This is a genomic window from Chryseobacterium arachidis (assembly GCF_900129245.1).
GTDB classification, from domain to species: Bacteria; Bacteroidota; Bacteroidia; order Flavobacteriales; family Weeksellaceae; genus Chryseobacterium; species Chryseobacterium arachidis.
In genome coordinates this window covers 1-57,107 of sequence record NZ_FQUT01000003.1, presented here as the reverse complement: position 1 = coordinate 57,107, position 57,107 = coordinate 1, and the positions used below count along the sequence as shown (strand labels likewise).

Annotated in this window: 61 protein-coding genes and 1 other RNA gene (1 of these 62 running past the window's edge); 34 read left to right on the top strand and 28 right to left on the bottom strand. The window is 35.2% G+C overall.

The genetic code is table 11. The features are described from left to right. On the top strand, positions 1-644 hold the 3' portion of the coding sequence (locus BUA89_RS06570; protein ID WP_072954517.1) for an aminotransferase class IV. The gene continues 166 nt to the left of window position 1, outside the view; only the last 644 of its 810 coding nucleotides appear in the window; the start codon falls outside the window, past its left edge; its stop codon occupies positions 642-644. 81 nt (positions 645-725) lie between these two features. Here the strand turns inward: BUA89_RS06570 and BUA89_RS06565 are convergent, their stop codons facing one another. Together BUA89_RS06565 and BUA89_RS06560 are read right to left on the bottom strand one after the other, a co-directional pair. After that, the gene (locus tag BUA89_RS06565; protein WP_072954512.1) at positions 726-1,307 is read right to left on the bottom strand and encodes an N-acetylmuramoyl-L-alanine amidase family protein; all 582 of its coding nucleotides are present in this window, start codon (positions 1,305-1,307) and stop codon (positions 726-728) included. A 107-nt stretch (positions 1,308-1,414) separates the two neighbouring features. Further along, complete coding sequence (locus BUA89_RS06560; protein WP_072954508.1) at positions 1,415-1,963, bottom strand: YqgE/AlgH family protein; 549 nt, start codon at positions 1,961-1,963, stop codon at positions 1,415-1,417. Positions 1,964-1,987: 24 nt separating this feature from the next. On the opposite strand from BUA89_RS06560, the gene pdxH reads away from it, so the two are divergent. Then, positions 1,988-2,632, top strand: coding sequence for a pyridoxamine 5'-phosphate oxidase (gene pdxH, locus BUA89_RS06555; protein WP_072954505.1), 645 nt, complete (start codon positions 1,988-1,990; stop codon positions 2,630-2,632). A 68-nt stretch (positions 2,633-2,700) separates the two neighbouring features. Here the strand turns inward: pdxH and BUA89_RS06550 are convergent, their stop codons facing one another. Beyond that, on the bottom strand, positions 2,701-3,012 hold the full coding sequence (locus BUA89_RS06550; protein ID WP_072954501.1) for an HU family DNA-binding protein: 312 nt from the start codon (positions 3,010-3,012) through the stop codon (positions 2,701-2,703). Positions 3,013-3,411: 399 nt separating this feature from the next. Here BUA89_RS06550 and panD point away from each other — a divergent pair, with 399 nt between their 5' ends. The 10 genes from panD to BUA89_RS06500 all read left to right on the top strand — a co-directional run bounded on the left by panD (position 3,412) and on the right by BUA89_RS06500 (position 13,023). Further along, positions 3,412-3,762 carry an aspartate 1-decarboxylase gene (gene panD / locus BUA89_RS06545; protein ID WP_072954497.1) on the top strand — a complete coding sequence of 117 codons (351 nt, stop codon included), beginning with the start codon at positions 3,412-3,414 and terminating at the stop codon, positions 3,760-3,762. 4 nt (positions 3,763-3,766) lie between these two features. After that, positions 3,767-4,843 (top strand): lysylphosphatidylglycerol synthase transmembrane domain-containing protein, encoded by a 1,077-nt coding sequence (locus tag BUA89_RS06540; protein ID WP_072954493.1) that lies wholly within the window; start codon positions 3,767-3,769, stop codon positions 4,841-4,843. Between the two features lie 164 nt (positions 4,844-5,007). Further along, positions 5,008-5,583 carry a TerD family protein gene (locus tag BUA89_RS06535; protein ID WP_072954489.1) on the top strand — a complete coding sequence of 192 codons (576 nt, stop codon included), beginning with the start codon at positions 5,008-5,010 and terminating at the stop codon, positions 5,581-5,583. A gap of 194 nt (positions 5,584-5,777) precedes the next feature. Beyond that, positions 5,778-6,443, top strand: a complete 666-nt coding sequence (locus BUA89_RS06530) for a TerD family protein (protein WP_072954486.1) — start codon at positions 5,778-5,780, stop codon at positions 6,441-6,443. A 91-nt stretch (positions 6,444-6,534) separates the two neighbouring features. Next, entirely contained in the window at positions 6,535-7,740 is a 1,206-nt protein-coding gene (locus BUA89_RS06525) for an ankyrin repeat domain-containing protein (RefSeq protein WP_072954483.1), read from the top strand. Positions 7,741-7,845: 105 nt separating this feature from the next. Beyond that, on the top strand, positions 7,846-8,484 hold the full coding sequence (locus tag BUA89_RS06520) for a vWA domain-containing protein (protein WP_072954480.1): 639 nt from the start codon (positions 7,846-7,848) through the stop codon (positions 8,482-8,484). A gap of 150 nt (positions 8,485-8,634) precedes the next feature. Further along, positions 8,635-9,678 (top strand): TerY-C metal binding domain-containing protein, encoded by a 1,044-nt coding sequence (locus BUA89_RS06515; RefSeq protein ID WP_072954477.1) that lies wholly within the window; start codon positions 8,635-8,637, stop codon positions 9,676-9,678. Next, the gene (locus BUA89_RS06510; RefSeq protein ID WP_072954474.1) at positions 9,679-11,037 is read left to right on the top strand and encodes a PP2C family serine/threonine-protein phosphatase; all 1,359 of its coding nucleotides are present in this window, start codon (positions 9,679-9,681) and stop codon (positions 11,035-11,037) included. Between the two features lie 9 nt (positions 11,038-11,046). Beyond that, positions 11,047-11,508, top strand: a complete 462-nt coding sequence (locus BUA89_RS06505) for a hypothetical protein (RefSeq protein ID WP_072954471.1) — start codon at positions 11,047-11,049, stop codon at positions 11,506-11,508. A 3-nt stretch (positions 11,509-11,511) separates the two neighbouring features. Continuing rightward, positions 11,512-13,023: a helix-hairpin-helix domain-containing protein gene (locus BUA89_RS06500; RefSeq protein WP_072954468.1), complete on the top strand. Its 1,512-nt coding sequence runs from the start codon at positions 11,512-11,514 to the stop codon at positions 13,021-13,023. A gap of 19 nt (positions 13,024-13,042) precedes the next feature. Here the strand turns inward: BUA89_RS06500 and BUA89_RS06495 are convergent, their stop codons facing one another. The 9 genes from BUA89_RS06495 to BUA89_RS06455 all read right to left on the bottom strand — a co-directional run bounded on the left by BUA89_RS06495 (position 13,043) and on the right by BUA89_RS06455 (position 20,586). After that, entirely contained in the window at positions 13,043-13,477 is a 435-nt protein-coding gene (locus BUA89_RS06495) for a GNAT family N-acetyltransferase (protein WP_072954465.1), read from the bottom strand. 52 nt (positions 13,478-13,529) lie between these two features. Next, entirely contained in the window at positions 13,530-14,729 is a 1,200-nt protein-coding gene (gene tyrS / locus BUA89_RS06490) for a tyrosine--tRNA ligase (protein WP_072954461.1), read from the bottom strand. Positions 14,730-14,932: 203 nt separating this feature from the next. After that, positions 14,933-15,577, bottom strand: a complete 645-nt coding sequence (locus BUA89_RS06485) for a hypothetical protein (protein ID WP_143152277.1) — start codon at positions 15,575-15,577, stop codon at positions 14,933-14,935. 40 nt (positions 15,578-15,617) lie between these two features. Next, positions 15,618-16,235 (bottom strand): hypothetical protein, encoded by a 618-nt coding sequence (locus BUA89_RS06480; protein WP_072954452.1) that lies wholly within the window; start codon positions 16,233-16,235, stop codon positions 15,618-15,620. A 486-nt stretch (positions 16,236-16,721) separates the two neighbouring features. Beyond that, positions 16,722-16,922: a YqaE/Pmp3 family membrane protein gene (locus BUA89_RS06475; protein ID WP_072954449.1), complete on the bottom strand. Its 201-nt coding sequence runs from the start codon at positions 16,920-16,922 to the stop codon at positions 16,722-16,724. Between the two features lie 10 nt (positions 16,923-16,932). Beyond that, positions 16,933-17,316 carry a hypothetical protein gene (locus BUA89_RS06470; protein ID WP_072954445.1) on the bottom strand — a complete coding sequence of 128 codons (384 nt, stop codon included), beginning with the start codon at positions 17,314-17,316 and terminating at the stop codon, positions 16,933-16,935. Positions 17,317-17,376: 60 nt separating this feature from the next. Then, complete coding sequence (locus BUA89_RS06465; RefSeq protein WP_143152276.1) at positions 17,377-17,835, bottom strand: hypothetical protein; 459 nt, start codon at positions 17,833-17,835, stop codon at positions 17,377-17,379. 204 nt (positions 17,836-18,039) lie between these two features. Beyond that, positions 18,040-18,471 (bottom strand): hypothetical protein, encoded by a 432-nt coding sequence (locus BUA89_RS06460; protein WP_072954438.1) that lies wholly within the window; start codon positions 18,469-18,471, stop codon positions 18,040-18,042. A 66-nt stretch (positions 18,472-18,537) separates the two neighbouring features. Then, on the bottom strand, positions 18,538-20,586 hold the full coding sequence (locus tag BUA89_RS06455; RefSeq protein WP_072954435.1) for a M3 family metallopeptidase: 2,049 nt from the start codon (positions 20,584-20,586) through the stop codon (positions 18,538-18,540). A 215-nt stretch (positions 20,587-20,801) separates the two neighbouring features. Between BUA89_RS06455 and BUA89_RS06450 the strand changes: the two genes are divergently transcribed. From BUA89_RS06450 to rimM, 6 genes are all read left to right on the top strand, one after another. Then, on the top strand, positions 20,802-21,332 hold the full coding sequence (locus tag BUA89_RS06450; protein ID WP_072954431.1) for an SRPBCC family protein: 531 nt from the start codon (positions 20,802-20,804) through the stop codon (positions 21,330-21,332). Between the two features lie 78 nt (positions 21,333-21,410). Then, entirely contained in the window at positions 21,411-21,860 is a 450-nt protein-coding gene (locus tag BUA89_RS06445; protein WP_072954428.1) for a hypothetical protein, read from the top strand. A gap of 239 nt (positions 21,861-22,099) precedes the next feature. Beyond that, a complete protein-coding gene (locus BUA89_RS06440) occupies positions 22,100-22,609 on the top strand; it encodes a nitroreductase family protein (protein WP_072954425.1) in 510 nt (169 codons plus the stop codon). 58 nt (positions 22,610-22,667) lie between these two features. Continuing rightward, complete coding sequence (locus BUA89_RS06435; RefSeq protein WP_072954422.1) at positions 22,668-23,156, top strand: hypothetical protein; 489 nt, start codon at positions 22,668-22,670, stop codon at positions 23,154-23,156. Positions 23,157-23,300: 144 nt separating this feature from the next. Continuing rightward, positions 23,301-23,864 carry a 30S ribosomal protein S16 gene (locus tag BUA89_RS06430; protein ID WP_072954418.1) on the top strand — a complete coding sequence of 188 codons (564 nt, stop codon included), beginning with the start codon at positions 23,301-23,303 and terminating at the stop codon, positions 23,862-23,864. Between the two features lie 11 nt (positions 23,865-23,875). Continuing rightward, on the top strand, positions 23,876-24,418 hold the full coding sequence (rimM, locus tag BUA89_RS06425) for a ribosome maturation factor RimM (RefSeq protein WP_072954413.1): 543 nt from the start codon (positions 23,876-23,878) through the stop codon (positions 24,416-24,418). Positions 24,419-24,496: 78 nt separating this feature from the next. Here the strand turns inward: rimM and BUA89_RS06420 are convergent, their stop codons facing one another. The 3 genes from BUA89_RS06420 to BUA89_RS06410 all read right to left on the bottom strand — a co-directional run bounded on the left by BUA89_RS06420 (position 24,497) and on the right by BUA89_RS06410 (position 28,045). Further along, positions 24,497-26,143: a serine hydrolase domain-containing protein gene (locus tag BUA89_RS06420; protein ID WP_228420533.1), complete on the bottom strand. Its 1,647-nt coding sequence runs from the start codon at positions 26,141-26,143 to the stop codon at positions 24,497-24,499. Between the two features lie 173 nt (positions 26,144-26,316). Continuing rightward, positions 26,317-27,117 carry a helix-turn-helix domain-containing protein gene (locus BUA89_RS06415; protein WP_072954410.1) on the bottom strand — a complete coding sequence of 267 codons (801 nt, stop codon included), beginning with the start codon at positions 27,115-27,117 and terminating at the stop codon, positions 26,317-26,319. 1 nt (position 27,118) lies between these two features. Beyond that, positions 27,119-28,045, bottom strand: coding sequence for a helix-turn-helix domain-containing protein (locus BUA89_RS06410; protein ID WP_072954407.1), 927 nt, complete (start codon positions 28,043-28,045; stop codon positions 27,119-27,121). A 105-nt stretch (positions 28,046-28,150) separates the two neighbouring features. Here BUA89_RS06410 and BUA89_RS06405 point away from each other — a divergent pair, with 105 nt between their 5' ends. From BUA89_RS06405 to rpoN, 4 genes are all read left to right on the top strand, one after another. Next, the gene (locus tag BUA89_RS06405) at positions 28,151-28,717 is read left to right on the top strand and encodes a hypothetical protein (protein WP_228420532.1); all 567 of its coding nucleotides are present in this window, start codon (positions 28,151-28,153) and stop codon (positions 28,715-28,717) included. Between the two features lie 7 nt (positions 28,718-28,724). Next, positions 28,725-29,324, top strand: a complete 600-nt coding sequence (locus BUA89_RS06400; RefSeq protein WP_083531624.1) for a CDP-alcohol phosphatidyltransferase family protein — start codon at positions 28,725-28,727, stop codon at positions 29,322-29,324. Between the two features lie 136 nt (positions 29,325-29,460). Beyond that, positions 29,461-30,909 (top strand): asparagine--tRNA ligase, encoded by a 1,449-nt coding sequence (gene asnS, locus BUA89_RS06395; protein ID WP_072954400.1) that lies wholly within the window; start codon positions 29,461-29,463, stop codon positions 30,907-30,909. Positions 30,910-31,151: 242 nt separating this feature from the next. Next, entirely contained in the window at positions 31,152-32,615 is a 1,464-nt protein-coding gene (rpoN, locus tag BUA89_RS06390) for an RNA polymerase factor sigma-54 (RefSeq protein WP_072954396.1), read from the top strand. Between the two features lie 137 nt (positions 32,616-32,752). Here rpoN and BUA89_RS06385 read toward each other — a convergent pair whose 3' ends face one another. From BUA89_RS06385 to BUA89_RS06375, 3 genes are read right to left on the bottom strand one after another with little or no spacing between them, the layout of a single operon-like run. Continuing rightward, a complete protein-coding gene (locus tag BUA89_RS06385) occupies positions 32,753-34,375 on the bottom strand; it encodes an AMP-binding protein (RefSeq protein ID WP_072954393.1) in 1,623 nt (540 codons plus the stop codon). A 59-nt stretch (positions 34,376-34,434) separates the two neighbouring features. Continuing rightward, complete coding sequence (locus tag BUA89_RS06380) at positions 34,435-35,109, bottom strand: beta-carotene 15,15'-monooxygenase (protein WP_072954389.1); 675 nt, start codon at positions 35,107-35,109, stop codon at positions 34,435-34,437. Next, entirely contained in the window at positions 35,102-35,593 is a 492-nt protein-coding gene (locus tag BUA89_RS06375) for an RNA polymerase sigma factor (protein ID WP_072954385.1), read from the bottom strand. Before BUA89_RS06375 ends, BUA89_RS06380 begins: the two co-directional genes overlap by 8 nt. Before the next feature lie 172 nt (positions 35,594-35,765). On the opposite strand from BUA89_RS06375, the gene rnpB reads away from it, so the two are divergent. Beyond that, positions 35,766-36,089, top strand: an RNA gene (rnpB, locus tag BUA89_RS06370) — RNase P RNA component class A. An 81-nt stretch (positions 36,090-36,170) separates the two neighbouring features. Here rnpB and BUA89_RS06365 read toward each other — a convergent pair. Next, positions 36,171-37,040, bottom strand: a complete 870-nt coding sequence (locus BUA89_RS06365) for a polyphosphate kinase 2 family protein (protein WP_072954381.1) — start codon at positions 37,038-37,040, stop codon at positions 36,171-36,173. Positions 37,041-37,199: 159 nt separating this feature from the next. Continuing rightward, positions 37,200-37,685 carry a DUF1573 domain-containing protein gene (locus BUA89_RS06360; RefSeq protein WP_072954378.1) on the bottom strand — a complete coding sequence of 162 codons (486 nt, stop codon included), beginning with the start codon at positions 37,683-37,685 and terminating at the stop codon, positions 37,200-37,202. A gap of 128 nt (positions 37,686-37,813) precedes the next feature. Between BUA89_RS06360 and BUA89_RS06355 the strand changes: the two genes are divergently transcribed. The 7 genes from BUA89_RS06355 (at position 37,814) to BUA89_RS06325 (ending at position 44,965) form a co-directional block, all read left to right on the top strand. Next, positions 37,814-40,429 carry a valine--tRNA ligase gene (locus tag BUA89_RS06355; RefSeq protein WP_072954374.1) on the top strand — a complete coding sequence of 872 codons (2,616 nt, stop codon included), beginning with the start codon at positions 37,814-37,816 and terminating at the stop codon, positions 40,427-40,429. Between the two features lie 21 nt (positions 40,430-40,450). After that, complete coding sequence (locus BUA89_RS06350; protein WP_072954371.1) at positions 40,451-41,065, top strand: DUF3239 domain-containing protein; 615 nt, start codon at positions 40,451-40,453, stop codon at positions 41,063-41,065. 84 nt (positions 41,066-41,149) lie between these two features. Then, a complete protein-coding gene (locus tag BUA89_RS06345; RefSeq protein ID WP_072954368.1) occupies positions 41,150-41,785 on the top strand; it encodes a DUF4241 domain-containing protein in 636 nt (211 codons plus the stop codon). Positions 41,786-41,867: 82 nt separating this feature from the next. After that, positions 41,868-42,758 carry a ribokinase gene (locus tag BUA89_RS06340; RefSeq protein ID WP_072954365.1) on the top strand — a complete coding sequence of 297 codons (891 nt, stop codon included), beginning with the start codon at positions 41,868-41,870 and terminating at the stop codon, positions 42,756-42,758. A gap of 88 nt (positions 42,759-42,846) precedes the next feature. Further along, positions 42,847-43,686: an alpha/beta hydrolase family protein gene (locus BUA89_RS06335; protein WP_072954362.1), complete on the top strand. Its 840-nt coding sequence runs from the start codon at positions 42,847-42,849 to the stop codon at positions 43,684-43,686. Next, complete coding sequence (locus tag BUA89_RS06330; protein WP_072954358.1) at positions 43,687-44,331, top strand: HD domain-containing protein; 645 nt, start codon at positions 43,687-43,689, stop codon at positions 44,329-44,331. Positions 44,332-44,371: 40 nt separating this feature from the next. Beyond that, positions 44,372-44,965: a hypothetical protein gene (locus tag BUA89_RS06325; protein ID WP_083531623.1), complete on the top strand. Its 594-nt coding sequence runs from the start codon at positions 44,372-44,374 to the stop codon at positions 44,963-44,965. Positions 44,966-45,007: 42 nt separating this feature from the next. Here the strand turns inward: BUA89_RS06325 and BUA89_RS06320 are convergent, their stop codons facing one another. The 8 genes from BUA89_RS06320 to BUA89_RS06285 form a co-directional block, all read right to left on the bottom strand. Next, positions 45,008-45,235: a hypothetical protein gene (locus BUA89_RS06320; protein WP_072954355.1), complete on the bottom strand. Its 228-nt coding sequence runs from the start codon at positions 45,233-45,235 to the stop codon at positions 45,008-45,010. 191 nt (positions 45,236-45,426) lie between these two features. Next, on the bottom strand, positions 45,427-46,317 hold the full coding sequence (locus BUA89_RS06315) for a DUF72 domain-containing protein (protein ID WP_072954352.1): 891 nt from the start codon (positions 46,315-46,317) through the stop codon (positions 45,427-45,429). Between the two features lie 57 nt (positions 46,318-46,374). Further along, positions 46,375-46,779: an endonuclease domain-containing protein gene (locus tag BUA89_RS06310; RefSeq protein WP_072954348.1), complete on the bottom strand. Its 405-nt coding sequence runs from the start codon at positions 46,777-46,779 to the stop codon at positions 46,375-46,377. A 145-nt stretch (positions 46,780-46,924) separates the two neighbouring features. Next, entirely contained in the window at positions 46,925-47,125 is a 201-nt protein-coding gene (locus tag BUA89_RS06305; RefSeq protein WP_072954345.1) for a helix-turn-helix transcriptional regulator, read from the bottom strand. Further along, the gene (locus BUA89_RS06300) at positions 47,122-47,580 is read right to left on the bottom strand and encodes a hypothetical protein (RefSeq protein WP_072954342.1); all 459 of its coding nucleotides are present in this window, start codon (positions 47,578-47,580) and stop codon (positions 47,122-47,124) included. The genes BUA89_RS06305 and BUA89_RS06300 overlap by 4 nt, the downstream gene beginning before the upstream one ends. Before the next feature lie 154 nt (positions 47,581-47,734). After that, positions 47,735-49,393, bottom strand: a complete 1,659-nt coding sequence (locus BUA89_RS06295; protein WP_072954338.1) for a ribonucleoside-diphosphate reductase subunit alpha — start codon at positions 49,391-49,393, stop codon at positions 47,735-47,737. A 171-nt stretch (positions 49,394-49,564) separates the two neighbouring features. Beyond that, a complete protein-coding gene (locus tag BUA89_RS06290) occupies positions 49,565-49,831 on the bottom strand; it encodes a hypothetical protein (protein ID WP_072954334.1) in 267 nt (88 codons plus the stop codon). Positions 49,832-49,858: 27 nt separating this feature from the next. After that, entirely contained in the window at positions 49,859-50,833 is a 975-nt protein-coding gene (locus tag BUA89_RS06285; protein ID WP_072954331.1) for a ribonucleotide-diphosphate reductase subunit beta, read from the bottom strand. Positions 50,834-51,258: 425 nt separating this feature from the next. Between BUA89_RS06285 and BUA89_RS06280 the strand changes: the two genes are divergently transcribed. The 4 genes from BUA89_RS06280 (at position 51,259) to BUA89_RS06265 (ending at position 56,188) form a co-directional block, all read left to right on the top strand. Next, positions 51,259-51,948 carry an ABC transporter ATP-binding protein gene (locus BUA89_RS06280; RefSeq protein WP_072954328.1) on the top strand — a complete coding sequence of 230 codons (690 nt, stop codon included), beginning with the start codon at positions 51,259-51,261 and terminating at the stop codon, positions 51,946-51,948. A gap of 296 nt (positions 51,949-52,244) precedes the next feature. Continuing rightward, positions 52,245-53,474 carry an ABC transporter permease gene (locus tag BUA89_RS06275; RefSeq protein ID WP_072954325.1) on the top strand — a complete coding sequence of 410 codons (1,230 nt, stop codon included), beginning with the start codon at positions 52,245-52,247 and terminating at the stop codon, positions 53,472-53,474. A gap of 124 nt (positions 53,475-53,598) precedes the next feature. Further along, positions 53,599-54,870, top strand: coding sequence for an ABC transporter permease (locus BUA89_RS06270; protein WP_072954323.1), 1,272 nt, complete (start codon positions 53,599-53,601; stop codon positions 54,868-54,870). A gap of 121 nt (positions 54,871-54,991) precedes the next feature. After that, a complete protein-coding gene (locus BUA89_RS06265) occupies positions 54,992-56,188 on the top strand; it encodes an efflux RND transporter periplasmic adaptor subunit (protein ID WP_072954320.1) in 1,197 nt (398 codons plus the stop codon). Positions 56,189-57,107 lie beyond the last annotated feature (919 nt).

Here is a 57,107-nt window from a genome sequence, read left to right as displayed (position 1 = left end):
TTCCTCTTACTTATACACTCGAGTTTTTCCAGTCGCTTTTCCAGCGGGAAATTATTGATGGAGAAGGAATACTGAACGGAATTATCAATTTCCAGGTTTTTAGAAATGAAGATGGAGCTACCTTGTCAAAATCCTCAGTTTCTTACTTTTACGAAGTCGTGGGAATGGATGATGTTTTGTCGGTACACAAAAGATCTTTGGAATTGGATTTAATTAAGGAAATTAACGTGAATAATAACCTTTTAAGCAATATCAGAGTTCATAGTCCGGAAAATATTTATGGAGGAATTTATGCGCAGGAAAACGACCTTGATGACGTTATTCTGCTGAACCCTAATAAGCGGATTGCCCGTACAACCTTTGGTAATCTTTTGTTTTTAGATGGTGACGTTATTAAAATCCCGAAACAGACGGAGGGCGCTTACATTTCCCCTTTAATGGAAAATTTCGTCACTTTTTTACATAAAAATAACCTGGCCGATATACAGGAACATGAGATTATCGCCTTTGAATCTCAAAAAGCAGAAGAAATTTTATTGATTTCTGATGAAAAAGGCATATTTTCTGTAGGTAAAATAAGAAATAAGACTTTCGGAAATGCCCGCTTTTTAGAATTGATAGAAAGTTGGAAAGGAAGTTTCTAAATTGACAAACCCGGTAAACAACAAAGTTCCAAAAGTCCTTTACCGGGTTTTATTCTGAATAAATCAGAAATTGTATTTTATTTAATATTCGTTAAAAACTTCCACGAATTTTTGTGCGATTTCTTTCTGACCTTTTTCGCTGGTCATATATTCCCGGTCTTTTGTACTATTCATATAACCCAATTCCACAAGAACTGTCGGAGACTGAGATTCTCTCAGAATATGAAGGTTTTTCTCTTCTATCTTCAGAACATTGAATTTTTTAGAGATCTTTTCAGCAAGTTTTTTTGAACCTTCTGTGTTTTGGGTGAAAATTTCTGCTCCTTCTTCTTTGGATTCAGCATGTGGACTGCTGTTGACGTGAAGGGAAATAACGATTTCAGGTTTCAGTTTGTTTATAAGAGTCGTTCTGTCGCTTAACTGACTGTAGGTATCATTATCTCGTGTTAAAATGATTTCGTACTTGTCCTGAGTAGTATTGAATTTTTGGATCTCTTTTCCCACTGTCAGAACAATATCTTTTTCGTACACCCCATTTCTGTTGGCACCCATGTCATTTCCGCCATGACCGGCATCAATGATAATTAATTTTTTATTGATAGGAGTAAAAGACAAAAATGCTGTAGAAAAAATGCATAAAGCAAGTAGTTTTGTTCCCTTCATATCAGTGGTTTTTGGTTTAACAAATAACGTGAATTCTTTACTTAAAATTGGTTAAGGGATTCTTAAAATTTGTTAAATTTTTATTCACTTTTTAATGAATAAGGTTTTTAGTTTAAAGATATATCTTCCGGAGAATTGGCCCACAACAGATACTCTCCACCAAGATTCTGCATGATGGATTTCCATAAAGTTTGATCGTTGGGCAAAGTATAATCAAGATTGTAAACATCCACTACGGTCCATAGTTTGCGCTGGATTTCACCGTCCAGTTGCATGGCTCCCCATCCGGAATATCCTGAGAAAATTTTAACGTCATTAATGTCCAGATCTCCGCTTAATACGGCACTGATAATATTTTCGATATCTTCCGTTAAATAAAATTCTGGAGAAATTTCCGTGTAAACTTCTGTTACTTTTTTCCCTTTTATGATGAAGAAAACTTTGTCGTTTTCTACCGGGCCGCCGTCATAAACCTCAATCTTAAAATCAAAGAAATTTTTGAATTTACTGCTCATCTGGCTGTTCTTTTTGTTTAATATTAATCCAAATGCACCATTTTCGTTATGTTCAATAACCAAGACGACAGATCTGGAAAAAATATCGCCGGAAATGTCTGGTGTGGAAATTAATATTTTACCTTTGTAAGAGTAATTCATACTCAAATTTAATAAAAAATATTTATGGAAAACCTGCACGACAAAAGAAAAGTGTATGAGAAATCCCAACTTATTGAAAGTGAGATAAAACAAAATCCTATGGAGCAGTTCCGTGACTGGTTTCTGGAAGCCAGTGAAAATCCGAACATCTCTGAAGCCAATGCCATGGCGGTTTCTACGGTGGAAGAAGATGGCTGCCCGCGCACAAGAATGGTTTTACTTAAAGAATATACTTACGAAGGATTTATCTTCTATACGAATTACGAAAGTAAAAAAGGAAGATCCATTGAAAAAACGCATCAGGCATGCCTTCATTTTTTCTGGCCCAACTTAGAGCGGCAGATTATTATTAAAGCTAATCTCGAACGTATTGCGGAGAACCTGAGCGACGGCTATTTTCACTCAAGACCAAAGGGAAGTCAGCTTGGAGCAGCCGTTTCACCTCAAAGTCAGAAAATCCCTAACCGTGAATTTTTGGAGGAAAAACTAAAAAATTTAGAAAAAGAATACGAAAACAGCGAAATCCCACGGCCTGAAAACTGGGGAGGCTATATGGCTAAACCTTATGAAATAGAATTTTGGCAAGGCAGACCGAATCGTCTTCACGACAGAATTGTATATGAACTGATTGATGATCTGGACTGGAAAATTTCAAGACTGGCACCGTAAACGATAGTAAACTGCATAAAAAAACCTCATCAATCGATGAGGTTTAATTTTTTTCGTAATCTGAATGATTATTTTTTCTTTTTACCCGCAGCAGGAGCATTTGCACTTGCAACAGCAGTAGATAGATCTGCACCAGCCTTAAACTTAGCAACAGTTTTAGCTTCAATGTTGATAGGCTTCTTCGTTGCAGGGTTGATTCCTTGTCTTGCAGCTCTTTCAGCTACAGAGAAAGTTCCGAATCCTACTAAAGACACTTTTCCGTCTTTTTTCTTCAAAGTAGAAGTTACGTTAGAAATGAATGATTCTAAAGCAGCTTTAGCTGCAACTTTAGTGATTCCTGCATCTTTTGCGATTGCGTCGATTAATTCAGACTTGTTCATAATTTTTAATATTAAAGTTAGTTCGTTGTTATAGCAAATATAAAACTATTTTCTAAATGTGCAATTTTTTTGCTAAAAAATAAATAATTTTTTTGATTTTGCTTGAAAATGGTTAAAATATGATAATTCCACTTTTTACGAAAAATCTACGTTACACGTTACTAAAATCGTGCCAAATGCTTATGTGTATTGACTTTAAAGAAATTGTAATATTATTTTTTACATTTATTAAATCCTGAATTTCATATCAACTCTTAATGGTTTTTGGGATATGTTTGTAAATTTGGTAAGTAAAATCTATAAAAATTATGTTTAAGGAAATTAAAGCACTGTGTATCTGTTAGTTTTAAATTCATTTTAAAAGGTGGTTTTATAAATTATTATTAATAAATTTGCACCATGTTAATAGAAGTTTTTAAGTCTAAAATTCACAGGGTGAGAGTTACGGCTTCTGACCTTAATTATATTGGGAGTATTACGATAGATGAAGACCTTATTGAAGCTGCGGGTTTAGTAGTGGGAGAAAGAGTTTATATCGTAAATGTGAATAACGGTGAGCGTTTTGATACGTATGTCATCAAAGGAAAAAGGAAATCTGGGGAGGTTTGTTTAAACGGTCCGGCAGCGAGAAAAGTACAGAAAGATGATATTATTATTATCATTGCTTATGCACAGATGACTCCTGAAGAAGCACAGGATTTTCAGCCAAAAATTGTTTTCCCGGACGAAAAAACAAATCTTTTGACATAATCTGATGGAGAAAAAATCAAAAAATCCTTTAAAATCTATACTAACAATAGTAATATCGCTTGCTTTTGCAGGCTTTTTTTTATGGTTTGCTTTAAAAGGTTTAGATTTTAAGGTCATTCAGAAGTCTTTGTCGAAGGCCAACTACTGGTGGGTTTTATTTGCGGCATGTTTTGGGATTTCTGCCTATTGGTTCAGGGCGATCCGCTGGAATCTGATGCTGGAGCCGATGGGACATAATATTTCAAGTTCAAATTCATTGTGGTCTATTTCATTTGGATATCTGATGAACCTTACGATCCCGAGAAGTGGCGAAGTAGCGAGAGCAACCGCTTTGTACGGCGTGGAGAAAGTTCCCGTGGAAAAATCTATAGGAACGATTATTTTAGAAAGAGTCGTAGATTTGGTCTGTATGCTTGCTTTTTTGGGATTAACGGCTATATTTAAGTTTAATACTATTTTATCATTCTATCATTTTGTTGTTGAAAAGAAAGAGGAAAAGCAGGAATTTATCCCCAACTTTTTCGAAAGACAAATGATGAAAATAGGAGTAAGTGATTTTGAATCGTTTTACTTTTATTTAAAAATGATAATCGGAGTTTTGATTTTGATAGGCTTAATTCTTTTCTATAAGTTTAAAAAAGAGAAATTAATCAATTTTGGAAAAGGAATACTTCAGGGATTAACTTCCGTATTCAAATTAAAACAAAAAGGGAAATTCATTCTTTATACAATAGGTATCTGGGTTTCATATTATTTTGCAGCATATCTGGTATGTTTTGCATTGCCTGAAACTTCAGATTTTACTTTTGATGATGGTTTTTTAATTCTTGTGGTAGGAACTCTTGGGATGATTATTCCTGCAAGTGGAGGGATCGGAGCTTTTAACCTTGCAATGAAATATGGTTTTATGGCCTTATTTATCTCAATGGGAAAAAATGGTGAATTGGGAGGTGAAATAGGACTGACGTACTCTTTTATTTCTTTACCATTACAAATCGTTATCATGCTGGTGATGGGTTTAATTTCAATTCCGATGTTGGCAAAGGCCCGAAACAATATTGTAGAAAAAGAAATTCAGTAAGAGAGAACCTATATAATATATAAGATCCGGTGTTTACATCGGATCTTTTTTGTTGCCTGAAAGTTAAATTTTATGAGAAATCGTAATTTAACAAATATTATCACAGGGAGATTTGGTCAATTCACAAATGAAATCTATCTTAATGCTCCAAAATAATTTTAACCATGGCAATTAATTTACAGAAAGGGCAGAAAATCGAGTTAGGACTTACAAAAATGACTATAGGATTGGGCTGGGATCCGAATGAGGGGACAGGCTATGCTTTCGATTTGGATGCTTCAGCAATTATGATTGATTCAGACAGGAAGCTTGTCGGTGATGAGTATTTTGTTTTTTATAATAACCTCAATTCTCCGGATGGCGCATTACAGCATACGGGAGATGATCCGGATGGGAAAAGCAGTGATGGAGACGATGACGAAGCAATCATTATCGATCTTGAAAAAGTAGATTCCAGAGTGGAAGAAATTCTGTTTGTGGTAACCATCGAAGATTTCGAAAGAAGAAAACAAAATTTCGGGATGGTAAGAAACTCTTATATCAGAGTAGTGGATAATAACAGTCATCAGGAAATTGCAAAATACGAGCTTGATGAAGATTTTTCTATCGAAACAGGTGTCGAATTCGGACGTCTTTATAAAAGAAACGGAAGCTGGAAATTTGAAGCTTCAGGAATCGGTTACAGAGCAGACCTTGCTTTCTTTTTAGAGAAATACTACAAAGGTCAAATCATCAAATAACAAGAATAATCGTTTGCAAACTTGGCTGAGTAGAACGCCTTTGCCTCAAATATTATATGTTTAATTTTATTTGAATCGGTGAAACTTCGTTTTGCGGACGAAAATATTCTCAATGAGATTTAAAAAATATTTGTGCTCTTTGCATTTTAAAAACAATTAAAACAAAACTTAATAACACAAAAACGATATTAAAAATGGCAATCAATTTACAGAAAGGTCAAACGATAGATTTAAGAAAAAACGACCGTGGAGAAAGTGTCTACGATTTATCTCAGGTAACAATAGGCTTAGGTTGGGATGTCCGTAAGCAAGGAGGTTTTTTCGGGAAACTTTTCAATAAAGAAGCAGAATACGATCTGGATGCTATTGCATTTCTTTTAGACGGAAACGGAAAAGTTGCCAACTTGGGAAGAACCGTTCAGACGAATGACGGGAGACAAATGGGGCTTTATCAGGGAGATGTGATCTATTTTAATTCGATGCAGCATCCAAGCGGCCATATCTGGTTGACCGGCGACAACAGAACCGGAGCAGGAGATGGCGACGATGAGCAGATTATTGTTAAATTAGATCAGCTTGACGAGCGTTATCAGAAAATTGTCTTTTTGGTAACCATCTACATGGGAAGAAAAAACAACCAGCATTTCGGGATGATCGATAATGCCTTTATCCGTGCGGTTGATGCAAGAGGAAAAGAAATCACAAAATACAGCCTTTCCGGAGATGCAAGCATGAACGGAATGTGCTCCATGGTTTTTGCAGAAGCATACCGACACAATGGAGACTGGAAATTCCGTGCTTTGGGAGAGCCCAATCATACAGATAGTTTTGTGGATATTCTTCAGAAATATTCTTATTAAACCGATCTTATTCAAATTAATAAAAAGCAACAAAACAGTTAAAGTTGAAAAAACTGATGTTGCGACTCAAAACAATAACCTAAAAAATTAAATGGACTTAATCAAAGAATTGGTACTTGCTTCTGAAGCAGGAAATGAAACAGCAGTAGCTGAATTATTAAACAACGGCGCAGATCCGAATGCGATGGGGCCAAACTCGGGTGCTTTGCATTGTGCGGCATTCAATGGACATATCAATGTTGTAAAAGCGTTGCTCGAAAAAGGTGCAAATCCAAACGTTGCCGACCATCAGTCATTTTACCCTTTGCATTTAGCCACTTCTAAAAAACATCTCGACATAGTAAAAGAATTGATCGCACACGGAGCCGATCTAAATGTGGTTACCAGCAGTCTGGGTACGGTTTTGCATATTGCTGCAGCCATTGATTTTTACGAGATTCTGAATATAAGTGAAATTAAAAAAATGCCGCTCGAGGCACGCGATCATGAAGGAAAAACAGCCTTGAATGTCGCTGCATCTTTCGGAAGTTATTCCTTCGGTCGTATAGTCGACTTGGGTGCTGATATTAATACCATTGATGAATCAGGAAATAATCCGCTTCTTAATGTACTGTTTCAGCTCGAAAGAACGAAAATTGCATCTTGGAGTTCAGTCGGTACCAATTCCGGTGTTGATGTTAAATACCAGATTATCAACGGCTGTTTTAGATATATTAAACCCTATAAAGGTGGTGCTAATGAATTAGGCAGAGTGTTATCGCTGACGGATCAGTATGATATTGCGGGGTATTCTTGGGGACCGGACGGACTTATGGATTATGTGAAATGTATTTATCTTGCTAAATACTTAATCGAAAAAGGTACAGATGTCAATATCCAAAATCAAAACGAGACTACACCGATGAGTATGGCGTGCTCTATCGGTGAGGCCGAAGTCATTGCTGCATTAGCTAAAAAAGGAGCTTCATTTGATGTTAAAAATGCCGAAGGAGTTACGCCTTTACATTATCTTGCACGCAGTAAACGTCTTGATGGGTTAAAAGCTTTTTACAAATACAACGAGAATGCACAAACGGATATCGCGGACGAAAAAGGATGGACGCCTGCACACTTTTTGGCAGATTTAGGAGGACATCCGGAAATGGCAAAATTACTGATTAAAAATGGAGCCGATCTTACTAAGGGGAGTACCAAAGAATTTTGTGGACTCAAAAAAGGGATTACAGCCCGTGAAGTAGCCGAACATTGGAATGATGACGAAATGGCTAAGCTTTTGACCCCAAAGAAGAAGAAATAAACTCAGTATTTGAAGAACGAGTCTACATTAAAATCATAAAATAAATTTCATCAGGATTAATTTGTACTGAAGTTACTTTTGATGAAATTTTTAAAGTTTCGCATAATGAACAGAAGATTATTAGCCTACTTTTTATTGGATACTTCCGGCTCAATGAACGGAGAACCCATTCAGGCGCTGAATAATGGTTTCAACGGACTGATTTCTATGCTCCGCTCGGATCCGCAAGCGATGGATACACTGCATTTAAGCGTCACGACTTTCGATCGTGAAGTAAAAAATATTATCCCGATGGTTGATCTGGCGAGTTTTCATCCGATGGAAATTACCTGTCCTGATAGCGGCCCGACTCATACTGGAGCGGCTCTCGAATTGGTTTCAGCGTTGGTTCAGGTTGATTTAATAAAAGGTTCTTCGGAAGTAAAAGGCGATTGGAAACCTCTTCTTTTTATTTTTACCGACGGAAAACCATCGGATATACAAAAATACCGACAGATGATTCCTGTGATAAAAAATATGGACTTCGGAGCGATTGTAGGTTGCGCTGCAGGACCAAAAGCAGATGAAAGTTTCCTGAAAGAATTAACTGATAATGTGGTGAAACTTGATACAACCGATGCGGCAACGCTCTCTTCATTTTTCAAATGGGTAAGTTCATCCATAACCATGGGCGGAAAATCTCAAGGGACAGGCGAAAGCATCAGTCTTCCGCCTCCACCTTCAGAACTGAATATTATTATTTAAGTAAAAAAATAAATCTTTGTGTTTTTAGCTGAGTGAAATCGAAGATTCGACGAAGTCAAACGCCTTTGCGAACTTAAAAGCACAAAGCTGATAAAAAACTTTGCGCACTTTGCGTTAAAAATTTAAACGAATAATTTAAGTCTAAATTCCATGAGAAGACTTCCCATTTATTTTCTGGTAGATATTTCCGAATCGATGATCGGTGAGCCGATTGACCAGGTTCAGGAAGGTATTTCCACAATTGTCCGTGAACTGAAAAAAGATCCCTATTCCTTAGAAACCGTCTGGATTTCCGTGATTGGTTTTGCGGGAGAAGCCGAAGTGATTACGCCATTGCAGGATATTATTTCGTTTTATCCTCCAAAAATTCCTGTCGGAAGCGGGACTTCTTTGGCAAAAGGCCTTTTCAAAGTGATGGAATGCATCGATAAAGACATTGTAAAAACAACTTATGATAGAAAAGGTGACTGGAAACCTCTTGTTTTCCTTTTTACAGACGGTGTTCCGACGGATGATGCCCAGAAAGCAATTGAAAGATGGACTTCACAATATCACGGAAAATCGAATACAATTGCCATATCTATTGGTGATAACACCAATCATAAGCTGTTAGGTTCGCTTTCTGACAACGTTTTGCTGTTTAATAATCATTCTGAAAACTCTTACAAAGAGTTTTTCAAATGGGTGACAGATTCCATTAAAACGACGAGTCAAAGTGTGACGGAGGCGAATAAAGACGGAATTAATTTATCTAAAATTGATCACAGTATTTTAGAAAAAGTAGATCCCGAAGCGCAACAAATGTTTCCGGATAACAATTTTGTGGTGTTGAACGGAAAATGTTCAGAATCGAAAAAGTCATATTTAATTAAATATAAAAAAGCATTTGCCGATTCCGGAATTGCAGGAATGCAGACCCGATATTATCGTTTGGAAGGAACTTACAGAATTGACGATTCTTCCTATTACAGACTTTCATCGGCTCAGAAAAGTTTTCAGAAAATTTCGGTGGAAGAGTTGCACGGAAATCCGTCTTGTCCGCATTGTGCGAATCCGATTGCGTTGGCGACGTGTTCTTGTGGAGGAATTCACTGTCTGAAAGGTGAGGGCTACAATGAATGTCCTTGGTGCGGAACTTCCGATTATTATGGATTCAGCAATGAAGGTTTTGACATCAACAGAACTTTAGGCTAAATGGAAAACACAATCAGGCAGATTTTGAAAAATCACAACATCAATGATAGTAAAGTGATTGATAAAATGGTTTCAAAACTGTTGACTCAGAAAGAAATTCAGGACAATTTAAAGCTGATTATAGACGCCCAGAAAAAAATTATGCACGAAGCGATGATTTACAAAGAAAGAGAAGAATTTGCCGATGCATTTTTCCCGATCACCAATGCAAATTCCGGGAAGAAATATGAATTTATTCTTCCGATGGAACAGTTTCCGAATATCAGAATTAAAGATGTTTCAGGATTAGATTTGGCAGGTTTAAGTTTTGAAGAAAATAAAATTAAGGGAATTCCTTCTGAAAGCGATACCTACGATTTGAAAATTGAGTTTTTCCATATTCTGGATGAAGAAAATATTGAATTTAAAAAGGCTCAGCTTTTCGTTAATGCCGATCCAAAAGATTTATGGAAGAATATTCCGTCTGATACAGAAGCGCCTTTTCATAAATCAGATGAAATGAAATTCAAAGGAAATTTTTCAGATAAAAAGATTGTGGTGGCTTCAAAACGAGGCCGTTCTCATGCGCATGAAGGAAAATTCAGAGATGATGATTTTGCGGTAAATGAATTGCCAAATTCATGGAATATCATTTCGGTTTCTGATGGAGCAGGTTCTGCACAATTGGCAAGATACGGTTCTGAACTGGCAACACAATCGATCAATGATTATTTTAAAAATAAAGAAGTTTTAGCTGAGTTAGATTTTCATGTAGAGAAAATTTTTAATAATGAAAAAAATGATTCAGAAGCAAAACAGGAAGTTATAAGAATTCTTTATCAGGGAGTTTCAAATACTTTTAAAATGCTTTCTGAAAAGGCAGAAGAACATTTTGTAAGCTTAAAAGATCTACATTCCACTTTAATTTTTGCTTTGCTTAAAAAGCTTGATTCCGGATATGTCATTTTAAGTTTTGGTGTTGGTGACTGCCCAATTAATCTCATTAATGAAGATTTTTCTAAAGTACAATTGCTCAACACAATGGACGTCGGAGAATTTGGTGGCGGAACCCGATTTATCACGATGAATGAAATTTTTGATGACTCGATTTCTTCACGTTTCAAAATTACTTTGGCAAAAGATTTTTCTAAATTAGTTTTAATGACCGACGGAATTTACGATCCAAAATTTATCACCGAAAACAAACTGGAAGATCTCGAAAGCTGGAAAACTTTTTTTGAAGATTTAAACGGCAACAATGAAGATGAAGCAAAAGTCGATTTTCAAAATGATGAACAAGTCGATGAACAGCTGCTTTCCTGGATGGATTTCTGGAGCAAAGGAAATCATGATGACAGAACTTTGGCTATTATTTATTAGTTCTAAGAAGTGAACAAAAATTTAAAAATATTCGATGAAATTGAACGGTTACTAAAGATTAAGCTTGGTAATAAAGTTGAAGTTGTTGAAGAAAATGACTCCAAATATTTACAAATTGAAGGTTCGGAGTTCTGGATGTCAAATGATTTTAATGAATTGGTAGTTGGATTTGGTATAAATCACACCCATTTTAGTGAAGATTATGATAATTTGAATTTAGGCATTATTCGTACGTTTGATCTGTTAACAAATGAAATAATAATTACTGAATATAAAAAAGGAGAAACAATTTTTAAAGTTACTACTGAAATAAAATTTCCCAGTGCGAAAACTGAAAATATAGGTACAGTAAGTTTTTTGGTTTTCCCTTTTTGGAAAAAAACTAAAAGAATAACTTCACACTATCAAAAGTTGATAGAGAAGTCCGATATAGAAACTGAAGTTATTATTCTTTTAAATTCTGATTTATAATTTATGAAAAAAACAACCACCGTTTCCTCAATTTTAGACCCTTCCAAATCGTATGAATATGTAGATGAAAGCCCTGTAAAAGGCGGGGTGAAAGATGTTTATTTTTCGCCGGACAGAAAATATGTGGTGGCTTTTTACCGAGCTCCTTTGGAAAATGAACAAAAAGAGAGAATCAAAAGAATTGTTTCTACGTATCTACCCAATATTCAGAACGGAAATGCTTCAGAGTATTACCTGGATGAGGTTTTCAGGTGGCCTTATGACATTGTTCAGAAAAATAATTTAACGGGAATTGTAGTTCCTGTTTACAACCAGAAATTCTTTTTTGCCAAAGGTTATTTTGGTTCGGATAATATTGCGGGTGGAGATAAAGTGGGGAAGTGGTTTACGGCGCCGATGTTCAGAAATCAGCATTATCCGCTTCGTTTAGATAAATCGGAATTGGGTGATTGGCTGAGTTATTTTCAGATTGCCATTAACATTACGCGAGGAATCAAGAAACTGCATCAGATGGGTTTGGCGCATTCAGATCTTTCTTATAATAATATTTTGGTAGATCCGGTGACAAAATCAGCCTGTATTATTGATATTGACGGATTGGTGGTTCCGAAATTGTTTCCTCCCGAAGTGATTGGAACAGCAGATTTTATCGCTCCCGAAGTTTTAAAAACAAAACATTTGCATCTGCATGATCCGGGAAGACAGCTTCCGAATCAGAAGACCGACCTTCACGCTTTGGCCGTGCTTATTTATATGTATCTTCTTCGTCGCCATCCTTTGAGAGGCGGGAAAATCTGGGATCTGGATTCTGAAAAAGACGAAATCATTTCAATGGGGGAAAAAGCCCTGTTTGTAGAACATCCGACAGATTCAAGCAATAAAGTCAAAACTGAATATCTGAAAAAATGGGATTCCTTTTGGGGCGATCCAAACAAAATTCCATACACCGTTACGGGTCCGTATTTGTCTGAATTGTTTAAAAAAGCTTTTGTCGACGGACTTCATGATCCGATCAGAAGACCTTTGGCGACTGAATGGGAAACTGCTTTGCTGAAAACAGTCGATTTAATTCAGCCTTGCCATAATCCTGAATGTAACGAAAAATGGTATGTTTTCGATAATACCCAAACTCCGAGATGTCCGTTCTGTGGAACTTCTCATAAAGGAACTTTACCCGTTCTTGATTTATATTTTAAATATGATGATGAGGTCTGGAAACCTGAAAACCACCGACTGATGGTTTATCACAATCAGTATTTGTTTAAATGGCATGTTTCGAGAAAGGTGATTCGTAATGAAGGTTTAACTGCAGAATACAAAAAACCGGTAGGATATTTTACTTTTTATCAGGATAAATGGGTCTTGGTCAACCAGACTTTGACGGGAATGAAGGATTTAACTGAACAAAAAGAAATTCAACCCAATTCGATGATCGAACTGACGGATGGTAAAAAAATACTGCTTTCCAATGAAGAAGGTGGAAGAATTATTTATGTGACGATGGCGAATCAGTGATATTGTACAAAAATCAATATCAAAACTTCATAATAAACGAATGTTCGTTTTCTTCAACTATTTTAAATCCTGTACGAACATAAAGTTTAAGCGCAGGATTTATTTTTAGAACACTTAGAGTAATCGGAGTTTTAGTGAGAGAAGCTTCTTCAATAATCATATTTAAAATATACTTTCCAAGACCATTGCCCTGGAAAGCGGGAAGAATCTGAAGCTGGATAATTTCAATCTCGGTTTTTCTGTGTTGTATTTTTAATAATCCAATTGTTGTTTCTTTATAAATAAGAATATGAGCGTCTTCAAACTTATAAAGAATCCTTTGTAGATGAGCATCTTTATCGATTAAAAGACCGGAATTTATAAGATGTTCGTTCATTGTTTTCACTCTCAAATCAAGAAGAAAATCGAGGTCATTTTCGGTTGCTTTTCTTATGTGAAGGAGTGAAAAATCCATTATTCTAAATTTTTAAATTACTGTAAACGAATATATGGATTTATCTTACCATCTAAACCAATTCAAAAAAATCTCTTTTTCCAATTTTAATTTTCGTTTGTTTTAATAAGTCAATCTCTTCATTCGGGTCGGTCATTTTTACATTGTTAATTTGAATTCCACCGTTTTCAATTAATCTTCTGATAAAAGATTTACTTTCATTATTTTTTAATTGATGACAAAGCTCAATCAGGCTGATTTTTGATTGATTTGAAAATGAAGATTTGATATTGATAGGTTTAAATACTTTCTCTTCAAAATTTTTATTTTGAAACTGATTGATGAAAAACTGTTCGGCAAGTTTAGCAGATTCTTTATGATGGTATTGAGAAATAATATTCTTCGCAATAACTTTTTTGATGTTCATTGGATTTTCTCCATCCGAAATTCTTGATTTTAAATTATTCTTTTCATCATCTGAAAAATCTGTGGTCAAGTCAATAAATTCATCAATCAAAGAATCTGGGATTGACATGGTTTTTCCAAACATTTCATTGGGTTCGTCCGTTAATCCGATGGTGTTGTTTAAAGATTTACTCATCTTTTCTTTTCCATCGAGTCCTTTTAGTAAAGGCATACACATGATGATTTGTGGAGATTTTCCATGGCTTTCCTGTAATTGTCTTCCCATGGTGCAGTTGAAAAGCTGGTCGGTGCCGCCCATTTCAATATCTGTTTCTATTTTTACAGAATCAAATCCCTGTAAAATTGGGTAAACCAATTCATGCATTGCAATAGGAGAGTTTTCGGTAAATCTTTTATTGAAATCATTTCTGTGCATCAGTTGAGCGACCGTCACTTTCGACATCAGCTGAATAATTTCGGAAAAGTTTAGAAAATCCAGCCAATCCGAGTTAAAAACAATTTTCGTCCTTTCCACATCAATTACTTTTGAAAGCTGATTAATATAAGTTTCCGCATTGTGCTGAACTTCTTCTGCGCTTAAAGGTTTTCTGGCTTTATTTTTTCCGGTAGGATCACCGATTCTTGCCGTAAAGCTTCCGACAATAATAATGATCTGATGCCTCAAATCCTGAAACTGTTTCAGTTTTTTCAAAACAACGGCGTGTCCCAGATGCAAATCCGGAGCCGTGGGATCAAAACCGAGTTTGATAATGAGCTTTCTGTTTTCTTCTTCGGCTTGTTTTAATTTCTGTTCCAAACCGTTTTCCGGTAGAATAATTTCTACATTTTCTTTTAGTGTCTGTATCATTTCGTTGAATTTTAAGTATAAAAAAGCCCGAACAAATCTGTTCGGGCTCCTCAATATTTTAGTTTAAATTTTATTGAATTTTAGGTATAGAAATACTTCCCGAACGATAGAACGGGGAATAATAGTTGCTGAAAAAAGGCAAACGTAATATGCTGTTTAAATGCTTCATTGTTGCAAATATAGAAGTTTTTATTGAAAACGGATTACCAAATTATCTCAAAATCTTTTTCTGAAGCATGATCTGTATAAGATGCGAATTTTTTATTTTCTTTTTGGGAAATACTGAAGTTACAACAATAAGACTCTGTTAATTTTATAAGAAGATCCGAGTATAAGCCGTAAAATGTATTAAAACTTGCCGGAAGTTCTTTAAATCTTCTAATCAGGTCATTTTTGGTATATACTTTTCCTACACGATGAATCGAATTACCAATAATTTCAGGAATAATGTACGTAGCACGATGATCTTTCAGAATAGAAATCAATGTCTCTTCATTGAAAATTTTATTGATCGTAAGAACGTAATTGTCTTGCCAATAATTGTAATTGGGGCAAATTTCTCTGATTGTTTTTTCGATAAGAATCTTTTTTCTCGTCTCTCTTATGGCTGCATCAAAAGTATAGGCGCTTCCAAAAGGAATAATTCTGCCATCCGCTTTGATGATCAGTTGAGGTCCTTGCCCTACAGACATTTCTCTGAAGTCCGATGTTTCCAGATATTTTTTTGACTGATAGCTGAAACAGAAAATATCTTCATACTCATAAATACTGTCTTCAGGAATATAAAACTTTTCACCTATCGTATCATAAACATATTTTCGGGCAACTTCCAGATAGTTATTTTCCATGATTTGAATTACGATGTGAATCTTTGACGAGTATTTTTTATTAAAGCTTAATAATGGAGCCTTTATAAAACTTAGTGGAATCATACAATAGTTCAAAATCCGGATATATATTTTCATCTGAAATAAGATCCTGCTTTTTTAGGCTGAATTCGTTTTCGGCAAAGGAAAATAAATCTTTATGATCTAACTTTAAATAATCCAACAAATAATTTGCCTCACCTTTTTCTTTATTAATTAGTCCGGTAAAAAATATTCCGTAGATCAAAAAATGAAAAAACTGTTCTGCATTGGTTTTAAAGCTCAGTTTGTGCTGCGTGTATTTTTCGTAATCCGAAAGTATTTGCTGGAAAACCCCGATATGAGACGAAGAAAGTTGATGAAAAACATCAATGCCATGCACAAAAAGCTGTGTTTTTACTTCTTCAGGATTAGTAGAATTATATTTTTCTCTAAACCAGTTGAAAATACCTGAAAGCTCTTCTTTAGAAAGATTATCAACGTTTTCTTCCTGCAGTTTTTTTTTAATCAGCTCTAAGCTTGTTTTTTTATCATCTTCCAGAAACTCCAGAACATTATTTTCCTCACGGCAAAGTTTATTGTACAAATTGATTTTTGCAACAACAGGATTGGTTTTTATAAAATAAAGTTCTTTCGCCATAATCTTATGCAATGCCTTGTTTTTCGGTATTTCTTTAACTAAGGTAGCGAAAAATTTTACATGAAGGAATGGTATGGTATTATTTCTCTTAAGCTTAATTATAATTCATTTATCTTAATCATAATTTTTGTTCTGCTGCTTTCAGTATTTTAATCAACTGATGAAGCTCCTCGGGAGAAAAAGTCATCGGATTTTGTCCGTAAAGTTGTGATGGCAGCTTCAGATAGTTTTCCCAGGTTTTTGAAGTCTGGTTGTAAATGCTTCCGAATTCAAAATTGTTTTGGGTTAGGTATTTATATTTTGTTTCGTTTTCCGGATTTTTGGAAGTGTTTTGCTGTATTTTTTGGAGTGCTTCAATCAGTTTTTTTAGTTCGGCTTTCTCGAAAGTAAAGGTTCTCTTGGAAATATTATAAGCCTGTCGGTTTCCTGGGCGGTTAGAAGATATTTCATTGCTGTTGAAATGTATTTTATAATTAGGAAATTTGGCTATTTTCGGTTTTCCCGCATGGCTCGAATTAACTTCTCATTTCTTTTTTCAGCTCTTTCGTTGTTTAAAGATAAAGCCGCCCAAATTGCTGCAGGAATCCAACCGATTAAAGTAATCTGTAAGATCAGACAAAGAATCCCGGTGAGAATTTTTCCACGGACGATGAATGATAAGAATGGTAATATAATAGCTAATAACATAGTTGTAAGTTTAATGAGACTGAGGATCAAAATAGGCTTTAAAAGTAAGCGGATTTTCACTGAAATTTTCAGAGATTTCCAGATATTCATGATATTCTTCCGCATGCATTCCCAAATCAATCATTACAATAGCAAGGTTGATGTAAAGATTTTTATCCTCAGAGCCTAAATCTAATGCGATTTTTAAAACGGCTAAGGCATTTTCATTCTCACCCGAGTCAGACAAAACAGCACCCAGATTGATTAAAGCTGAAGTGTTTTGAGGTTCAATATCCAGAATATCTTTTAGTTCTTTTAGCAGAAGTTCGTTGATTTCATCCCAATAATCTTCGTTTTCCAATCTTTTGGCTTGGAGTTTTTTTACGTTTTGGAGGCGTTGAGTTACGGTTTTCATTTTTTAAAATTACAAAAGCTATTTTACTTTCCTCAAAGATTTTAATTAAATATTTTTTTGCTAAAAATTATAAACAAAAGATAAGCGGAAAGGAATATTCTGGACATCATCGGCATGATTATCCTTGAGAACAGGAGTAAAAGAACCTTTTATCCAAATTGTAGTTTCATTGTCGTCGCTCCAACTGAGGATATGGCTGTAACTTATTTCTCCCAATATCCTGTCATAATTGGATTTTTCACGATTGCCATATTCTCTTGTTCCCACGAAAATCTTCGAATAACTTGCTCCGATTCCCAAGTTGTTTGATCTGTGGAATTTCCATAACAATTCTGCAGGGAAGTTTAGGTGAATAAAGTTTGGAACTGCATTTTGAGGATCTGTCGTGTATTCGTCGGCGGAATTTGGAACATATCCGACTTTCACTCCCGTATTCAATGAAAACTCAGAGAAATTTACCATCGATCTTGTATAGCCTACGTGTAAAAATCCCAGATTTCCTAAGATCCCAAATTCCAAATTATTTTTTAATTCTTGTGAATGATAAGTACTAAAACTTAAGAGAAAAATAAAAAAAGTAAAGATGATTTTCTTCAAAGTACAGGTTATTAAAGTTTTAATTGAGGAAAGATAGGAAATAGTTTATTCACTTTCAAAGAGCTAACAATGTTATGAGAATAAATATTGTTTTTAATATCATGGTTAAAAGGACTTTTACGTGAATCATTGATATTTCGTTTTAAAATCCAACCCATTTTCATATTCCGCAGGATTCACAAAAGTAATCACTCCAATATCAGAATTTAATCTTTGTTTTAAATCCTTTAAATAAATTTCTGCCAGTGAAATTGTTCCGTCAATAGTTAAACTAAAAACAGTTTTGCCATCATCCGTAATATTTACACCAAACATAATCTTATTAGGATTATCAGTAGATTGATTCCAATAAAATGTTGAACGAACATTATCAGTATTCACAAAATAATCAATCATTTCCTGATTGCTGCTAAATTCTTCATCACTACCAACTCTGGATGTATAATCCAAATTCAGCGGTTCATATTTTGGCAAATAAAGCTTCAAAAGCTCAAAGATTTTTTCAGATGATTTCTCATCATAATAAACTTGGCAGACAATATCTCTGATTATTTCCATTGATTCTGTATTAAATTAAAAACCATTAAGTATACTCAAACTTAATGGTTTTTAATATTTTATTTGTTATCCAAACGCCCTCTTCAATAAACTCTCCACTTTTGGCTCACTTCCTCTGAAACTTTTATACAATTCCATCGGATCTTTTGTACCGCCGGAAGAAAGTAGAACTTTATATTTTGCAGCAATTTCAGGATTGAAAATTCCGTTCTCTTTGAAATATTGGAAAGCGTCGGCATCCAGAACTTCCGCCCATTTGTAAGAATAATATCCCGCAGAATATCCACCTTGGAAAATATGAGAAAAACTCGGACTCATCGCCGTTTCAGGATTTGCCGGATATAATTGTGTCGCCTGAGTATAATTATCCTCAAACTCTTTCACACTTTTACTCTCCAACTCTGCAACTTTAGTATGATAATTCATATCCAACAATCCGAAGCCAAGCTGTCTCAACGTCTGATACCCTTCCATAAAGTTTTTCGACTGTGCAATTTTCTCGATTTTTTCGTCCGGTAAAACTTCACCTGTTTTGTAATGTTTGGCGAAAGTTTTTAAAAATTCCGGTTCGTAGCAGAAATTTTCCAGAAATTGAGAAGGCAATTCCACAAAATCCCATTTTACAGAAGTTCCAGAAAGCGTTGGATATTGAGTGTTTGCCAGCATTCCGTGAAGGGCGTGACCAAATTCATGGAACAAAGTCGTCACTTCCTGGAATGTCAATAAACTCGGTGTATCTTTTGTCGGTTTGCTGAAATTACAAACAATCGAAATATGCGGACGAGAATTTTCGCCACCCTTTTGATACTGATTTTTATAGCTCGTCATCCAGGCTCCGGCTCTTTTGCCTTTTCTCGGGAAATAATCGACATATAATAACGCCTTATAATCTGTTTCAATCATTCCTGAACTAGAAACTGCAATTATTTCTTTTACTTCGTAAACCTTTACATCTTCATGGTATTTTGGAATGTCATGTCTTTCTTTGAAAGTAAGGTGGAAAAGCTTTTCAGCTAATCCGAAAACAGCTTCCTGAACTTGCTCTAACGGGAAATAAGGTTTCAATTCCTCGTCATTAAGATCATATTTAGCTTTACGAAGTTTTTCGGCATAAAAAGCGTGGTCGTAAGCTTGCATTTCATCGATTCCGTCGGCTTTTGCCAAAGATTTTAATTCTTCAATTTCTTTGTCTGCATAAGGTTTTGCTTTCACCAAAAGTTCATTTAAAAAATCTAAAACTTTTGTCGGAGATTTTGCCATTCTTTCTTCCAGAACATAGTCTGCGTAATTGGTGTAGCCTAATAATTCCGCTTTTTGTTGTTTTAAATTTAAGAGCTCTTTAATTAAATTCTGATTGTCAAATTCTCCGCCGTCGAAAGATTTTTTACCGTTTGCCAGTGCAATTTCTTTTCTTAATTCACGGTTTTCAGCATAAGTCATGAACGGAATATAGCTTGGATACTGTAGAGTCACGACCCAACCTTCCAAATTTCTTTCTTTTGCTTCTTCGGCATATTGTTCCAAAATGGCTTCCGGAATTCCTGCCAAATCTTCTTTATTGGTGATGTGTTTGAAATAATTATTCGTTGAAGCCAACACATTTTGCCCGAACTGAAGTGATTTCAAAGATAAATCCATGTTGATTTTCTTTAATTTTTCTTTGTCTACTTCATTTAATAAGGCACCACTTCTCACAAAACCTTTATAAGTTTCATTCAAAAGCATTTGCTGTTCTTCATTCAGATTATATTTCTCTTTTTCGTCAAACACTTTTTTGATCTTATTGAAAAGCGCTTCGTTTTGAGAAATTTTTGAAGAATATTCTGTTAAAATCGGTGAAACTTCCTGAGCAATTTGCTGTAATTCATCACTCGTTTCGGCGGAATTTAAATTGAAAAATATATTGGAAACCTTATCAAGCTGTTCCCCGGAATAAGCCAACGCTTCGATTACATTTTCAAAAGTCGGTTCTTCGGGATTGTTGACAATTGCGTCGATTTCTTCTTCAGATTTTTTAATTAATTCCTGAAAAGCCGGAAGATAATCTTCATTTTTAATAGAAGTGAATGGCGCAGAATGATATGGTGTATTAAAATTTTCTGTTAAAATATTCATTTTTCGATTTTTAATTATTGTAAATGTAAGCAATCGTAGTGATTCGTGGACTGATGGCGCAAAAATAATGCCCTACTGAAAAGATGTGACAAAATTGTTTATCTTTAATTAATCTTGTCATAGGCGAAGTTGAAAGATTTAGGGAATGGCTAATTTTGACAACAAGTTTTTAAACTTAATGATGTTAAAAATTTGAACCCAAAATATATTAAACTATGAAAACGATCTTAAAAATTCTTGGCGTAATTATTCTTTTACTTGTTGTATATGCCATTATTGCAATGCTGGCTTTCAGTAAAGACTATCATTTTGAAAAATCTGTGGTAATCAATGCTCCAAAAGAAAAAGTATGGCAAAATGTAGGTTCTACAAAAGCGATGAATGTGTGGAATCCTTTTGCCAAAGCAGATCCGAATATTCAGATTGTCTATTCCGGAGTTCAGGGAACTGTGGGAGATTCTTATCACTGGAAAGGAAATAAAGATGTGGGAGAGGGAGAACAAACCGTAACGGCCGTCGTTCCGAATGAAAAAGTGTCAAGCGATCTTCATTTTATTGAGCCTTGGGAAGGAACAGCAAAAGCCAACTTTATCCTGACACCGGAAGGAAACGGTACAAAAGTAACCTGGACGATGGATAATGAATTGACCTCTGTCATGAAAATAATGAAACCTATGATGGATATGCAGATGGATAAAATGTTTGGTCAGGGGTTGGATGATTTGAAAAAACTTTCAGAACAATAGAATAAAAGCCTTGTAATTTTTTACAGGGCTTTTTTATTTCTGTTTAAAAAATATTATCTTTATATAAAGATTAGATGTATGGAGAAGAGCGTATTTGAGAAAAACGACATAAGAAATTATGTAAAAAACGTGATTGCTGAAAAGATCGAAAAGCTTAAAAACTTTATTGATTTTACTCAGGAAGCAAGTCGCGAGATCAAAAAGACTCCGAAGTATGACAGTATGAGGGAAGAAATGCAGGAGGAAATTTACCAAATGCAGAGACAGCTCGGAGCTCTGAATGATTTAAAGAGGAATATGGCAAAAGTTTTAAATAATTCCACTGAAAGAGTACAGCTGGGCTCTCTGGTCATTACCAATAAAGCCCGTTTTTATATTTCGGTTTCGCTGGGTGAATTCTTTTTTGAAGGGGACCGTTTTTACGCCATTTCCTCCGAAAGCCCAATGGCAAGAAAAATGATGGGCATGCAGTCCGGTGATGAGTTTACTTTAAATAAAATTCATCAGAAAATTGTTGAGGTAATTTAAAAGTTATAAATGATGAATGATGAATGATGAATGATGAATGATGAATGATGAATGATGAATGATGAATTTTTTCAATTAAACGACCTACCATTCTGAATGAAGCGAAGCGGAATGAAGAATCCATAAAATAAATGGTTGAGGTTCTTCCTTTGTCAGAATAACAAAATGAATATGGGAAGCATTAAAATTTAATTTAGAATAATTATAGAGATTGAATTTCATATCGTAATTTTGTCTCTATGAACAAAGCAGACGTTTTAAAAGAAATCATAGAGCAAAGAAGAAGTGTCTTTCCAAAAGATTATACAGAAACAGAAATTTCTCAGGAAATTCTGGATGAAATTTTACATTCAGCAACATTTGCTCCCAACCATAAACGGACAAAACCCTGGCGTTTCAAAATATTCAAAGGAGAAGAGAAAGCTAAATTAGCTTCAGAAATGCAGGAGATTTACAAATCTACTCAAGACCCACAAGTTTTTTTAGAGAAAAAATACAACGACATCGGTTTCAAAATCAATAAAGCGGATGCCGTAGTTTCTATCGTTGTCAATTTCAGCGGAATGGTTCCTGAATGGGAAGAAATTGCTGCGGTTTCTATGGCGGTTCAGAATATGTATCTTACCTGTACTGTCAACGAAATTGGTTGCTACTGGAGCTCTCCGAAAATTGTTGAACAGCTGAAAAAATCTCTTACTGTCGAAGAGAACCAGAAATGTTTAGGGCTTTTCTATATGGGAAAGATTTAAAATGAAAAATATTTACAGGAATTATAACTAAGAAGATTTAATCGTTGCCTATCTTTCGATGGTAGAGCATACGGGGAAAATCAATGATGAAATGCGCGCTGCAATAGGTCAGAAATTCGATTATGATGAATTTGTAAATAAAGCTAATTTCAGAACGGCTTTAATTAAAGAAAAGGGAAGAATCTCTTTTGAGATTTATAATATGGTTCAAAAAGGAGATGATTTTAATGTTATTGAGAAAAATATTTCATCTCATATTCTTACAAAAAGAGAATTGGAATATTTCATTATCGAAAAGTATTATCAATTTTCATCCCACAAAGAAAATAATACAATAGACAAAAGAACTGTTTACAGAAGCCTTTTGGGTATTTTAATAGCAACATTTATCGGAATTCTGGTATTAGATGATTTGCTTTTAATAACCAATGAAACTTCGTTTTTTTTATTGATTCCTATATATATTTTAAACTATTGGGTAATACGCTTGATTACAGGAAAACCAAAGATAATCTTATTGTATTTCTGGCTGCTTTCATTTCCGTAATCCTCTCAACAGTATTGCCTTTCATTTTATTTTATTAGAAAGATGTAAAAATATCTTAGTTTCAAACTGTTGAATTGAAAATTTTTTTTATCTTTGCACTCTTAAATATTTAACTGGGACGAGTTCCCGTAAAATTCAAACATTATGTCAGTAAAAATCAGATTACAAAGACACGGATCTAAAGGGAGACCTTTTTTCCACATCGTGGTTGCAGATTCTAGATCAAGAAGAGATGGTAAATTCATCGAGAAATTAGGAACTTACAACCCAATTACTAACCCTGCAACAATCGACTTGAATGTTGATTCTGCTGTGAAGTGGTTAAACAACGGTGCTCAGCCAACTGATACTGCAAGAGCTATTCTTTCTTACAAAGGTGCACTTTACAAAAAACACTTACAAGGTGGTGTTGCTAAAGGAGCTTTTGATGAGGCTGAAGCTGAAAAAAGATTTGCTGCTTGGGTAGAGGCTAAAGAAGCTAAAGTACAAGGTAAAGTAGAAGGTTTGGCAACTGCTAAGTCTGATGCTAAGAAAGCTGCTTTAGAAGCTGAAGCTAAAGTAAACGAAGCTAGAATCGCTGCTGCTGCACAAGCTGAAGCTGATGCTAAGGCTGCTGAAGAAGCTGCAAACGCGCCTGCTGAAGAAGTAACTGAAGCTACAGAAGGAGAAGCTGCTGCTGAATCTACAGAAGAAAACACTGAAGCTTAAGACAAACCCGTATGCGTAAAGAAAATTGCTATTTATTAGGAAAAATCACACGCAGACACGGACTTGCGGGAAATGTTATTCTTAAACTGGATACCGATCAACCCGAGCTTTACAATAAACTGGAATCAATATTCGTTGAAATCAACGGATTATTGGTTCCTTTTTTTATTGCAAAATCAGCATGGAGCAAACTGGACGCTCTGAATATTGCCTTTAAAAACTCGTCTGAGGCTTTGGTAGATCAATCTTTGGGTAAAAATGTTTATTTACCACTGGCGTCTCTTCCAAAACTGACAGGCAAACAATTCTATTACCACGAAATTATAGGGTTTGAAATTTTGGATGAAAATGATAACAACTGTGGAGTTATAAGATCAGTCAATGATCAGACCGCTCAGGTGTATTTCATTACGAATCTTGATGGAAAAGAAGTGGTAATTCCTATGATCAAAGACTGGATTCTTGAAGTTGATCGTGAAGAACGAACAATCAAAATGCAGCTTCCGGAAGGTCTTATTGATGTTTTTCTTGTTCCTTCTAAGAAAGACGAATAATCTTCTTGTGAGATCTCAATTCACTATTGACCATTCACTTTATTGACCATTTTTTTATTACTCATTACCAATTGCTTATTAATTATAAACGGCGGGTAACAAATATTCCTGTACAATTTTATCAACCTGAGAATGGGCGTAAGGTTTATTGTATGCTTTTGCCGTAACGACGATTACTATAGGGATTTCTTTGAAGATAATAATTTTATTTCCGCCATTTCCGCTGGACTGATAAGATTCAAATTCTTTGTTTCCGACTTTATAGACTTTTCTCCAAAATAAATATCCATACCCTTCAAAATCTTTGTGATCTGCAAAATAATTGGTGAATGTCTTTTTGATCCAGTTTTTATCTAAAATTCGTTGTCCTTTCCAGGTTCCGTTGTTCTTATACAATTGTCCAAATTTGGCGAAATCTAATGCACGCATTCGTAATCCGCCTGCCAGAGAAGGTTTTTGCTGTGGGGTAAATTGCCATTTGTAATTGGTAATTTCCAAAGGCTGAAATAATTTTTTATCGGCATAATCTTTCAATCCATTTGGAACAGATTGATCTAAAATATCTCCGGTTATTACGACTCCGGCAGTGAAATAATTCCAGTTTTTCCCTATCTTATTTTCGGTCATCGGTAAATCTAAAGTAAACTTTACCCAATTATCTGTAGGATACATATTTTCCTCATTGCCGGGAGATTCATCATCTTCATCGTTTCCATCAAATCCCGAACTCATCGTGAGTAAGCTTTTAATCGTAACACTATCTTTTTTAGAAGAATAATTGTTGAATTTTTTGAGATCATAAAAATCTTTCAGGCTTTGATTTTCACTCTTAATAAAATCATCATTTATCGCAATTCCCATCAACGCGGAAGAAAAAGACTTTCCGACAGAACGGGTGTCATTCAGGCTGTCTCTATTGTAGCCATTGAAATATTCCTCGAGCAACAGCTTTTCATTTTTAATCACCACAATTCCGGTAATATCACGAAATCTGTTTTCTGCTATTTTTTGATTTAAAAGTCTGATTTTTTCCTGATTAAATTTCTCTTCCGAAACCTTCCAGCTGCTGTTGGGTCTGATCTTTTGAATAGCAATTTGTTCCGCCGAAACATTTTTTTTCGGAATATTTAATTGAATTTCTCCCTGTGCTATTGTTTTTCCAACTTTTAATGTTGATGTTTTTAAATAAGGCTTAATTTCAATTCTCAATGTATGTTTTCCGGCTTCCAAAGCATCAATTCCACCATTCGCAAAATAAAATCTCATCCACAAATATCTTCCCCAGGAATCTTCATTTTTTGTACTGAGAAATGGAATTCTGAAACTTGTTTTAAATTTTTTCTGATCTATAGTTCCGGCTCCGGAGTTTAAATTTTCAGTATAAATTAATTTTTCGTCAACAAAGAAATTAAATTGGTAATTTCCTTTTTTAAGCAATTCTTCAACAGATAAAGACGGATCAAGCTGATGTAAATAATTGACCAAAGAATTATCCATAAAAACCCGGATGTCAAAATTTTTCTCCTCCTGAAACGTCATTGATTTTAGAAAATCAGTTTCCTTCATATTGTTAAAAGGAATGACTTTATCCGAGAAAACAATCGTATTCAAGTGGTTTTTGTGAATCGGATTTTCAATTTTTTCAGGCTCAATGCTGTTTTGAATCTGCCCAAAAGAAAAGCCTGAAATTAGAATTAATATAAATAGTAGGATTGGTTTCATCATCAATTTTATCTGAACAAAAATATACATCGATTTTTAGAAAAAATAGAATGAAATTAACATTTTTGATTTTTCTTTTAAATTATTTCTAATCCTTGTCAAAGTTTAAACCTTAACGGGAATTGTAATAAAAAAATATACGCAATCATCTGCGAGAATCTTTGCAATAAAAAAGATTATTTCAAAATCTTCCTATATTTCAAAGGTGTCATCCCAATATTTTCTTTAAAACAACGGATAAAATGACTTTGATCTGAAAATCCACATTCTAAGGCAACTTCCGATAGAGATTCAAAATCATTTAAAATTTTCAGCGACTTTTCGACTTTTAATTTTCTCAGGTATTCTCCTAAATTGCAGTTGAAATATTTCTGAAAATCTCTGCTTAAATGAATCGGATGAATATTTAATGTCTTAGAAAGATCATTTAAACTTAATTTTTCCGTAAAACTTTCATGCAGGATCTCATCAATTTGTCTTACCCAGGCTGGTTTCTTTTCTGAATCGTTTTTTTGATTGGATAATTGATTAAAAAGATTTAATAAAAGTTGATGAACAGAAAGATCAAAAGAGGAATCATTTAATTTTGTTTCTTTAAAAATCTGATACATCAATAATTTTAAAGACGGATTTCTAATATTAAAACTTCCTTCAATCTGAGTTTTTGAAAGTTGAAATTTTTCAAACCAATCTTCTGTAATTTCAATATGAAAACCTCGTGTGAAAATTTCTGGTTTTGTATTGTAATGAGCATCTTCCCAATGATGATAAAGTAATGCTCCTGCTGAACAATCATAGATTTCCTTTTTATTTCCTTCCTTCATTTTTCCTTGTATTAGAAAAGTAAAATAAGGGTTTTCGTGATAATGCAAGTCTACAAAAGGGTGGGTGTATTCGGTATCCGTAATAGTTATTCCATCGAAATTGAGGGTTTCGTTGGTCTGTCCGAAAAATTCACCATAACGAAGGTTTTTCATATTACAGTTTTTGGTTTAAATTTTCAATCTGTTGATACATTTTATTGAAAAATATTTTCCTGTCCCGATTTCCCGAAGTGTTCAGTGATTTTGAATTTTTAATCTGATGCTCAAAATAATTTAACGTTTCATTGCAGGTTTTAGCATCATTAATTAAAATATAACCGAACATATTGGTTGGCAACGCAAAAAGTGACTGTTGCGGATGATGAAAAAAGATATCGTTGGAAAGATGCATCAGTTCGTTTTCATACAAATGGAATTTTGGGTTGTTTTCTGTCTTTTGCTCAATATATTCTATCAGTTCTTTTAATTCCTGCAGGATAATTTGGGCTTCGTTTTTTTTAAGATGCCCGGTTTCATAATAAAACAAAACCTGTTGCAAAATACTCGAAATGGTCATGTCATTCCAAAGTTCAGCAACATTCTGTTCTTCGTATTTTTTTCTTAATTTCTTCGTGTCGGCTTCAAATTGAGGCGGAGAGAACTGTAAAAAAGGGACAAAAACCTGTTTGGCATTCAGCAAATTCATCCAGACATAAATTTTAAAGCGGGAAAGTAAAGTATCCGAAAGTGTGTAGAAAAACGGAATATCCTTCGCAGAATAATAAATTTTCATATCATCTGAAAGCGGAAGATTTTCAAAAACGCTCAGATTGTTCTGAAAAAACGACTGAAGATCTTCGGTTTGAGTAACTGCGGAGGTTTTTTGTACTAAAATCTGATGATCTGAAGTTAAGAACTGATCCAGAGAAATCTGATAATATTTTGCCAGTTCCAAAGCTTCTTCAAAACTGAATTTCGCTTTCTGGGAAGTTCTTCTGTGAGCAGCATCATAACTTATATTGAGAATATTGGCAATCTCGTCATTCAATGATTTGTCACCAATTCTTTTGCGGATTTCCCTAAGTAATAGTTCCTGATGCATAGTTTGTGATTTTCACAAATTTAGACATTTATTTTAATTTTTTTTCGCATTTGGATTTGTGCTTTCCGCAGATAATTTTGGGGTATAATTTTAAAATAATTAGCTATGAAAAAGTATATTATATTTTCAATATTTATCTTAATTCTCCATTCGTGTGCTACTTTCAGCAGAAAAATGATTAAAGATGATTTATTGATAATTACCAAAGAAAGTGTTTCGATGATTGATGGAGAATATGATTTTAAAGGGTATGAACATATTAATTCCGCAGGGCAAAAATCTGAAAAAATAAGAAATTTTGCGGGGATAATGGATCTGAATAATTCTAAAATTGTTGATTGTGATAAAGTTGTAATCAAATCAAAAGCTTTAGAGAACAGGAAAACGTATGAATTAGAATTTAAATTGTTGAAGAATGACTCCGTAAAATATTCCTTCGTATATAACGGAACGCTTAAAAACGGATTGCTTACATTAAGCAATTATACTTCAAAATGTCACGGAATTCCTTTCTTGTTTGGTGGCTGCCAGAGCTTTCAAAGCAGAATTGGTCTTACAAATCAGAAAAATCTCCTGATTCAGGATTATTATGATAACAGTGGAGCGGCTTTGTTCATTATGTGGGCAGGTTATACCATTAATTACGCTGAAAAATTTAAAAGAATTCAATAAAATTACCATGAAAATAGTACCATATCTATTAATTGCCATAAGATTCATTTTTGCGCCAATAATTCTTTCAATAGCTTATTTCAAAGGCGACGAATCCAGATTTTTAATTTTAGGATTAATGTATTTTGGATTATTCACAGATATTTTCGACGGAATCATCGCCCGAAAAGTCGGCGTTTCTTCTGAAAAATTACGGAGATTGGACAGTCAGACCGATTTGATTTTCTGGCTTTCATTGGGATTTGCAGCTTACATTTTAAGTCCTGAATTAATTCAAAACAAATGGAAAGGAATTCTTTTAATCTTTGTTATGGAAGCACTTTGCTACATTATTAGCATTTGGAAATTCGGAAAAGAAACCTGTACTCATGCTTTTTTGTCAAAAATATGGGGACTCAGTTTGTTAATTGCTTTTACTTATTTGATAGGATTTCAGCAGGCGGGTTGGGCTTTTTATCTCACAGTGATACTGGGATTTATTTCTCATATTGATGTTATTTTAATTGTATTAATCCTTCCAAAATGGCAATACGACGTTCCGAGTTCTTATCATGCATGGAAAATCCGGAACGGAAAACAGAGGAAAAAGACGATTTTCTTTAATTAATTACTATTTAAAGCATTGTTTTTTGTTAAGTAATTGATAAATCATTTTTTAATTAAGACAGCGTAATCATCAAGTTGCGCTGTTTTTTTGTAACTTTGCAGACATTAATTTTTATACAAAAATTTATCATCAACAAATGAAAAAGCAGACAATTAAGGAAATCCTACAGGATTACAAGAAAGTATTACATCATGACATTACGGTTTACGGTTGGGTAAGAACGTTCCGTGCAAATCGCTTCATTGCGCTAAATGATGGTTCTACGATTAATAATTTGCAGATAGTTGTTGATTTCGAAAATTTTGACGAAGAGATTATTAATAAGATCAGTACAGCATCTTCTCTTAAAATTATTGGTGAAGTGGTAGAAAGTCAGGGAGCAGGACAAGCTGTTGAAATTTTGGCTAAAAAAATTACGGTTTTAGGAGATAACTTTACGGAAGAAAGAGACAAAACGATTCTTCAGCCTAAAAAACATTCTTTAGAAACTTTAAGAGAACAGGCTCATTTAAGATTCAGAACAAATTTATTCGGAGCGGTTTTCAGAGTGCGTCACGCGGTGAGTTTTGCGGTACATTCTTTCTTTAACCAAAACCAGTTCTTTTACATCAACACACCTGTTATTACGGGAGCCGATGCGGAAGGAGCAGGAGAAATGTTTGGAGTAACAAACTTTGATCTGAACAATATTCCAAGAGACGAGCAGGGAGATATTGATTTTTCTCAGGACTTTTTTGGCAGAAAAACAAACTTAACGGTTTCCGGGCAGCTTGAAGGAGAAACTGCAGCAATGGGATTGGGAAGAATTTATACGTTCGGACCTACTTTCCGTGCAGAAAATTCGAATACAACACGTCACTTGGCGGAATTCTGGATGATCGAGCCGGAAGTTGCTTTCAACAACCTTGAAGATAACATCGACCTTGCGGAAGATTTCTTAAAATATGTGATTCAATACGTTTTGGATAACTGTAAAGATGATCTGGAGTTCTTAGACAAGCGTTTTGAAGAAGAGCAAAAATCTAAACCTGAAAAAGACAGAGCAAAAGAAGGTTTGATCGAAAAACTTCAAAATGTTATTGCTAAACGTTTCAAGAGAGTTTCTTATACGGAAGCGATTGAGATCTTAATGAACTCGAAAGAGAACAAAAAAGGAAAATTCCAGTATCTGGTTGAAAATTGGGGTACAGATCTTCAGTCTGAGCATGAAAGATATCTGGTTGAAAAACATTTCGAAAGTCCGGTAGTTTTATTTGATTATCCGAAAGAAATCAAAGCATTCTATATGAAGCTGAATGACGACAACAAAACGGTTGCCGCAATGGACGTCCTTTTCCCTGGAATCGGTGAGATCATCGGCGGTTCTGAGAGAGAGGCGAGACTGGATGTTTTAAAGCAAAAAATGGCAGAAATGCATGTTGATGAACATGAGCTTTGGTGGTATTTAGACACCAGAAAATTCGGTTCTGTTCCGCATGCAGGATTTGGTTTAGGATTAGAAAGATTGGTTCTTTTTGTAACAGGAATGACGAACATCAGAGATGTAATTCCTTTCCCAAGAACGCCGAAGAACGCTGAATTTTAATTTTATTTAAAGATAAACAAAATCCTTCTGATAATATCGGGAGGATTTTTTGTTGACTTCCGAAAATGTAAGCAGATAAAAAGCAATAAAAAAGCCCTGAAAAACATGTTTCTGGGCTTTTGTTGTTTATTTTAAATAGCTTATTGTATACCACATAATGCAAAAATCGTGCTAAAAATTATTTTTCTCGAAATATTTTATTAAATTCGTAGAATATGTTATGTTAAACACCATCTAATAATATGCTAAAACAACACTTACAACTCAAATTAGGACAGAAGCTGGCGCCCCAGCAAATCCAGTTGATGAAGTTGATCCAGCTTCATACCCTGGAGTTTGAAGAAGAGCTTGAAAGGGAGTTAGAAGAAAATCCGGCATTGGAGATTGCAAAAGAGGAATCGAAGGAAGATGAATATGCGTCTCTGGAAGATTCGTATGAAAGCGAAGGTACAGAAAGTATTGAAACCGATTTTGATGTAGACCAGTATCTTTATGATGACGAACCCGGCTATAAAACTGCATCCAGCAATTATTCTTCAGACGACGAGGAATTTGATAACGAAAGCCTTTTAACAGAAGGGCAGTCTTTGTATGATTACCTTATGGAGCAGATCCATTTGGTAAATATCAGCGAAGAAGACGAAAAAATTGCAGAATATATCATCGGAAACCTTGATACAGACGGATATTTAAGAAGAGAAATAAAATCTATTGTTGATGATTTGGCATTTTCTCAGGGAATTTATACCACGAAAGAAAATGTAGAGGATATTCTTGAAAATTATGTTCAGAAACTGGATCCGCCGGGAGTGGGAGCGAGAGGTCTTCAGGAATGTTTATTGTTACAGATCGAGAAAAAAGTGAGCTCTGATAAAGCGGTTTCTCTGGCTGCCAACATTCTGAGACATCAGTTTGATGCTTTAACGAACAAGCACTACAACAAGATCATCCAGAAATATGATATTGAAGAAGAAGATCTGAGAGATGCTTTGGATGAGATTTCAAAACTTTCTCCAAAAGTTGGCGGAAACTTCGATACCCAGACTATTACAATCAATCAGGAAATTATTCCGGATTTTGTAATCCAGGTGAAAGACGGGCAGGTAATTCCAATGTTAAACAGCAAAAACGCACCTACCTTAAGAGTTTCCGAAGAGTATAAAGATATTTTATCAACCTATTCTCACGACAAAAATTCTTCTGAACATAAACAGGCAGCTTTGTTTATCAAGCAAAAGCTGGATGCGGCAAAATGGTATATTGATGCGATTAATCAGCGCCAGAATACATTGTTGCAGACTATTACTGCGATTGTGAAATTCCAGAAAGATTATTTCATCACAGGTGACGAAAAATCTTTAAAACCAATGATTCTGAAAGATGTTGCAGACATCACAGGTTTTGATATTTCGACAATTTCAAGGGTGGTAAAAAGTAAATATGCCGATACACCCAACGGAATTATTTATCTGAAAGATCTCTTCTCTGACAGTTTAACGAATGATGACGGAGAAGAAGTTTCCACAAAAGAAATTAAAACACATCTTCAGGAAGTTATCAGCAAGGAAAATAAGAGAAAACCATTAACAGATGATGCTTTGGTTGTTATCTTAAAGGAACAGGGGTACAATATTGCAAGAAGAACGATTGCAAAATACCGTGAACAGCTGAATATTCCGGTGGCAAGATTAAGAAAAGAACTTTAAAATATTAAAAAAGCATTTCAATTTTGAAATGCTTTTTTATGTATTGAATTTTAAGTTTTGGTTAAAACCAAAATTGAATCAAATTTTCTATTAAATGGTCTAAACCTGTTCTTATTGATAAAATGAATAGTAATAAATCAATGACCAATTTTCTCCAAGCCAAGCTCTTTCATGGAAACCTCACGCATTTCTACCTTTCTTACTTTTCCTGAGATTGTCATTGGGAATTCATCCACAAATTTCCAGTATTTCGGAATTTTGTAGTGGGCAATTCTTCCTTTACAATAGTCTAAAAGTTCTTCTTGGGTTACATTAAAGCCTTTTCTCACTTTCACCCAGGCCATTACTTCTTCTCCGAATTTTTCACTCGGAACTCCGATGATCTGTACATCTAAAATATTAGGATAGGTATATAGAAAATCCTCAATTTCCTTCGGCGAAATATTTTCTCCGCCTCGGATGATCAGATCTTTTATTCTTCCGGAAATCGTGATATAGCCTTCTTCGTCCATCACAGCCATATCTCCTGTATGCATCCAGCGTGCGTCGTCCAGAACTTTTTTCGTATTTTCAGGATCGTTCCAGTACTTCAGCATGACAGAATATCCTCGGGTACACAATTCTCCATGTTCACCACGTTCAACAATTTTTCCGCTTTCGTCAACGATTTTTATTTCTAAATGATTCTGAACGGTTCCGACCGTATTGACTTGCTTTTCAAATGGTGTTCCAATCAATGTTTGGGTAGAAACAGGAGAAGTTTCTGTCATCCCGTAACAGATACTCATTTCTTTAATGTTCATCAGATTTTCCACCTTTTTCATGATTTCCGGAGGACAGACAGAACCTGCCATCACACCCGTTCTTAAACTCGAAAAATCAAAAGTGTCGAAATTTTTTACGGCTAATTCGGCAATAAACATGGTAGGAACTCCGTATAATGAGGTACATTTTTCATCAGAAACGACCTTTAACGTAATTTCAGGATCAAAACTGTCGTTAGGAATCACCATACAGGCTCCGTGAGTTGTACAGCAAATATTTCCGATCACCATTCCGAAACAGTGGTAAAAAGGAACGGGAATACAAACTCTGTCTTTTTCGGTGTATTTTAATCTTACCCCAATAAAATAGCCATTATTTAAAATATTATGATGGGAAAGCGTCACACCTTTTGGAAAGCCTGTTGTTCCGGAAGTATATTGGATATTCACAGGATCATCAAACTGAACGTGTTCTTCAAAACTATGTAAAGTATCGTCGGAAATTTCCTGTCCTTTATTTAAGAATTCTTCCCAATTGTCATCAAAGAAAATTTCTGATTTTAAAGTGCTGCAAAACTCTCTTGCATCCGCAATCATTTTTTTATAATCACTTGATTTAAAAGCAAGAGATGAAAAAATATGGGACATTTCAGACTGATTGATCACGAAAATCAGCTCGCTTGTTCTGTATGCGGGATTGATATTGACTAAAATAACTCCGATTCTGGCAGTCGCATATTGCAATAAAACCCATTCGTAACGGTTCGTAGACCAGACCCCAATACGGTCGCCAGATTTTGCACCGAGGAAAATTAATGCTTTTGCAACCGCTGTTGTCTGATTATAAAATTCCTGATAAGTGGCGCGGTAATTTTGATGTACACAGATTAATGCTTCGTGATTGGGGAATTTTTCAACGGTGTGTTTAAGGTTGTTTCCGATGGTTTCACCTAATAATGGAATGTCGGAAGCCCCATGAACATAGGATATTGGCATAGAATAAAAGATTTGGTTAATAAAATTAACAATAATATCTTAAATTCCTGCTTTCTGGATTAAATTTCCTGAGAATCGATTTCTTTTAACTGGATTAAATTTTTATCAAGCTTTTTCATAATAATCCCGTAAACCAATCTGTAATACAGCCATATCAATAAAATTGAAAGCCCTGTAGTAAGGATAACTCCGATAATAAATATGGTGAGATCAGAGTTTTTCGGCTCAATATTTTGAGAATTTAATGAGTAGATGATAAAAACGGTAAAAATAGAGGTAAAGGCCACTAAAAGCAGAATACTGATTAAAATAAATGCATTAACCGTTCTTTTGAATTGGATAATTCTTGTAATTAAACCTTTAAGATTTTCTTCAATCCTTATTTTACGGTAATTCTGATAGAATTTATAAACAAAATATGCTGTAATGATAAGACTTAAGATTTTTAATATCATGTAAATATTATCGAAGGTATTTTCGATTTCGGGTGTTTTCTCGGCTCCTAGTTTTTCCAAAACATTTAAAAAGCCATTCGTTTCTTCTCCTTTAAAAAAGTAGAATAAGCCCATTACAGAAAAAAGAATAAATTCAAAAACACTGATCCAGAAAATATACTTTACATAATTGCGCGATTTTCTGTTCAACATCTGAAGAATCTCATTGTTGTCGTATTTTTGCTGAACAGGCTGTTCCTGCCACGTTTTCTTAAAGCTGTCTAAGTCAAATTCAGGCATATTTTTCCATCTGTTCTTTAAGGGTTTTCTTTAATCTGTTCATTTTCACACGCGCATTTACTTCGGTGATCCCGAGGTTTTCTGCAATATCCTTGTAAGGCAAATCATCCAGATACATCATTACGATCGCCCGTTCCACATTAGGAAGCGTCTTTATTACCGTATACAAAAGTGATACCTGCTGCTGTTTTTCATCATCATCTTCGATAAAATCTGCATGATTGATGTCTAATTCATTGGTCGGCAGGCTCTTGCTTTTTTTTCGGAAAAGGGTAATGGCTGTATTTAGGGCAACACGGTACATCCACGTAGAAATTTTAGAATTTCCTTTAAATGAGTCATAACTTCTCCACAACTGTAAAACAATTTCCTGAAAAAGATCTTCCTCATCCTCCAAAGAATTGGTATACAAACGCGAAACTTTGATAATCAAACCCTGATTATCCTTTATAAGCTGCGCAAATTCTTTTTCCTTTGAAGCCAATGTAGAGGTGTAATTTTGTCGTACGAAGATATGATATAATTTGAGAATTTGAAAATTAAGTAATTTGAAAATGAACGAATAAGGTAAAGTTTGTATAACAAATCTTCTTGCGAATTGAAAATTTTCAAATTAAAACATTGTCAAATTTTCAAATTATCTATCTTTGTAGCCACGAGAATTTCGGCTTGTTGATTCTTACTTCGGTAAGGGTAGGAAAGTCCGGACACCATAGAGCATCAAAGCGGATAACATCCGTCACCCGCGAGGGTAGGACAAGTGCAACAGAAAGTATGTACAGTTCGGCTGTAGTGAAACCAGGTAAACTCTTTGTGGTGCAATGATAAGTATATCGGTTCTTTTCAGCAATGAAAATAGGAGTTGCTCGCTCTGAAAGCCGAGGGGTAATCAGCTCAAGTTTTGCAGTAATGTACGACGTAGATAAATAACAGGCGCTTCTTCGGAAGAACAGAATCCGGCTTATAGATTTTCTCGTGATTTTATTAAAAATGCCACGAATACACGAATATTTTTGAGATTATTTTTAATTAATGCGTGCACTCGTGGCATTTTTGCTCTTTTATTCGTTTTCCAGTTGTTTTTTTGCCTCTTCTAAACCCAATTTGTCTTCTTTTGAGAGTTGCGGATATTTTAAATCCATTTTTTCTAATGTATCAATAATGATTTGGATGGCTGCCACTCTTGCAAACCACTTGTTATCTGCCGGAAGTACATACCAGGGTGCATAATCTTTCGAGGTTTCATTAATGGCTGTTTCGTAGCATTCCATATATTTATCGAATAATGCCCTTTCAGGAAGATCTGCCGCGGAAAATTTCCAGTTTTTTTCCTGTTCGTTAATTCTGTCGAGAAGCCTTTTCTTCTGCTCGTCTTTGGAGACATTCAGAAATATTTTTACAATAGTAGTTCCGTTTTGAGCTAAATGTTTTTCGAAGTTTCTTATGCTTTCATAGCGGTTTTCCCAGAATTTATCATCAAAATCTCTTACAGACTTCCATGTTTTTTCGCTTAGATTATATTCAGGATGCACTTTACAAACCAGTACACTTTCATAATGCGAACGGTTAAAAATTCCGATCATACCCTTTTGTGGTAGGGCAAGATAATGTCTCCATAAAAAATCATGAGTATACTCTTTAGAACTCGGAGTTTTAAAACTTGTTACATTACAGCCTTGCGGATTTACACCTCCGAAAACATGTTCGATCATGCTGTCTTTTCCTGCAGCGTCCATTGCCTGAAGCACAACTAAAAGAGATTGGCTACCATCCGAATATAATCTTTCCTGAAGCTCACGAAGTTTTTCTTTTTCCTGAATTAATAATTGTGTACCCTCTTCTTTGGTAAGCTTTCCTTTGTATTCCGTTGAAGTTTTTTTTATTGAAAATTTTCCTTGTATTAAAAAGTCATCCGAGAAATTGGTGTCCATATTTTATTTTTTTATTTGAAGTTTAAAAAATTAACATTTAAATATTATTTTCAACGTTTAGTAGTAATCTATCAACCAAAAACCATCAACCAAACCTAACATAAATGTAATAAAAAAACCGCCTCGATGGAGACGGTTTCTTTATTTTGAGTAGAGATTTTATTTTGCAGCAGTTTTAGCGGCTTTTTTTGCTTCTTTAGCAGCAGCCTTTGCAGCAGCTTTCTCTTCCTTAGCTTTAGCTTTTAGTTCCTCAGGAGTCAATGGCTTCGGTTCCGGAGCGTTTGCATCTACGTTTCCTTTAATGTAGATTACGCTTCTGCTGTTTACTGGATCGTTAGAAAATACTTCAATCATTTTGTTGAATCCACCATTGATCGCAGTATTGTATCCAACCTTGATTTTAGCAGATTTTCCAGGCATGATAGGATCCTGGCTGAATTCAGGAGTCGTACATCCACAAGACGCTTTTACATTTGAAAGGATCAAAGGCTTGTCACCTGTATTTGTTACTGTGAAAAATCTTATACCATCTGAGCTAGGCTTTACAGTTCCGTAGTCGAAAGTCGTTTTATCAAAAGTAATAGTTTGTGCAGATGCCAACGCGAATGTTCCGAATAAAGCAATTCCTGCGATTAATTTTTTCATATTCTTGAATATTAAATATGTTGTTAGATAAATTTTGAGAAACAAAGTTAAAAATTATTTTAATTCATACTTAAAATTTTTTTTCTTTAGACTATTTTTGCAAATTGTAAATTAAAGTAATAGAATTTATGCAGATTTCAGAAAAGTACAATCCACAGGAAACAGAACAAAAGTGGTACAATTACTGGTTGGAAAACAAATACTTCCATTCAGAGCCCAATGATAAGCCGCCTTATACTGTTGTAATTCCTCCGCCAAACGTTACGGGGATCTTACACATGGGGCATATGCTTAACAATACCATTCAGGATGTTCTGGTCCGCCGTGCAAGAATGCAGGGCTTTAATGCTTGTTGGGTTCCGGGAACAGATCACGCTTCGATTGCTACTGAAGCTAAAGTTGTTGCTAAACTGAAATCAGAAGGAGTCAGCAAGTCTGATATTACCCGTGAAGAATTTTTAAAACACGCTTGGGACTGGACCGATAAATACGGAGGAACGATCCTTGAGCAGTTGAAAAAACTAGGTTGCTCTTGCGATTGGGACAGAACCCGTTTTACCATGGAGCCTAAACTTTCTCAGCAGGTTATCAAATCTTTTGTTGATCTATACAATAAAGGACTGATCTATCGTGGCTATAGAATGGTAAACTGGGATCCGGAGGCAAAAACCAATATCTCAGATGAAGAAGTAATTTTCAAAGAGCAAAACGGAAAACTTTATTTCCTTAAATATAAGATCGAAGGTTCGGAGGAGTTCCTTTCGGTAGCTACAACACGTCCGGAAACGATTTTCGGGGATACTGCGGTTTGTATTAATCCTAATGATGAGCGATATGCTCATTTAAAAGGTAAAAAAGTAATCGTACCGATCGTTGACAGAGTAATTCCGATCATTGAAGATGAATATGTTGATATCGAATTCGGAACGGGTGCTTTGAAAATTACGCCGGCTCACGATATCAATGACTACGAAATTGGGCAAAAGCACAATCTTCAGATGATTGATGCTTTGGACGATGACGGAAATCTGAATGATTACGGTTTACATTATGCCGGGAAAAACAGATTTGAAGTAAGAAAACAGATCGCGAAAGAATTAGAAGAAAAAGATCTTTTATTAAAGGCAGAAGATTATGTAAATAAAGTCGGAACTTCTGAAAGAACAGGAGCGGTGATCGAACCTAAAGTTTCCGTTCAGTGGTTCTTAAAAATGTCTGAATTGGGAAAACCGGCTTTGGATGTTGTAATGGATGACGAAGTAAAATTCTATCCTGAAAAGTTTAAAAATACCTACAAGCACTGGATGGAAAACATCCGTGATTGGAATATTTCCCGTCAGCTTTGGTGGGGACAGCAAATTCCTGCATACTATTATGGAGACGGAGAAAATGATTTCGTAGTTGCAGAGACGATCGAAGAAGCATTAGAACTTGCAAAACAAAAAACCAACAACGATCAACTAACAACTGACAACCTAAAACAAGATGAAGACGCTCTTGACACATGGTTCTCATCTTGGTTGTGGCCAATGTCAGTTTTTGATGGATTGCTTGATCCTGAAAATAAAGACATCAATTATTATTACCCGACTTCTGACTTGGTAACAGGTCCGGATATTATTTTCTTCTGGGTTGCCAGAATGATTATGGCCGGATTGGAATACAGAAAAGAAGTTCCATTCAAAAATGTTTATTTTACAGGAATTGTAAGAGATAAGCAGAGAAGAAAGATGTCAAAATCTTTAGGAAATTCACCGGATCCGTTGGAACTGATGGATAAATATGGTGCTGATGGAGTTCGCGTAGGAATTTTATTAAGCTCTGCAGCCGGAAATGACCTTCTTTTTGATGAAGATTTGATGTTGCAGGGAAGAAATTTCATGTCTAAAATCTGGAGTGCATTCCGTTTAATTAACATGTGGAATCATGAAGATAAGCCAGCGAACTCAACAGAAATTCAGGCAATCGAATGGTTTGAAAATAAATTAAACAAAACTATCGCTGAAATTAATGATCAGTTTGAAAAATTCAGAATCTCGGATGCTTTACATTTGATCTATAAATTAATCTGGGATGATTTCTGTTCTTGGTATCTGGAAGCCATTAAACCGAATTATGGTGAAGGAATTTCTAAGGAAGTTTACAATAAAACAGTTGCTCTTTTTGAGGAATTAATGAAATTATTGCATCCATTCATGCCTTTCTTAACGGAAGAATTGTGGCAAACAATTTCGGAAAGAAATATTGAAGATGCATTAATTGTCGCGCAACAGAAGAAAGCAGAAGCTTTCAGCGAAGATATTATCAAAAACTTCGAAACGGCATCTGAAATTATTTCAGGCGTAAGAAATTACCGTCAGACAAAAGGTATTTCTCCAAAAGAAGTGGTTGAAGTTTATACCAATGCTTCAGAATTTGCAAACGAATCGGTAATTAAAAAATTAGCGAACGTTTCAGAAATTCATTTCGGAACAAAAACAGATAAGCCAAGCTTTACATTCCTCGTGGGTGCAACGGAAATTTCAATTCCTTTAAGTGAAAACTTAGATTTAGGAGAAGAAAAAGCAAAGACAGAAGAAGAATTAAAATATTTAAAAGGATTCTTGATTTCTGTGGATAAGAAATTATCAAACGAAAAATTTGTTGCCAACGCAAAGCCGGAAGTTGTAGAAGTTGAGCGTAAAAAGCAAAAAGATGCTCTTGACAAAATTGCGATTTTGGAAGAGAAGCTGAAAAGTTTATAAGTTAATTTTATTCAACTTACCATGAAAGACGACAGAGGTATTTTCACCTTAGACAGCGATACGATAGCTTCCAATCCGGGCAGAGTAAAAGTAATGCCTTTGGTATTGATGAGGTATATGTACAAACCTGTTTTTTTGTTAATAGCTCTGTTGGCTTCATTGGTATTTGCTTTAAGTATTTCATTAATTATTGGAGGTGTTGCATTTTTCATTTTGTTTTTCGTCAATATGATTTACTGGAGAAGAAAAAAGGAACAGTTTGCGCACGGGGATTCCAATGGTGGTATCATCATTTCAGAAAATCCCAAGCTGGTTGCGGTAACTACCGATCTTACCAAAGGATTTGCCGGGAGTTATCCTGTTGTAAAAGTGATCCCTTACAGAGGAAAAGCCAAATTAAATGAAAGAATAGGAACGGTTTCGCTATACGAAGGCTCAGAAAGCTGCAGTCCGCACTGGAAAAACTTTTTTCCGGTTCCTGTGGAATATGTAAACAATAATAAAGCAGAATTACATGCTGTTTTAAAATCTTATTCGGATGAGAGCTGGCAGGTGTTGGAAAACAGAATAAAGGAAATAAAGAAACCTTATAAAGAAGGCTTGTTTAAAATTTTTAATGAAAACAGCCAATGGTAGGTTCATGCTTTTAGTTGATTATAATCCTTATTAATAAGGATTTTTTTGACTTAAAAATATAATGATGCAGGTAATTAAAATAGTATGAAACATATAGAAAATATAAAAAAGATATTCTCAAAAAACTTTGTTGAAAGTCCTTTACTTGAGAGCTTTGAAGTTGGGAAAATTTATCTTTCGAGCGGAAAGCTGGTGGCCTGCGATCCTTTGATTACGAATGATATGCTGCCTTTTACTACAGAGTTTCCGAAAGGAAGTTTTTCTGTTTTACTTCATAAAGAAAGGGAGAGCAACTGCGTGGCATATGCAGAAATAGTGTTCAGCAATACAGATATTTCCGACTGGAAACTGGCGACCACTTCTGGGCAAGATATGAAAGATCTGGCCGAAGGTGAAGTTTTCGGTTATCCTGTTGAGAGTGGAATGGGATGTTTTATGGATGTTGATACCCAAAACAGCCTTAATGAACTCGAACAAAGTCTTTATAAAAGCAAAGGAGTAGATTTTATGGGGATTTATGAAGAGTTTTTCCATGAATATTTCTTTGATGAAAAAGGAGCGATAGACCAATTTGCATTTTTAAAACCGTCGGATAATCATCCTGGAACTATTTTTGCCTTCGAAACAGGGTATGGAGAAGGCTTTTACGCAAGCTATATTGCTTATGATAAAAATAAAGCACCGGTAAAAATTGTAACTGAATTTATTGAAATTAGTTAATAAAAATTAATTATTTTTGAGAGATATTGTTTTGTATTTTTATCAGAATTTATACAAAATAATAAAACTAACACTGAACACAATGAATTTCTCATCAGAACAACCAAAAATCATCGTTGTAGGAAGCTCTTCGATCGATCTTGTTTTAGAAACGGAAAAAGTTCCCTGCGGGAATGAGACCGTTATTGCCCGTAATTCCGAAAGTTATTTTGGAGGCAAAGGGGCCAACCAGGCAGTAGCCGCAGCAAGATTGGGAGCCAGTGTTTACTTTGTAGGTTGTGTAGGGATGGATCCCTTGGGTCAGCAGATCATGAGGAATATGGTGGGCGAAAATGTAAACGTAGGTTTTGTATTTGAAACGGACCGGGAATCTACAGGAACTGCGTATGTGACAACCTCTGAAGGAAACGCGGCGATTGTTGTTGTACCTGCAGCCAATAATTACCTGAGCGTTGAACACGTAGAAGCGGCAGACAAATATTTCCATACGGCAGATCTTATTCTTATTCAGCTGGAAGTTTCCATGAAAGTTATTGAGTATACTGCTAAAAAAGCTAAGAGATTTGGTAAGAAAGTTGGTTTATATGCCTCTCCGGCTCAAAGATTAAGTAACGAACTGCTGGATAACGTGGATTTTATTATTGCGAAAAGCAGTGAGCTTCATATAATTTTCGGGGAAGACCAGAGAGAAGTTATTCTTAAAAAATATTTTAATAAGGTTTTTGTGAGAGATGATGTGAATTCTACCGTGTATTTTGACGGGACAGAAATGAAATACTGCCGAAATGATGAAGACAGAACGGTTCACAAAATGGGAATGGGGGATGCTTTTACTGCAGGATTTGCTATTGCCTTATGTCATAAAAATTCTATTGAAGAATGTGTAAAATTCGGGAACGAAGTTTCTGCAAGGGTTTCTGCTAAAAAAGGCTCGCAGACCGGACTGCCAAGAATTTCAGATTTCATATCATAAACTATTTGCTACATACCGAAAGTTGTTGATTCAACTATAGAATACGAACTAAAATCTCCACTTTTATAGTGGATTTTTTCTTTTATATATGGAAAAGTTAATATTGACCACCCGAGATCACGTATCAATTACAGCCCATCTTTTTTTACCTGAAAAAAGTAATCAGAAATTATTGCTTATTAATTCTGCAACAGGCGTAAAGCAGCAGGTTTATTTTTCTTTTGCCCGTTTTTTTTCTGAAAACGGATTTACGGTGATTACTTATGATTATCGTGGAATTGGGCTTTCAAAACCGAAGGTGATGAGAGGTTTTAATGCTTCGATGAGAATTTGGGGTTCGCAAGATTATCAGGCTTTAACGGATTATATTCAAATCAATTTTAATGATTATGAGAAATATTGTTTAGGGCATTCTGTCGGGGCTTTAATTTTAGGAATGAATAAAGACTCAGAAATATTCGAAGAATTTTTCTTTGTGGGAACTCAAAATGCCTTTGTCGGTAACTTAAAGTTCAAAACAAAAATTGAAGCATATCTCGGATTTGGAATTGCCCAGCCTTTAACTACCGCATTGTTAGGATATTTCCCCGGAAACTGGTTCGGACTCGGAGAAAGTCTTCCAAAAAATTGTGCATCTGACTGGAGAAGCTTAATTTTAAACAGGAAATCCACCAACAGCTTGTTGGAAAAAGTTGATGATTATTCTAAAAATTTAACACAGAAAGTATTTGTTATTCGAGCTGAAGATGATGTCTGGCTAACGGAAAAAGGGGTGAAAAGCCTTTTGAATGATACTTATCCTAACCTTAAACCAACTTACAGACTGGTGAAAACTGCCGAGTCGGAGAAAGGAGAAATCGGGCATGTTAATTTTTTTAGAAGCTACAACAAAAATCTATGGAATATTATTTTAAATGAATTGATATAAATGAAGAATCTGATCGAAAATACGGTAGCATTTGTAAAAGAAAAACTGGAAGGCGCAGAAGCAGGACACGATTGGTTTCATATCGAAAGGGTATGGAAACTGTCAAAAAAAATTGCGGAAACAGAAGAATGCAATAAGGAAGTTGTTGAGCTGGCGGCTTTACTCCACGATATTGCAGATCCTAAGTTTCATAATGGCGACGAAACGCTTGCTTTAAAGGTTTCAAGAGAATTTTTGGAAAGCCAGAATGCTCCAGAGGATGTGATTGGACAGGTTTTGTTTATCATTAAAAATATTTCGTTTAAAAATAGGGGAGAAGTTCCTCAAAATCTTCCGATTGAACTTAAAATTGTTCAGGATGCAGACAGAATTGATGCTATCGGAGCGATCGGAATCGGAAGAACCTTTAATTTTGGAGGGTTCAAAAACAATGCGATGTATGATCCGAATGTCGAACCAAAGCTAAATATGTCTAAGGAAGAATACAAAAAATCGAACGGAACTACCATTAATCATTTCTACGAAAAATTATTACTGCTGAAAGATCTTATGAATACCGAAAAAGGGAAAGAAATTGCGGGAGAAAGGCACGATTTCATGTTGAAATTCCTCGATCAGTTTTATAAGGAGTGGAATGTTGATTAGTATCTTTCCCCAACCTCTGTAAAATAAGTATCTTTGTACTATGGTATTTATTATATTGGTCATCTTTTGGTCATCTCTTTTATCCCTTTTCTTATATAAAGTTAAGAGAGGAAAGCTGGCAAATTGGGCTAAAGGATTTCGGATTATTACCTTGGTTTTTTCATTTTCAGTTTTTACGTATTGGTTCATTAAAAAAAGTGCAGTAAGGATTGTACAGGATTCTGTTGCTCTTCAGCTGATCAATAAACTACCCCAGCCATTGGATTTCTATGTGGTCACCCTAAACGATGTCGAAGCCGACAATGCCATCGAGACCCAACATATCGGAGTCATCCGTCCGGAGTATTACAGGATTGAATATCTTAAAATGGAAAAGTCTGATGAATATTGGATCGTAGGATATTTAGGAAAGAAAAACCTTGTCTATTTCTCTCAGCATTCTGTTCCGAATAAAAATATTGATCAGATTATTGAGGTGAACAACTACATCAATCAAAGTGCAAAGCTTTCAGATTTGGCCAAAAAACATATCGATGCTTATAATTATGAGAACACAAAACTTGGAATCTGGGTTGTTTTAGACTTTCTGCTGCTGTTTCTCAACCTAACTTTGTTACTAAGAAAACGAAAATAAAAAAATCCCAATCTTTAAGCAAAGATTGGGATGTAGCTAAATTTAAGGATAGTCAAGGATTAACATAATTCTTTCTTTGAACTCTTCAGGACAGTTTCTGATAAGTTTATCCTTGTTCTGTTTACTGATTTGCTGTGGTTCCAGCCATTCCGAAAAATCATTACTCAAGCTTTCTTCATCATAGTTTTTCTTAATGGTCTCATTTTCGAAAAAAGTATAAGCATCCCCCGGACTTCCGGAAATACTTATTGTACAGATTTCTTTTTCCATATTTTTTGTTTTTAGAAGATTTATTATTCACTATAATTTCGTAATTCCTAAGATAGTGAATTTTATAAAATGAAAAAAGAAATTGCTTTTATTTTTCATAAAAGCAATTCAATGAATTATTTGTGTTAAAACTTCTTTTATATGTGAAATTTATTACACATATTGGTGAATAAATTAAAATTTTTTAATATTTAAAATAACGTTCCTGTACTTTCTGTAGCCATTTTCGGGATCAGAATGTCGGTTTTCCATTCCTCATTCATTTTTTTAATAAAATAAGCTGACAAAAGGGGAGAGGCTTTTTCAATATTTTGATGTACAAAAAAGTAAACATTTTGGAGTCCTTCTTTTTTCCATTTTGTCAGATGATTCATCCAATCGTCTAATCTTTCATAATCGCTTTCTGCATTGGCTCCTACATACCGGATGAAAGCATTGGGGGTCGTAAGTCTCATGTGTAGCATATCTCTTCTTCCTGCTGTATCTACAATGATGTTGGTAATATTGTTGTCTTCAAAAAGCTGACAGGTTTTATCCAAAATCTCTTCATCCGTAAACCATTCTGTATTTCTCAGTTCGATAGCCAACGGAACTTCCTGAGGCCAGTTTTTCACAAACTTTTCCAGTCTTTCATAATCTTTTGGCTTGAAATTATCATGAAGCTGCAGGAAAACCATTCCTAACTTTTCATCAAAATTCAATACTGCAGAAGCAAATTGGGTAACGACATCGTCAATATTCAGCAATCGTCTGAAGTGGGAGACGGTATTGGTAATTTTTGGGAAGAACTTAAAATCGGCAGGCGTTTTTTCTTTCCAGGTTTGTACCTGCTCGGGAGTCGGCATTCCATAAAAAGTGGCATTCAGTTCGATCGAATTGAATTGAGTGGCATAATATGTTAATTCATCTTTGGTTCCTTTCGGATAAAATCCTTTAAGATCTGTCTTGTTCCATTTGGCACATCCAATAGAAATATTTTCCAGCCCTTTTTTGTTTTGCTTTAAAATTTCTTTGGTTCTGGGATGGTCTTTGGGTAACGTAAAATCTATTTTGGAAGGATCTTCTACTTGTCCGAATTTCATAACTTATATTTTGAGTTAAACTGTGTAAACAAATATAATTAAAAGATGAGTTTCGATTTATAAAACAGTGATGATTTCGTCTATTTTTAACTTAATCTTCTCCATGACGTTTTCTAATTCTGTCCGAACTTCGGTATTCGTAAATCTGATGAGCTGTAAACCATTGCTTTCTAAAATCCGAGTCCGCTTATCATCTTTTTCTATCTGTTCTGAAAGATTATGGTACTCGCCATCAATTTCTATGATTAATTTTAATTGATGACAATAAAAATCGGTTATGTATAAACCTATAGGATGCTGCTTTCTGAATTTGTAACCTTTCAACTGATTGTTTCTCAGTTTTTCCGAAAGAATTTTCTCTTCCGCTATTTCGTTTCTTCTTAAAGACTGAGCTTTTAAAAATGAACTTGCAGGTGCACCTTTCCACATCCCTTCATTATAATTTGGGTTGATTTTTTTCATGGTATGTTTTTATTGAAGTTAATCAATTTTTTTTTTGAAGGGAAATCAAAAGTCTTTACCCCGACCTAAAGGGCGGATTTTTGATAAGTAACCTGCCAGAATTGAAATTTGCTCTCTTTAGGGTCGGGGTAACAAATTTCATCACTTAATCTTCATCTTCCAACTCAAAAATATCCTCTACTTTTTTATTAAAATATTTCGCAATTTTCAAGGCTAATACTGTTGAAGGAACATATTTTCCTGCTTCCATTGCATTGATGGTCTGTCGTGACACACCTATTATTTTTGCAAGCTCTTCCTGTGTCATATTTTTTATGGCTCTTTCAATCTTAATGGTATTTTTCATTTTTTTAGCAATACATAATTAAATCTGAAGACATACAAAACCAATGGCAGAAATATCATAATGATCATCATTGTAAAGAAAAGGCTTCCGAATACAGTTAAGAATAAAATAAGGACGATAGAGTAGGTGACAATCAGACTCCAGAAAACAGATTGCAAGCGTAAACTGGAAATATATTCATCTTCAGTTTTTTCTTTGGAACATCCGATTAATATTCCGCCGATGATGATTAATATTCCAAAAAGATTCGGGAATAACGCAATTTCCGTGGTTTTTAATAATCCGGCTTCTTCATTATTCAGCGGAAATCCTGAACTGTAGAAAACCGGTAGAGAAATTTCAGGAAAGCTAAAAATGTTTGTTAGTGATAATATTCCTAAAATTAATGAAGGAATAAAAATAAACCAGCCTATTTTCTTGAAGCGGTTGGGGAAAAGTTTTAATGTTGTATTCATAATAATTTTTTTGATTTTTCAAATGTAATAAATATTTTACAAAATGTAAAGTTTATTTTACTTTTTCATAAAAAAATAAACCGCAGAAATTTCTGCGGTTTTTATATGTTCATAGCCAAGCTTGGCTCTTTAAACTTTTTTACTTGTTCTTGCCTTAAGCTTCACAAGCAGAACATGTCACAAAATTCACCATCATTTCTTTAGAAACTGAAGAACTTCTTTGATAATACAATGTTTTTACTCCTTTTTTCCAAGCCTCAATATAAAGATAATTTACGTCTTTTACCGGCATTGTAGAAGGAATCTGTAAGTTTAACGACTGCGCCTGATCGATGTATTGCTGTCTCTGTGCTGCCTGAGAAATGATCTCCATCGGAGAAATTTCTTTGAATGTCTTGAATACTGCTTTTTCTTCGTCAGTTAATTCTTTCAAATGCTGTACAGATCCGTGGTTCAGCATAATTGTTCTCCAGGTTTCTTCGTTATCAAGACCTTTTTCTTCTAACAATTTCGCTAAATACTTGTTCTTACGCATAAAGTTTCCTTTTGCGAGACCAGCTTTATAATAATTAGAAGCAAACGGCTCGATTCCCGGAGAAGTCTGTCCTAGGATTGCAGAACTTGAAGTGGTAGGAGCGATTGCCATTGTGGTGGTATTTCTCAGTCCGTATCCTTTCAATAATTCCGGCTCACCGTAGATATTGGCAAGCTCTCTTGAAGCTTGTTCTGCCTGTTCTTTGATATGTCTGAAAGCTCTTGCATTGAATTGAGTTGCTTCAAAACTTTCAAACGGGATCATATTTTTCTGTAAATAAGAATGGTAACCTAAAACTCCTAAACCAAGCGCTCTGTGACGCATTGCGAAGTTTCTTGCTCCCTGAAGATAATAGTTTCCTTCCGTTTTTTCAATGAATTCCGATAAAACGGCATCCAGAAAATAGATGGCTAATTTTACAGCATCGGTATCTTTCCACTCATCATACAATTCTAAGTTCATGGAAGATAAACAGCAGATGAAAGATTCTTCTCTTGTAGAAGGAAGCATGATTTCTGAGCAAAGATTACTTGCGTTGACAGGTAATCCTAAGTCTTTGTAAACCTGAGGTTTGTTTCTGTTGACGTTATCGGTGAAGAAAATATAAGGCAGTCCTTTTTGCTGACGGCTTTCCAATACTCTTGCCCAGATTTTACGCTTATCCATATCTCCATCGATCATATCCTGCATCCAGTAATCAGGAACACAAATTCCCGTAAATAAGTTTTGGATCGGACTTCCAATGTCTTTAATGGATAAAAACTCTTCAATATCTCCGTGGTCGATATCTAAATAAGCAGCAAAAGCACCTCTTCTTACACCACCTTGAGAAACAACATCCATGGCGGTATCAAACAATTTCATGAAAGAAACTGCTCCGGAAGATTTTCCGTTGTCCGTTACCGCAGTCCCTCTGTTACGAAGTTCTCCGAAATATCCGGAAGTTCCCCCTCCGATTTTTGTCTGCATAATAACTTCACCCATTTTGTGAGTGATTCCTTCAATACTGTCCGGAATATGAACGTTGAAGCAAGAAATAGGAAGACCTCTTTGGGTTCCCATATTTGCCCAAACCGGGGATGAGAAACTGATCCATCCTTTGGTGATCATTTCCTTGAAAGCGGGCTGAAGTTCCGGCTTATATAATTTTTTGGCTGCTGCGGTGGTGATTCTGTCGATTGCTCCATCTACAGTTTCCCCTTTTAAAAGATATCCTCTGTTAAGCATTTGCTCAGACTCTTCGTTGAGCCACCATATATTCGAATTTTGTTCTTCCATAGTTGTTGTATATTTTCGAATTCCTGAACGGTTTAAGGGTCCAGGAATTTTGTTACTTTTATGTGTTATAACTCCATTAAAGGAGTTTATGTTTTATAGATGTTTTTTGGCAGTTTTAAAATAATATATATCGCTAATACTATCTGTTTCGACGCTCGCTTCGCTCGCGCTCTATTCCTCTAACATTTCAATATCGAGCAGAAGAATCGGCTGTGTCGTAGGGTTATCGGAAATCCATCGTCTCTTTGTAATCACCCCGTTGAAACTTAATTGCTTCCCTTCGGTTTCATATAGAAAATTTTCTCTTTCACTGGTATCGTAAGGCAAAAAATTTAATACTGAAATTTCATCTCCTATTTTGGGTGATTCAGCAAAACTTATAGTGATATCGTCGCAATCCAGCTGAATATTGGTGATATTTAATTTTACCTTAACCATTTTTATAAAAACCAATTAAAGCGAAATTTAAAACAAATCGTTCGCTGTAATACTTTTGTCGTGTTTTGTATAATCTACCGGTCTTTTTGCAAAAAAATCATCCATAGAATTGGCGAAAACTTCCTCTTCGAACCAAACCATTGGTTTGTATTGTTCTGGAGTTACGTTGTATCTTGTTTTCATGTTGATTTTCTTTAAACTGTCATCAACACGGTATTTCATAAAGTTAAGAAGATCTTCTTTAGAAATATTGTCGATTTCGCCTAATTCGAAAATCCAGTTAAGAATATCACCTTCTCTTTCGATGGATTCGTCTACCAATGTATAAATATCTTCGATATCGCTGTCTGATAAAAGATCGGGTTGCTCTTCACGGATTTTGTTGATTAAATAAATTCCGCCGTTTGCATGAATCTGTTCATCAACTGAAGTCCATGCAATGATATTGGAAACATTTTTCATGAACCCTTTAAATCTTGTGAAAGAAAGGATAATAGCAAATTGAGAGAAAAGAGATACGTTTTCTACCAAAATACTGAATAGTAGTAGAGCCGAAACATATTCTTTAGGCGTTGCAGAATTGGCATGTTTAAGAGCATTTCCCAAAAATTCAATTCTATTTTTTACAGCAGGTATCTCGATAACACTTGTAAATTCTTCATTATAACCCAAAACTTCCAAAAGTCTTGAATATGCTTCCGAATGACGGAATTCACACTCTGCAAAAGTAGCGCCTAATCCGTTAAGCTCAGGTTTTGGAAGATGCTGATAAAGATTTCCCCAAAATGTCTTTACATTCACCTCAATCTGTGCAATTGCCAGAAGAGCATTTTTTACCGCATTTTTTTCATGTGGCTCAAGCTGTGAGTGAAAATCCTGAACATCTGCAGTAAAATCCACTTCCGAGTGTACCCAGTACGATTTGTTGATTGCCTCTACAAATTGAAGAACTTCTGGATATTCAAATGGCTTATAACTAACTCTTTTATCGAAAATTCCCATGTTAAAATGTCTTTTAATTAAATTAATTAGATCAGTGTGGATAAGTGCAAAAAATACTCAACATCTTAGTTTGTAGTAACTTATAAATAAGAGTTATTAACAGTGAAGGTGTTTTTATCTTTTGTAATCTGTAAGGACAAAGTTCGATAAAAAGAACTGTATTTGAAAGAGCGAAACACTAAATGATTGACTTTTAACAGTAAAAGTTTTCCACATTTATCCGAAACTTGCTCTGTGATTGGTTTACAAAGACTTAAGCTATAAAAATTGTTATTTATGGTTGATTTTTATTAAACACTTGTTTTAAAATTGTTTTAAATAAAGGTTTTAATAGCTAAACAATAAATAAAATAAAGAATTTTTCATTCTTCGTAACAAATTAAAAATTATATCTACTTATTGGGTATAAAATCATACATCACTTAATGTTAGTAATACAGGATTTACATAAATCATACGATACGGGAAAGAGTAAGTTGCACGTTCTCAAAGGTATTAATCTTAATATTTCGGAGGGTGAATTTGTCTCTATTATGGGGAGTTCCGGCTCCGGAAAATCTACGCTTCTTAATATTATAGGAATTCTTGATGAGAAAGACTCCGGAATCTATGAGCTGGACAGCGTTCCGATTGAGCATTTATCCGAAATAAAAGCGGCAGAATACAGGAGTAAGTTTTTGGGCTTTATTTTCCAGTCTTTTAACCTGATTGGGTACAAAACAGCATTGGATAATGTAGCTCTTCCTCTGTATTATCAGAATGTTTCGAGAAAAGAGCGTGAAAAAAAGGCAATGGAATATTTGGAAAAAGTGGGTCTTGCCCAATGGGCAAATCACCTTCCGAATGAACTTTCCGGTGGGCAGAAGCAAAGAGTAGCCATTGCAAGGGCTTTGATTACCGATCCAAAAGTTGTTTTGGCAGATGAGCCGACTGGTGCGTTGGATTCAAAAACCACCCATGATATTATGAAGCTTCTTCAGGATATCAATAATGAAGGAAAAACAATCATTGTTGTAACCCATGAACCCGACGTAGCCGCACAGACAAAGAGAAATGTAATCCTGAAAGACGGAATTATAGAAAGTGATGAGTTTATTAAGCAGTTGGTGCTGTAAGGTGAATGATGAATTGTCAATTTTGCTTCGCAAGTGAGCAAGAGGTTCGGTAATTGAATTAGATTTCATGTTTTGATATCATTATTGAAAGTAATTATGTGAAAACAGAAGATCTGGATAAGATTGGAAAATTAGTAAAGACATCATTTATATTATTAAGTGGAATGTTGAAAAAGTGAATGGTGAAATGGTCAATTTTGTTCCAAGAATTTAAAATTGACAACGAAGTTAATTTACTTCAAAGAAAATTCACAGCGCAGCTAATTCACTTTTTTACAAAGTAAAAAACAAAAAATATGTTCGACCTAGATCGTTGGCAGGAAATATTCAGTTCGATTCGCAGTAATGTATTGCGAACAGTGCTTTCCGGTTTTACTGTGGCTTTGGGGTTATTTATCTTCATTGTGCTTTTTGGAATTGGAAAAGGGCTGCAGAATGCTTTTACAGAAGGTTTTGCAAGAGATGCCCAAAACCTGATTACAATTGTTACAGGAAAAACGACTATCGCTTACAACGGGCTTCAATCTGACCGGCAGGTAACAATGAATAATGACGACTATGATTTTTTAGTCAATGTCGATAAAGAAAAAGTAGGAAGTTCAACGCCGAGATATACTACTAATTTGTTGGTGAAATATGGTAAAGAAAGTGGAAACTATCAGATTAACGGAGCTGAGCCTGAAGAACAAATCATTGAAAACCGAAAAATGCTGGAGGGGCGTTATTTGTCACCGACGGATATGGAAAGAAAGCAAAACGTTGCAGTAATCGGAAGGATGGTTCAGCGTGATTTGATCAAAAACGGAAGTCCGGTAGGAAAAGAATTAAATATCAACGGAACCATGTTCAAAGTGGTCGGGGTTTTCTCTGATGACGGAGGTGACTGGGATGAGAGGCATATTACAGTACCTATCTCAACTTTGCAGCAAATGAAAAAAGGCTCAGACACGGTAAGTACTAACTTTATTGCATACAATGAAAATCTGAGTCCGGAAGAGGCCATAAAATATGGTGATCAACTAAAGGAAAGGTTAAAATCCCGAAAGAACGTTGCACCTGACGACGAAAACGGAGTGAGAGTCTGGAATAATGCCAAGAATATGAACGATACATTCACTTTCATGGCGGTTCTTACCGCAATAGTCGGGTTTATCGGAATGGGAACCCTATTGGCGGGAATCATTGGGATTAGCAATATCATGGTGTATATCGTAAAAGAAAGAACAAAAGAAATCGGGGTACGAAAAGCGATTGGTGCAAAACCTGGAAGTATTGTCGCTCTGATTGTTCAGGAAAGTGTGGTGATTACAGTGATTTCAGGTTTTGTAGGCGTAGGAATCGGGGTTTTGACGCTGAATCTGATTGGCGACAGCCTTGAAGAATACTTTATTAAAAGTCCGAGTGTAGGCTTGGGAACAATCTTTATGGCGTTTATCGCCTTGATTTTCTCCGGATTAATTGCCGGATTTGTGCCCGCATATCGTGCGTCAAGAATTAAACCTATTGAAGCATTGAGAACAGAATAAGAAAGGTGAATTGTAAATGGTCAATTTTGCTTTGCAAGTGAATGTGAAAGGCGAACATTGATGGTGAAGTTAATTGACTTCAGAAAAGATTCATTTTTATATTATAAAAAATTGACATCAAGAAATGAATATCATATTTAAAAGAGATACCTGGCAGGAAATTTATTATTCATTGCGAAATAATAAGCTTCGAACCTTTCTTACGATGATTGGTGTAGGATGGGGAATGTTTTTGTATGTAAGTTTGTTAGGTGCCGCAAAAGGGATGGAAAACGGCTTCGATAAGCTGTTCTCGGGTTTTGCGACCAATTCTATTTTCCTTTGGGCTCAGAACACTTCAATCCCTTATGAAGGTTTTCCAAAAGGAAGAGAGCTGAACCTTCGCCTTACGGATATAGACATGCTGAAAAGAAAGATTCCGAGTATCGATTATATTTCACCTCAGAATTCGAGAGGAAGCTTTACGGGAACTCCGGGAGAATCAATGTCAAGAAACGGGAAAAGCAGCACGTATTCTTTAACGGGAGATTATCCGGTGGGAAATAAAATTTCAGAGAAAAAACTGATTTTCGGGCGTTATATCAATGATGCGGATGTTTCCGGAAATAAAAACGTAGCCGTAATCGGAGAAGAGATATATAAAAACTTTTTCGACTCTAAAAAGAATGAAAATCCATTAGGGAAATCCATCAATATCAAAGGTATTTTCTTTAATGTGATTGGCGTATTCAGAGTGAAAAAAGGAGGAGGTTTCGAGAATGATCAGACGGCTTTCATCCCGCTTTCAACCTACACGAAAATGTACAATGCTGCCGATCAGATCGATATGTTTGCGATTGTAAGCAAGCCGAATGCGAATGTAAATTCAGTAGAAGAAAGTGTAAAATTGGAACTGAAATCCAAAAATAAGGTTTCGCCTGAAGACACCAATGCTTTCGGAAGCTTTAATTTGGGAAAGGAATTTAAAAAATTAACGGGCTTTTTGTCCGGAATGCAGCTGCTGACAATCATTGTGGGTACACTAACGATCCTTGCAGGGGTAATCGCCATTTCCAATATCCTTTTAATTACGGTAAAAGAACGAACGAAAGAAATCGGGATTAGAAGAGCATTAGGAGCGAAGCCTGCGGAAGTTAGAAATCAGATTTTGCTGGAAAGTGTGGTAATCACGCTCTCATCCGGATTGCTCGGATTCATGTCCGGGATTTTTGTCTTAATGATTTTGAATATGTTGACGCAGGGTCAGGACGCATTTCCATTCTACAATCCGACAGTAAATTACGGGAACGTATTTGCAGCAATGGCGGTAATGGTAGTTTTAGGATTAATCATCGGAATGATCCCGGCTCAAAGAGCAGTGAAAATTAGACCTATTGAAGCATTAAGAACTGAGTAAGAGTTATGAGTCAAAAATTATGAATTATGAGTTTTCGTGCAAGTAAATTTTTAATTTTTAAATCATTTAATCTTTAATTAAATAAAAAAGAAAACTACTTAATAAAAAATAAACTATACATATGAAAAAGAAATTCACTTGGAAAAAAGCCATTTATATTGTCTTGGGACTTGTATTTGCGGTGGCATTGTTCTCAGGAATCGGCTATCTTGTAAAATCGAATTCTAAGGAAAGTGAAGCTTTTCTTACAAGGAAGCCTACCGTTCAGAATATGGATGATAAGGTAATGGCAACGGGGAAAATTGTTCCTAAAGAGGAAATTGAAATTAAACCGAATATTGCAGGGATTATCGATAAAATTTTGGTGGATGAAGGAGATAAGGTAGAAGTTGGGCAGTTGATTGCGACGGTAAGAATCGTTCCGAACCTTTCTGATGTAAACAGCGCCCAGCAGAATGTGGACAATCAGCAGCTTCAGATCAGTAATGCCAAACTGAATGTAGATAACATGCGCAAGCAGTTTGAAATGCAGGAAAAGCTTTATAAGCAAGGGGTAGCTTCAAAACAGGAATACCTGAATTCTCAGCAGCAATTATATTCTACTCAGCAGACTCTGAGAAATGCTCAGCAGGCATTGGTGACAGCACAGAAAACATTACAGATTGCAAAAACCGGTTCCACTCCCGAATTGCAGGGCTTGGCAACTACTCAGATTCGTTCTAAGGCCTCAGGAACCGTTCTTGAAGTTCCTGTAAAAGTAGGAAGTCAGGTAATTGAGGCTAACTCTTTCAATGCAGGTACAACGATTTGTTCGATTGCAGATCTTAATTCATTAATCTTCCAGGGAGAAATTGATGAAGCGCAGGCCGGAAAACTGAAGCAGGGGATGGATATGAACATCGTAATCGGTGCTCTTCAAAACAAAACTTTCCCGGGAAAACTGACGATGATTGCACCCAAAGGAAAAGACAACAACGGAACGATCAAGTTCCCGGTTGAGGGTGATGTTCACAATCCGAATAATGAATATATCCGAGCTGGATTTTCTGCCAACGGTGAAATTGTGTTGAATTCTCAGAAAAATGCTTTATTATTGGATGAATCATTGGTTCAGTATGAAAAGAAAAACGGGAAAGACGTACCTTTTGTAGAGGTAAAACAAAAAGACGGTAAGTTCAAAAAAGTATATGTAAAACTTGGGGCCAGCGACGGGATCAATGTTCAGATCTTATCTGGAATTGATAAAAATGCTGAGGTGAAAGTTTGGAACCCGTCCGACAAAGACAAAGATGAATTAAAAGAAAAAACAAAAAAATAGTAAACTTTCTATATATTTAATATGAGTCCTGGGATTTTTCTCAGGATTTTTTGTCATCAATAGGAAGCGCGTAGCTAGACTAAAAAATTCATTTCGACGAAGGAAAAATCTATTACCCATTACCTATTACTAATTACTAATGTTTATGAGCTACTTCCATCTTTCCACTATATCTTTTTCGTGACGGCCTCCGCTTCGCTGCGGCCGCCCCGAAAAAGGATGCCGTTTAATCTGGGCTAGGGGAGTGAGCTTTCAGTTGTATAGTAGTACTTACGACAGGATTCGTTATCAATCCAACTAAAAAGCAGTAGGCTTCGTAATTCTTTCAAAGAGCGTAGCGACGAAGCAATCTCTATCAGCAATTCTTCAGTCAAAGTAAATAAAACTCCCCGTAAAAAAAATCTGCTCAATCCGCTCCATCTGCGAGAGAAAAAATTTCGATCCACTATTTACAAGACGAGTATTGTAAAAATATCATTTCCATGATTGATCTCCAGATAATAAAAGATATCATTAAAACTCCATTTTTATATCCTTTTGTTATCATTTGCTGAACGAAGTGCCTTTGCGAAAAAAAAACGCCAACAATAGCCACCCTCGTGGTCATTGCGTTTACAATTATTATTTATATAAAAACAATTACTCTGATTCTAAACAGATCATATTTCCTCCCAAGAACCTTTCTTTTTCCTTTATCTTTTCTAATTCAAGCACCTTTGTGCCACCCAATCCATCCTTTATCAAACGTTAGTTTAAAAAACATAAAATTATTCTCCCACAAAAACAGAGAGTTACCCTTAAATATGAATCAAAATTGAATTTTATGTTAAATATATTTGGAAGAGTAGCGGTAAAGGTTCTATCTTTGCCCCACTGAAAACGAGAGTAGATCAGTAGCGCAGAAGTAAACAGAACAAAT

What these genes read in the sequence shown, in the direction of transcription:
- BUA89_RS06565 (WP_072954512.1), bottom strand. Translation starts at nt 1,307, where the DNA reads ATGAAGGGAACAAAACTACTTGCTTTATGCATTTTTTCTACAGCATTT.
- BUA89_RS06560 (WP_072954508.1), bottom strand. Translation starts at nt 1,963, where the DNA reads ATGAATTACTCTTACAAAGGTAAAATATTAATTTCCACACCAGACATT.
- pdxH (WP_072954505.1), top strand. Translation starts at nt 1,988, where the DNA reads ATGGAAAACCTGCACGACAAAAGAAAAGTGTATGAGAAATCCCAACTT.
- BUA89_RS06550 (WP_072954501.1), bottom strand. Translation starts at nt 3,012, where the DNA reads ATGAACAAGTCTGAATTAATCGACGCAATCGCAAAAGATGCAGGAATC.
- panD (WP_072954497.1), top strand. Translation starts at nt 3,412, where the DNA reads ATGTTAATAGAAGTTTTTAAGTCTAAAATTCACAGGGTGAGAGTTACG.
- BUA89_RS06540 (WP_072954493.1), top strand. Translation starts at nt 3,767, where the DNA reads ATGGAGAAAAAATCAAAAAATCCTTTAAAATCTATACTAACAATAGTA.
- BUA89_RS06535 (WP_072954489.1), top strand. Translation starts at nt 5,008, where the DNA reads ATGGCAATTAATTTACAGAAAGGGCAGAAAATCGAGTTAGGACTTACA.
- BUA89_RS06530 (WP_072954486.1), top strand. Translation starts at nt 5,778, where the DNA reads ATGGCAATCAATTTACAGAAAGGTCAAACGATAGATTTAAGAAAAAAC.
- BUA89_RS06525 (WP_072954483.1), top strand. Translation starts at nt 6,535, where the DNA reads ATGGACTTAATCAAAGAATTGGTACTTGCTTCTGAAGCAGGAAATGAA.
- BUA89_RS06520 (WP_072954480.1), top strand. Translation starts at nt 7,846, where the DNA reads ATGAACAGAAGATTATTAGCCTACTTTTTATTGGATACTTCCGGCTCA.
- BUA89_RS06515 (WP_072954477.1), top strand. Translation starts at nt 8,635, where the DNA reads ATGAGAAGACTTCCCATTTATTTTCTGGTAGATATTTCCGAATCGATG.
- BUA89_RS06510 (WP_072954474.1), top strand. Translation starts at nt 9,679, where the DNA reads ATGGAAAACACAATCAGGCAGATTTTGAAAAATCACAACATCAATGAT.
- BUA89_RS06500 (WP_072954468.1), top strand. Translation starts at nt 11,512, where the DNA reads ATGAAAAAAACAACCACCGTTTCCTCAATTTTAGACCCTTCCAAATCG.
- BUA89_RS06495 (WP_072954465.1), bottom strand. Translation starts at nt 13,477, where the DNA reads ATGGATTTTTCACTCCTTCACATAAGAAAAGCAACCGAAAATGACCTC.
- tyrS (WP_072954461.1), bottom strand. Translation starts at nt 14,729, where the DNA reads ATGATACAGACACTAAAAGAAAATGTAGAAATTATTCTACCGGAAAAC.
- BUA89_RS06485 (WP_143152277.1), bottom strand. Translation starts at nt 15,577, where the DNA reads ATGGAAAATAACTATCTGGAAGTTGCCCGAAAATATGTTTATGATACG.
- BUA89_RS06480 (WP_072954452.1), bottom strand. Translation starts at nt 16,235, where the DNA reads ATGGCGAAAGAACTTTATTTTATAAAAACCAATCCTGTTGTTGCAAAA.
- BUA89_RS06475 (WP_072954449.1), bottom strand. Translation starts at nt 16,922, where the DNA reads ATGTTATTAGCTATTATATTACCATTCTTATCATTCATCGTCCGTGGA.
- BUA89_RS06470 (WP_072954445.1), bottom strand. Translation starts at nt 17,316, where the DNA reads ATGAAAACCGTAACTCAACGCCTCCAAAACGTAAAAAAACTCCAAGCC.
- BUA89_RS06460 (WP_072954438.1), bottom strand. Translation starts at nt 18,471, where the DNA reads ATGGAAATAATCAGAGATATTGTCTGCCAAGTTTATTATGATGAGAAA.
- BUA89_RS06455 (WP_072954435.1), bottom strand. Translation starts at nt 20,586, where the DNA reads ATGAATATTTTAACAGAAAATTTTAATACACCATATCATTCTGCGCCA.
- BUA89_RS06450 (WP_072954431.1), top strand. Translation starts at nt 20,802, where the DNA reads ATGAAAACGATCTTAAAAATTCTTGGCGTAATTATTCTTTTACTTGTT.
- BUA89_RS06445 (WP_072954428.1), top strand. Translation starts at nt 21,411, where the DNA reads ATGGAGAAGAGCGTATTTGAGAAAAACGACATAAGAAATTATGTAAAA.
- BUA89_RS06440 (WP_072954425.1), top strand. Translation starts at nt 22,100, where the DNA reads ATGAACAAAGCAGACGTTTTAAAAGAAATCATAGAGCAAAGAAGAAGT.
- BUA89_RS06435 (WP_072954422.1), top strand. Translation starts at nt 22,668, where the DNA reads ATGGTAGAGCATACGGGGAAAATCAATGATGAAATGCGCGCTGCAATA.
- BUA89_RS06430 (WP_072954418.1), top strand. Translation starts at nt 23,301, where the DNA reads ATGTCAGTAAAAATCAGATTACAAAGACACGGATCTAAAGGGAGACCT.
- rimM (WP_072954413.1), top strand. Translation starts at nt 23,876, where the DNA reads ATGCGTAAAGAAAATTGCTATTTATTAGGAAAAATCACACGCAGACAC.
- BUA89_RS06420 (WP_228420533.1), bottom strand. Translation starts at nt 26,143, where the DNA reads ATGATGAAACCAATCCTACTATTTATATTAATTCTAATTTCAGGCTTT.
- BUA89_RS06415 (WP_072954410.1), bottom strand. Translation starts at nt 27,117, where the DNA reads ATGAAAAACCTTCGTTATGGTGAATTTTTCGGACAGACCAACGAAACC.
- BUA89_RS06410 (WP_072954407.1), bottom strand. Translation starts at nt 28,045, where the DNA reads ATGCATCAGGAACTATTACTTAGGGAAATCCGCAAAAGAATTGGTGAC.
- BUA89_RS06405 (WP_228420532.1), top strand. Translation starts at nt 28,151, where the DNA reads ATGAAAAAGTATATTATATTTTCAATATTTATCTTAATTCTCCATTCG.
- BUA89_RS06400 (WP_083531624.1), top strand. Translation starts at nt 28,725, where the DNA reads ATGAAAATAGTACCATATCTATTAATTGCCATAAGATTCATTTTTGCG.
- asnS (WP_072954400.1), top strand. Translation starts at nt 29,461, where the DNA reads ATGAAAAAGCAGACAATTAAGGAAATCCTACAGGATTACAAGAAAGTA.
- rpoN (WP_072954396.1), top strand. Translation starts at nt 31,152, where the DNA reads ATGCTAAAACAACACTTACAACTCAAATTAGGACAGAAGCTGGCGCCC.
- BUA89_RS06385 (WP_072954393.1), bottom strand. Translation starts at nt 34,375, where the DNA reads ATGCCAATATCCTATGTTCATGGGGCTTCCGACATTCCATTATTAGGT.
- BUA89_RS06380 (WP_072954389.1), bottom strand. Translation starts at nt 35,109, where the DNA reads ATGCCTGAATTTGACTTAGACAGCTTTAAGAAAACGTGGCAGGAACAG.
- BUA89_RS06365 (WP_072954381.1), bottom strand. Translation starts at nt 37,040, where the DNA reads ATGGACACCAATTTCTCGGATGACTTTTTAATACAAGGAAAATTTTCA.
- BUA89_RS06360 (WP_072954378.1), bottom strand. Translation starts at nt 37,685, where the DNA reads ATGAAAAAATTAATCGCAGGAATTGCTTTATTCGGAACATTCGCGTTG.
- BUA89_RS06355 (WP_072954374.1), top strand. Translation starts at nt 37,814, where the DNA reads ATGCAGATTTCAGAAAAGTACAATCCACAGGAAACAGAACAAAAGTGG.
- BUA89_RS06350 (WP_072954371.1), top strand. Translation starts at nt 40,451, where the DNA reads ATGAAAGACGACAGAGGTATTTTCACCTTAGACAGCGATACGATAGCT.
- BUA89_RS06345 (WP_072954368.1), top strand. Translation starts at nt 41,150, where the DNA reads ATGAAACATATAGAAAATATAAAAAAGATATTCTCAAAAAACTTTGTT.
- BUA89_RS06340 (WP_072954365.1), top strand. Translation starts at nt 41,868, where the DNA reads ATGAATTTCTCATCAGAACAACCAAAAATCATCGTTGTAGGAAGCTCT.
- BUA89_RS06335 (WP_072954362.1), top strand. Translation starts at nt 42,847, where the DNA reads ATGGAAAAGTTAATATTGACCACCCGAGATCACGTATCAATTACAGCC.
- BUA89_RS06330 (WP_072954358.1), top strand. Translation starts at nt 43,687, where the DNA reads ATGAAGAATCTGATCGAAAATACGGTAGCATTTGTAAAAGAAAAACTG.
- BUA89_RS06325 (WP_083531623.1), top strand. Translation starts at nt 44,372, where the DNA reads ATGGTATTTATTATATTGGTCATCTTTTGGTCATCTCTTTTATCCCTT.
- BUA89_RS06320 (WP_072954355.1), bottom strand. Translation starts at nt 45,235, where the DNA reads ATGGAAAAAGAAATCTGTACAATAAGTATTTCCGGAAGTCCGGGGGAT.
- BUA89_RS06315 (WP_072954352.1), bottom strand. Translation starts at nt 46,317, where the DNA reads ATGAAATTCGGACAAGTAGAAGATCCTTCCAAAATAGATTTTACGTTA.
- BUA89_RS06310 (WP_072954348.1), bottom strand. Translation starts at nt 46,779, where the DNA reads ATGAAAAAAATCAACCCAAATTATAATGAAGGGATGTGGAAAGGTGCA.
- BUA89_RS06305 (WP_072954345.1), bottom strand. Translation starts at nt 47,125, where the DNA reads ATGAAAAATACCATTAAGATTGAAAGAGCCATAAAAAATATGACACAG.
- BUA89_RS06300 (WP_072954342.1), bottom strand. Translation starts at nt 47,580, where the DNA reads ATGAATACAACATTAAAACTTTTCCCCAACCGCTTCAAGAAAATAGGC.
- BUA89_RS06295 (WP_072954338.1), bottom strand. Translation starts at nt 49,393, where the DNA reads ATGGAAGAACAAAATTCGAATATATGGTGGCTCAACGAAGAGTCTGAG.
- BUA89_RS06290 (WP_072954334.1), bottom strand. Translation starts at nt 49,831, where the DNA reads ATGGTTAAGGTAAAATTAAATATCACCAATATTCAGCTGGATTGCGAC.
- BUA89_RS06285 (WP_072954331.1), bottom strand. Translation starts at nt 50,833, where the DNA reads ATGGGAATTTTCGATAAAAGAGTTAGTTATAAGCCATTTGAATATCCA.
- BUA89_RS06280 (WP_072954328.1), top strand. Translation starts at nt 51,259, where the DNA reads ATGTTAGTAATACAGGATTTACATAAATCATACGATACGGGAAAGAGT.
- BUA89_RS06275 (WP_072954325.1), top strand. Translation starts at nt 52,245, where the DNA reads ATGTTCGACCTAGATCGTTGGCAGGAAATATTCAGTTCGATTCGCAGT.
- BUA89_RS06270 (WP_072954323.1), top strand. Translation starts at nt 53,599, where the DNA reads ATGAATATCATATTTAAAAGAGATACCTGGCAGGAAATTTATTATTCA.
- BUA89_RS06265 (WP_072954320.1), top strand. Translation starts at nt 54,992, where the DNA reads ATGAAAAAGAAATTCACTTGGAAAAAAGCCATTTATATTGTCTTGGGA.